The sequence below is a fragment of the Streptomyces sp. NPDC088794 genome (assembly GCF_044750545.1).
Classification (GTDB): domain Bacteria; phylum Actinomycetota; class Actinomycetes; order Streptomycetales; family Streptomycetaceae; genus Streptomyces.
On sequence record NZ_JBIVKB010000003.1, the window covers coordinates 113,373 to 170,903 of the forward strand.

Consider the following 57,531-nt stretch of genomic DNA (forward strand, 5'->3'; position numbering starts at 1 on the left):
CGCCCGGCCACCGCGACGCGCTGCTGACCACCGCCGACCGCTTCTGCCCACCCGGCATCGACCGCTGGCGCACCGACCCCGGTACGCCGTACGCCGACGGAGGTACGGCGCTGGTGCTCTCCCGACGCGACGGGTTCGCGTCGTTGTCCTCGGTGGCGTTGTACGCCGACGCCGAACTCGAACCTCTGCACCGTGGCGACACCCCATTCTCACCGGCGCCGTTCACCCACGGCATGCCCGTGGACTTCGACGCGGCCAAGCGCTCGTTCGTCGAGCGCATGGGCATCTCCTACGCCGTCGCCCGCAGCAGCGCAGGGCAGTACAGCGTCGTCAAGGAGGCGCTGTCGGACGCCGGGATGGACCTCGCGGACGCCGCTTGGGTGATCCTTCCGCACTTCGGCCGCCGCCGGCTGCAGTCCATCTACTACAGGCCGTTCGGTATCGATCCGGACCGCACCACGTGGGACTGGAGCCGGACCGTCGGCCATCTCGGCGCGGGCGACCAGTTCGCGAGCCTGGACCGGCTCGTCTCCTCCGGCCGGGCCGTGCCAGGTGACCGGTGCGTGCTGATGTCGGTGGGCGCAGGCTACAGCTGGGGCTGCGCGGTGGTCGACATTCTCGAACGTCCGTCCTGGGCCGTCGGCTGACATCCGGCCCGGCGCCCGCCCGATCCCGACCATGGAAGACGCCGCCGCGGCGGCCCTGTCGAGAGGAATGTCCTGTGGTACGGAGCAGTGCGGCAACCCATGTCGCGGAGCACAGTGCCCTCATCATGGCGCCCGCCGCGGACGTCTACGAGCTCATCGCCGCCGTGCGGGGGTGGCCCGACGTCTTCGGTCCGACGGTGCACGCCGAGGTGCTGGAGGAGACCGAGCGGCACCAGTTGCTGCGGATCTGGGCGTTCGCGAACGGCCGCGTGCGCGACTGGACCTCGCGCCGGTCCCTCGATCCGGCGACCCGAACGGTGACTTTCCGACAGGTGGTGACCGCCCCGCCGGTGGCCTCGATGGGCGGCGAGTGGCGGATCGTCGAGACGGCCGACGGCTGCCGGGTGACGTTGCTGCACGACTACCGGGCGACCGACGACGACCCCGAGGCCCTGCACCTGATCGAGACCGCCGTGGACACCAACAGCACCGCCGAACTACGGGCGCTCAAGGCCACAGCCGAGCGGTTCGCCGACTTCACGCAGTCGAGGTTCACCTTCAGCACACACCAGGACATCAGCGGCAGTCGCCGGGATGTGTTCGACTTCCTGGCACGAGCCGACGCGTGGCCGAGCCGGCTTCCCCACGTCGCCCGGGTGCAGCTGCGTGAGGACGAGCCCGGCGTCCAGCACTTGACCATGGACACCTACAGTCCTGACGGGTCCGAGCACACGACATCCTCGGTCCGGCTCTGCTTTCCCGACCGCGGGCTGATCGTCTACAAGCAGACGACGCCCCCACCGGTCATGACCGGCCACACGGGGCGGTGGGTCGTCGAGTCCGTCCAGGACGAACGCGGGGTGCCCATGGTGCGAGCCATCTCCTGGCACACGGTCGTGCTCGACATGGACGGCGTGCGCGGGGTGCTGGGACCCAACACAAAGCTGGCCGAGGCCGACGCGATGGTCCGTCGATCCCTCGACGCCAACAGCTCCGCCACCCTGCTCCGAGCCAAGCAGTACGTGGAGCAGAGCCGCTGACTGGAACGGCGGAGGGCCCAGGACGCAGGGTCCCCGCACGCCGCCGCACGACCGCCGTTCGAGATCACCGCTCCGTGGCCGGGCCCGAGGTCGACAGCCCGGGCCCGGTCGCCTTCCAGGGGGAACGTTGAACAACGATCGTTCGTACGGCGAGACGATCCACGAGTGGACGATGGCGAATCCCCACCGGGAGGCTGTGCTGTCCGTGAATGGGAGCGGTCCGGACGCGCCCGTCGAACGTCTGACGTACGGCGAACTGGACCGCGAGGCCGCCGCGTTGGCCGGCTGGCTGTGGGAGCGCGGGCCGGTCGGCCAAAACGTGCTCGTACTTCAGTCCTCACCCCGCTTCTTCGCGGTGAGCGTCCTCGCCTGCATGTACGCAGGAGCGGTCGCCGTGCCCGTCGCGGTGCCGGGCACCAGCCAGCACAACGCGGACCAGGTCCTCGGCATCGCCAGGGACGCGTCGGCCGGAATCGTCCTCACGGACGCGGCGACGGCGCCGGACGTCTCGGTGCTCCTTGCCCGGCACGGCCACGACCGGATCAGCTGCCTGGCGGTGGAGTCGGCACCGGACGGGGACGGACTCCGCATACCAGTAGCCGACGCCGACCAGGCGGCCCTGGTCCAGTACACGTCCGGCTCCGCCCGACGGCCCCGCGGTGTGGTCCTGACCCACCGCAACCTCGTCGTGGGTCAGCGCACGATCGCCCGGGTACTGGAGACGCGGCCGGGCGACCGGATCGGCGGCTGGTCGCCGGTGCACCACGGTATGGGCCTGACCGGCCAACTCCTGCACCCGCTCTGGCTGGGAGGCACCTGCGTGCTGCTGAGTCCGGGCCTGTTCGACCGTCGGCCGGCGGCCTGGCTGGAAGTCGTCTCGGCCCACCGCCTGCGTGTGAGCGGAGGTCCCGGCCCGGCGTACGAGCTGTGTGCGCGCCAGGTCGGTGACCAGGAGTTGGCCGGGCTGGACCTGTCGGGCTGGGAACGGGCCATATGCGAGCCGGGACCGATCCGGCCCGAGACGCTGCGGGCCTTCGCGGACCGGTTCGCTGCGGCGGGCTTTCGGCCCGATGCGCTCAGGACCTGCTACGGACCGGCCGAGGTGCCCCTCCTGGTGTCCGGCGCACCGGGTGCCGAGGCGGCCCACCGCACCGTGGACACGGCCGCGCTGGAGAACCGCGAACTGCGTGCTCCGGTCCCCGGCCGGCCGACACGCACCCTGGCGGACTGCGGGGTGCCCGTCGGCGCCGAGCTGCGCGTCGTCGATCCGGTGAGCCTCGAAGTGCTTCCGGACGGAAGGGCGGGGGAGATCTGGGTCCGAGGGCCGGAGATCGCGGACGGCTACTGGAACCGCCCGCTCGAAACCACCGACACGTTCGACGCCCGCACTGCCGACGGCAGGCGCGGCTTCCTGCGCACCGGGGACCGGGGCGCGCTGTCCGACGGGCGTCTGTATGTGACCGGTCCGCCCGAGGACGCCGTCGGGCCGGCCGGGTCCTCCCTGTCCTCCGGTGATCTGGAGCGTGCCGCCCGCCAGGTGAGCGACCTGTTCGGGGCGGGCGCGGCCTTCGGTGTCGGTGTCGAGCAGGAGCACTTGGTGCTCGTCCTGGAACTGCGGGGCAAGGGCCACTACGACATCGACCTCCCCGGTCTCGTCCGGGCCGTGGAGAAGCACCTGTCCGAGGAGTTCCGGCTCACCCCGGGCGGAGTGTTCCTCGTGCCCCGCGGGACGATCCGCCGGACGGCCGGCGGGACAGTGGAGCGGAGCGAGCTGCGTCGGCTGCTGCTCGGCGGCGAACTCAAGGCCATCCACCAGCAGGTGGGGCGCGAGGTCCGGGAACTCATCGGCTCCCGAGCCCGGTGAGCCGGGCCCGGGCGACCGGTGCGCCGCTCGGCCGGTCCGGTTCTAGGGGATCCACCCCGCCTGTTCGGCGATGCGGATGGCGTCGACCCGGTTGCGGGCATTGAGTTTGGTCACCGTGGCGGTGAGGTAGTTCCGCACGGTGCCCTTGGAGAGGTGCAGGCGCCTGGCGATCTCCCCAGCCTCCGCTCCCTGCGCGGCCAGCCGGAGCACTTCCAGCTCGCGCCTGGTCAGGGGCGTGGCCTGTACGTCCCAGGCCGACAACGCCAGTTCGGGATCGATGACGCGTTGTCCGGCCGCGACGGCACGGATGGCGTTGGCGAGCCGGTGCGGTTCCGAGTCCTTGAGCAGGAACCCGGAGACCCTGGCGTCCAGGGCGCGCCGCAGCGTGCCCGAGCGGCCCAGCCCGGTCAGCATGATGGTCCGGCAGTCCGGCAGTTGCAGATGGAGTTCGGCCGCGGCGCTCAGCCCGTCGATCCCGGGAAGGCCGATGTCGATGACGGCGACGTCCGGCTTGGTCTTGAGGGCTGTCGGCACGATCGCGTCCCCGCGTCCGACGGCCGCCACCACTTCCAGGTCCCATTCCATCTCCAGCAGGGCCACCAGGGCTCCGCGCAGCATGGAGACGTCTTCGGCGATGAGGACTCTGACGGACAACATGGACCTCCGGTCTCAGGAAGCCGGTCGGACTGACTCCAGGGCGACGCCCCGGGGCGCCTCACACACCAGGTGGAACCAGCCGTCGTCCGTCGCTCCCGCGTCGATGTGCCCTCCGATGTCGTCGAACCGACTGGCCAGATTGTGCAGACCGTTGCCGCCCGGACAAGGCTGTCCCGGTACGTCGCCGACCAAACCGTCGTTGGCGACCACGAGCCGGACCCGCTCCTGCTCGCCGACCGCCCGGATCGTGACGTGCCGGACATTTGCGTGCCTGAGGGCGTTGGTCACTCCCTCGCGTACCGCGGTGGCCAGGGCGGTGTCCACGGCGGGCGGCAGGCTCCCGCACCGGATGTCGACGTGCGCGACGACTCCGATGGAGTTCAGCACCGACTCCACGGAGGACACCTCACTCTCCAGCGACATGCCTCGATAGCGCCGCGCCACCAGTCGCACGTCCGACAGGGCCTGGCGGGAGATTTCGAGAACCTCGTCGATCTCCTTGCGCGCCTGCTCCGGCCGGCTGGGCACCAGTTGATAGATCAGCTCGCTCTTCAAAGCGATCGACGACAGGCTGTAACCCAGCAGGTCGTGCAGGTCCATGGCGAACCGGCGCCGCTCACGCGATACGGCCCTGTGGGCCGTCTCCGCCTGCGAGGCCCATGACGCACAGACGAGTTGGGTGAGCCGGGCGAGGCCGAGAACCACGAGCCCGCAGAGGGCGGCGGTCAGGGCGGGCCCGATGGAGGACACCATGGACGATCCCTCAACCGCCGCGCGCACGGGTGCGTCGGCGACGACCAGCGCGAAGGCTGCCCAGGCGCAGAATCCAGTGAGCAATAACAGCGCGGAACCGGCAAGCGGCCCAATGAGCCCATTCCAGTTCGTCCCCGCTATTACCACGGAAAGGTAGGTCGCTGCCGCGACTAGAAGGAAGAGAGAAACTCTGCGCACCGACTCCCACTGCCGATAAGGAAGGAAAGGGAGAATCACCTGGAATACGACAAGTGGTATCGCGCACAGCACACACGCAATGATTTCCGCTGCCCCGGCCGCCCCTTTCACCACGTCGACCAGAGCCAGCGCACCACTGCTCAGCACCACAATGAAGAGCAGCAGTCGAGCAATTTTAAGGGCCCCACGCTCATGGTCCGATCGCTTATCACCGCAGGGCTCACCAAATAAGACATCCACCTGTCCCCCGCATAACTGAGATCAATTGCACTATTGGCCATATTGCAAAAGTCGACAGCGCACCGGACCCATAGTAAACAGGAAGCACTTAAGGAACAACCGTGCCCCATCCACACAATCACAGTCAGTGACCTAAACCTGCGTAAACAAGCCTCCCCCGTTCCGAAAACCGCTCCGACAAGGTGGGATCACGGACCCGGGACGGCGACGGTCACCTGCCCCGCCACGCACGGATGAGCGACGGCGACCCCCTTGCCCTGGCTTGAACTGTGGCTGATTCCAGCGGTGTGTCGCTACAGGACGGATGGCGCACGGTGGCGCAGCGTGCGGCCGCCGCCCACCGATCATGATCGTCCTGTGGCGCATCCGCACCTACGGATTCTCGACGTGATCCTGTGACACCTGGTAGTGCGGCGTTCACAGGATCGGTATGACATATTCACAACGGCGCTCGTGCGTCCCTCACTGTGCCTCGGGTCAGCCGGAGTGCGAGGCTCCACCGATGTCGTACCGGTGTCCGAGGGGAGCACAGGATGGAAATCAAGGTGCTGGGCCCGTTGATAGCCCAGGAGCGCGGAATCTCGGTGGTGCCAAGTGCGGCCAAGCCCAGGCAGATCCTCGCCGTACTCGCCTTCCAGGCGGGACGGATCGTCACGGTATCCACGCTGATGGAGGAGATCTGGGGAGAAGCCGTACCGCGCAGCGCCGCCACCACATTGCAGACCTACATCCTCCAACTGCGCCGCAAGATCGCCGGCGCGCTCCCGGACAACGCCACCCGGGGAGCCAAGGACATCCTGGTCACCCGGCACGGCGGCTATCTGCTCGACCTGCCTCCGGGACAGGTGGATGTCCACGAGTACGAGCAGTGCGCGTCCGCCGGACGGAGCGCGTTCGACGCGCACGACGACCAGGCAGCGTCCCACCTGCTCGGCGCAGCCCTCGACATGTGGCGGGGCCCGGCTCTCGTCGATGTACGCGTCGGACGGGTGCTGGAGCTGGACGTACTCCGGATCGACCAGGACCGGCTCGCTGTGCTCGAACGCCGCGTAGCCGCGGATCTGCGCCTGGCCCGACACTCCGAACTCGTACCGGAGCTCACCGTGCTGACGGCCCGTTACCCCATGCACGAGAACTTCTGCGCGCTGCTCATGCTGGCCGCCTACCGCTCCGGCAACGCCTGGCGGGCTCTTCAGGCATTTCAGCAGTTACGGTCCACTCTCATCGAGGAACTGGGCCTTGAGCCCTCCCCCCGGCTCCAGCGGCTGCACCAGTCGATACTCACCGGCGACCCAACGCTGGATCTGCACGTCGCGGCTCTCTGAACCGAGCCGTTCGCCCCGAGCGGGGACGCGCCTGAGGCGCGTCCCCGCTTCCGCGTCCCGCGCCCGCCCCGGACCGGTCCCCCGGCGCCGCGCTCCATGTCGGCACAAGCATGCGTCGAGGGGGCCGCCGAACGATGAACCGGATCGAGAGCGGTGGCCCGTCACGAGCGCGCCGCCGACCGATTCAGCGGGCGGGACACACCACAGAGACCCTGCGACGCCTCGCCCGCTGACCCACCGGACCACCCTCGGTCCCCACACAAGAGAGGTGACGACCTTGCGCAGAGTCGCCATCACGGGCCTGGGCGCGGTAGCCCCGGGAGGTATCGGCGTAAAGGAGTACTGGGAACTGCTCACCGCCGGCCGATCCGCCACTCGCACCATCAGCTTCTTCGACCCTTCTCCCTTCCGCTCGCGGGTCGCGGCCGAGTGCGACTTCGATCCGGTGTCGGCGGGCCTGACGCCACAGGAGATCCGCCGGCTGGACCGGGCCGCCCAGTTCGCGGTGGTGAGCACCCGCGAGGCCCTCGCCGACAGCGGCCTGGACGCCTCCCGCCCCGCCCCCGACCGGATCGGCACGTCGATCGGCAGCGCGGTGGGCTGCACGACGAGCCTGGAGCGCGAGTACGTGGTCGTCAGCGACGGTGGGCGCAAGTGGAACGTCGACCACGAGTACGCCGTCCCGGAGCTCTACCGGCACTTCGTCCCCAACACGATGGCGGCCGAAGTCGCCTGGGTCGCGGGCGCCGAGGGCCCTGCCGCCGTGGTGTCGACGGGCTGCACCTCGGGGCTCGACGCGGTCGGTCACGCGGTGGAGCTGATCCGCGAAGGAAGCGTGGACGTGATGATCGCCGGCGCCACCGAGGCCCCCATCTCACCCATCACCTCCGCCTGCTTCGACGCCATCCACGCCACCACCCCGCACAACGACGAACCGGAACGCGCCTGTCGGCCCTTCGACCGCACCCGAGGCGGTCTGGTGCTGGGGGAAGGCGCCGCAGTCATGGTCCTCGAAGAATGGGAGAGTGCCCGAAGGCGCGGGGCACACGTCTATGCCGAGATCGCCGGATTCGCCGCCCGCTGCAACGCCTACCACATGACGGGACTCAAGCCAGACGGCCGCGAGATGGCGGAGGCCATCGACGCCGCCCTGCAAGAAGCCCGTATCGCGCCGGAGGCCATCGGCTACATCAACGCGCACGGCTCCGGAACCAAGATGAACGATCGTCACGAGACAGGCGCCTTCAAGCGCAGTCTGGGCGATCACGCCCATCACGTGCCGATCAGCTCGGTGAAGTCGATGATCGGGCACTCGCTCGGTGCGATCGGCTCGCTGGAGATCGTCGCCTGCGCGCTGGCGATCGAGCACGGGGTGCTGCCCCCCACCGCCAACCTGCACGAACCCGATCCCGAACTCGACCTCGACTACATCCCGTTGACGGCGCGCGAGCAGCGGGCGGACGTGGTGCTCAGCGTCGGCAGCGGCTTCGGCGGTTTCCAGAGCGCGATGCTGCTGACCCGGCCACGGGTACGGTCATGACCGCCGCCGTCGTGACCGGCCTCGGCGTCGCCGCGCCGAACGGCCTCGGAACGGAGGCGTTCTGGAAGGCCACCCTGGCGGGAGAGAGCGGTCTGGCCCCGCTGACCCGCTTCGACGCGGCCCAGTACCCGTGCGTGATCGCCGGTGAGGTCAAAGGCTTCGTCGCCGAGGAGCACATACCGAGTCGGCTCATGCCGCAGACGGACCGCATGACCCGGCTCGCACTCGCCGCCGCCGACTGGGCCATCGACGAGACCGGCGCCGACCTGCGGCAACTGCCCGAGTACGGCATGGGCGTGGTGACCGCCGCCTCCGGCGGTGCCGTCGAGTTCGGCCAGCGGGAGCTGCAGAACCTGTGGAGCAAGGGCAAGGAACACGTCAGCGCCTACCAGTCCTTCGCCTGGTTCTACGCGGTCAACACGGGCCAGATCTCCATCCGGAACAAGATGCGCGGCCCCAGCGGGGTCCTGCTCACCGAACAGGCGGGCGGCATCGACGCCATCGGCCATGCCAGGCGACACATCCGCAAGGGCACACCTCTCGTCCTGTCCGGCGGTGTGGACTCGGCGTTGTGTCCCTGGGGTTGGGTGCCTCAGATCACCACCGGCCGCATGAGCACCGTGGTGGACCCGGACCGTGCCTACCTGCCCTTCTCCGCGGACGCGTCCGGATACGTCGTCGGTGAGGGAGGTGCCGTGGTCGTCCTTGAGGACGCGGCCTCGGCCCGTGAACGAGGTGCCCCACACGCCTACGGCGAAGTTGCCGGCTACGGAGCGACCATGGACCCGCCGCCCAGCACGGGCCGGCCACCCGGCCTACGGCGGGCGGCCGAGATCGCCATCGCCGACGCGGGCCTCACCCCGCAGAACATCGACGTGGTCTTCGCCGACGCGGCAGGCGTGCCCGAACTGGACCGGGCCGAGGCCGCAGCCATCACCGGGCTGTTCGGGCCGCGCGGAGTACCGGTGACCGCGCCCAAGACCATGACCGGCCGGCTGCTCGCCGGCGGTGCGGCCCTCGACGTGGCCACCGCACTGCTCTCCCTGCGCGCGGGAGTGATCCCTCCCACCGTCCATGTGCGGGCTCCGGCGCCCCAGTACGGCCTCGATCTGGTCACCGGCCGTCCCCGCGACACCGCTCCGCGATCAGCTCTGGTCCTCGCCCGCGGATACGGCGGCTTTAACGCGGCCCTCGTACTGCTCCGTACCGACGACTGATACTCCGCCCCCACCGAAAGGAACCACGACATGTCCGCAACCACCACGGTAACCCTGGCCGACCTCACCCGGATGCTGCGTGAGAGCGCGGGCGAGGAAGAAGGCGTCAACATGGACGGCGACGTCCTGGACGTCTCCTTCGACGATCTCGGCTACGACTCCTTGGCCATGCTCCAGGTCATCGGCCAGGTCCAGCGCGAATACGGCATCCGGCTGCCGGACGAGGCGGTCGCCGACGCAGACACCCCGCGCGCCCTGCTGGCACTGATCAACACCAGTGAGCACGCGCCGCAGACCGGGTGACCTGCCCAACTCCCGTACCGGGGACGGCACGACACACCTGTGTCCGGCACCCAACCGAGGTGTGCCGCCCCAGCCGTCCACGGGCCATGCGACGTAAGGAGACACAGTTGTTCTGTACAGCTCTGAACGTTGTCACACGAGATCTGACCGTTCCCGAGGAAGCTCCGGAAGGGCGGTCGCCGGCCGGCGCGCAAGCCGTCGGCACCGCCCTCGACGCGTTCGGGCTCACCGACTCACCGACGCGCGCCGGAACTGTCGTCTTCCTGGTGGCCGGTGACTCCCCGCCGTCCGCGCACGGTGGCATCGAGGACGCCACCGTGCGCACAGCGGAGTCGACGGTGTCCGCCTTGGTGCTGGCGCACGCCGAACTCGTCGACGGCACAAAGGACGTGGCGCTGGTGCTGACCGGTCTCGGTGAGCCGGGACCCGTGCGGGCCAGCCGGGTCACTCTGCGCAGGGTGCCCCAGGAGGACGACTCGGCGCCGGCGAGCGACACCACGCGGATGCTGCTCTGGTCCGGCAGCCGCGCGGGCGACGAGACACGGACCCGGGCCCGGCTCCGCCTGGTGGTCGAGGGGATGACGGACGACGTCTTCCGTGCCCTACCCGCCGTGGTGCCGTGCGGACCGAACCCAGGCCTTGTCCGGGCCGCCGCACTGTGCAGCTCCGCGAACCCCACCGCCGCACTGGACACGGCCACGGCGTTCACAGCCAACCGCCCACGCCGGGTGGCGCTGCTCTTCCCTGGGCAGGGCTCCCAGCACACGGGGATGGCCTCCGGGCTCTACCGGCACGAGCCGGTGTTCACCGAGGCCGTCGACACGGTGCTGGACCTGATGGGCGCCGAAGGTGCGGCGATCCGTGCCGACTGGGTCACCCCGCACCGGCCGGTCATCGACATGGACGACGTCCGGCGCGCGCAGCCGCTGCTGTTCGCCGTGGACTACGCACTCGGAAAGCTGATCACGAGCTGGGGAGTGCGTCCGACGGCACTGCTCGGTCACAGCGCCGGCGAACTCGTGGCCGCCACCTTCGCCGGCGTCGTGTCCCTCCCGGACGCCGTGACGATGATGCGAGAACGCGTCCGCCACGCACTGTCCGTCCCGGCCGGCGGAATGCTCGCCGTCGCAGCGTCCGAGGATCAACTGCGGCCCTGTCTGATCGCCGAGGTGGCCGTCGCCGCCGTCAACGCCGAGTTGCAGACCATGCTGGCCGGTCCCGCGGCCCAGCTGTCTCTCGTCGAGAAGCGGCTGCGCGCCGACGGCCACACCGTCGTGACGGTTCCAGCGACCAGCCCCTTCCACTCTCCCGCGATGGCCCCGGCCGCCGACGCCGTCGAGCGGAAGTACACGCGGATCGGTTTCCGGCCCCCTGACCTTGCGCTCTACTCCGGCTACACCGGCGGGCTGATGAGTGAACAGGACGCGCTGAGCCCACGGTTCTGGGCCCGGCAGATCACGGACACCGTGTATTTCCGGCAGGCCCTCGACCAGTTGCTCGCCGCGGAGGACATGCTGCTGATCGAGGCCGGACCGCGTCAGACACTCACCGCGTTCGCACGCCGACACCCCGCGGTGCGCAGCGGCGCGAGCGCGGTGGTGCCGACGCTTCCGGCCCGTCCCAAGGGCCCGGAGGCGGACCGCCGATCCCTGCTGGGCGCCGCGGCCCGGCTGTGGACAGAGGGCCACGATCTCAACGTCGCCTCGTTCTCCGGGCCTTGGGCGGACGGCGAGGACCGAGCCGCCCTCCCTTCGCCTGTCGTGCTGGGAGGCCGATGATGCTCTCGCGTCTCCTGCACGCGATCGCCAGATGGCTGATCGCGGCAGGAAGCATCTGGGTGTACGTCCCACCCATCCGCCATCTCGACGAACCCGGCCGACGGAGATCAAGCCGACCTCCCGTCACCCCTCACGCCAGGACGCGGACGGCGCTCTCGCGTCTCCTGCACGCGATCGCCAGAGGGCTGATCGCCGCAGGAAGCATCTGGGTGTACGTCCCACCCATCCGCCATCTCGACGAACCCGGTCCGAGGCATCCCGAGAGGCTCCTGCGCGGGATTCCGCTCAGCGAGGTCGAGCGCGATCTCGAACGTGCGCTGGGATCCGGCGAAGCCATGCCGTCTATGAACTCGATGCGATTCCGAAAGGACAAACGCGCATGAAGGGCATCATTCTCGCCGGCGGGGCGGGAACCCGTCTGCACCCGATCACCATCGGCACGTCGAAGCAGCTCCTCCCCGTGGGCGACAAGCCCATGATCTACTACCCGCTCTCGGTGCTCATGCTCGCGGGCATCCGGGACATACTCATCATCACCAACCCTTCCGACACACCGAACTTCCAGGCGCTCCTGGGAGACGGTTCCCATTTGGGACTGCGCGTCTCCTACGGGGAGCAGCACTCCCCGCGCGGTATCGCGGACGCGATCCTCATTGGGGCCGACCACATCGGGGACGGTCCGGTGGCGCTGATCCTCGGTGACAACATCTTTCACGGCAACAGCTTCTCCGTGACGCTGGCGGAGAACGCCGGAAAGGTCCGCGGATGCGTGCTGTTCGGCTACCGGGTCAACGACCCCCGGCGATACGGCGTGGGAGAGAGCGACGTCAACGGCCATCTGGTCTCCATCGAGGAGAAGCCCCAGCGCCCGCGCTCCAACCGCGCGATCACCGGCCTCTATCTGTACGACAACGACGTGGTCGACATTACGAAGAACCTCCGGCCATCGGCGCGCGGCGAACTGGAGATCACCGATGTGAACCGCGTCTACATGGAGCGAGGCCGGGCCCGACTGGTGGACCTGGGCCGGGGATTCGCGTGGCTGGACACCGGAACACCGGAATCGCTGTTCCAGGCGGGCCACTACGTCCGGACGCTCGAAGAGCGCCAGGGGGTGCGGATCGCCTGCATTGAGGAGATCGCGTTGCGCATGGGCTTCATCGATGCCGACGCCTGTCACCGGCTGGGCTCCCGCATGGCCTCCTCGGACTACGGCAAGTACGTGATGGCCATCGCTTCCGACCGGGGTTGAACAGACGACCGTTGGGCCCGTATCGGAAATTCGCAGGCGGGCCCAACAGGTGGCCTTCGCCGCGATCGCGGCCGGTCCCGCCCCCGTCAGCCGACGGAGGCGCCAAGCGTGGTGGCACGATGGGCGAGCGGCTCCCACCAGGCCCGATTCTCGCTGTACCAGCGGACGGTGTCGCCCAACCCGTCGGCGAAGGTGATCCGGGGTTCGAAGCCGAGTTCATCCCGGATGCGCGAGGCATCCAGCGAGTATCGCCGGTCATGTCCCGGGCGGTCCTGAACATGCTCCACTCGGTCCCAGCCCAAATCGAGTTCGGCGAGCACCCTGCGGGTCAGTTCGCTGTTGGTCAGCTCGGTACCGCCGCCGACGTTGTATGTCTCCCCTGCCCGGCCCGACGTGAGCACAAGTTGAATCGCGCGACAGTGGTCCTCGACGTGCAACCATTCCCGCACGTGGCGGCCGTCGCCGTAGAGAGGCACCTTCCCGCCGTCGAGCAAACGCGTGACGAAGAGCGGAATGATCTTTTCGGGGAACTGATAAGGGCCGTAATTGTTGCAGCACCTAGTCACGGTGGCCCACAGACCATACGTCCGATGAAAGGCCCGAACGACCAGATCAGACGCGGCCTTTGACGCCCCGTAAGGCGAATTGGGCTCCAACGGGGACGACTCGGTCCACGAGCCCTCCTCGACCGACCCGTAGACCTCGTCGGTCGAGACGTGCGCGAAACGTTCCACGCCTGTGCGCCGACAGCACTCCAGGAGAGTGTGTGTGCCGACGACATTGGTCGTGATGAAGGGCGTAGAACCCACGATCGATCGATCCACATGCGATTCAGCGGCGAAATGCACGACTGCGTCGTGCCCTGGCAGGACCTCCATGAGCAGATCAGAGTCGCAGATGTCACCCCGCACGAACGTCAGGCGCGGATCATCGTTCGGAAGGCTGCTGAGCGTGCCCGAATATGTGAGCTTGTCCAGCACGGTCAGCCGGCTTGCCTCGTGCCCCTGATAAGCGCCACCGAGGAGGTTGCGAATATAGTGAGAGCCGATGAAACCAGCGCCGCCAGTGATGAGAAGATTCACGGCCGCCGCCCTTCCGATTCCCGCCACAATCTATAGAGATTCCTCTTAGCACTCTCATTCTCGCCGATGAGACACACCACCGCAGAGCATCGCTCTCCGTCCCACTCCAAAATCATTCGGCCTTCCTTCCGATCGTTACTCACGCCCTACCGACAGCACTACGCGACGCACGAACTGAACCCGCCGATGTATCACCGACTGGCGACCCGATCGCACTTGATCCCGTCGAGGATGGAACGCGCACCCTGGTCGATCAGCTCCTCGGCCAGCGCCGCACCGAGCTTCTCCGGCTCGCCGACCGTACCGACGAGGCTGCCTGTGACGCGTCGGGCGCCGTCGAGCGACGTGACCTGGGCAAAGAGGGTCAGGGAATCGTCCGGCCCTGTCTGCGCGTACGCGCCCACGGGCACACTGCACCCGCTGTGCAGCTCGGCGAGCAAGGCCCTCTCCGCCCGCACCTGACCGTCGATCGTCACGTCGCCCACAGCGGAAAGGATCTCCTCGAGCTCAACGCTGCCGACTCGCACCTGAATGCCGAGCGCGCCCTGACCTGGCGAAGGCGGGAAAAGGTCGAGGGGCAACAGTTCACCGATCGCGTCGTCGAGACCCAGACGTCTGAGCCCGGCGACAGCCACAACCACGGCGTCGAGCCCCTCGGTCTCGATCTTCTTCAGACGTGGCGGCACATTTCCCCGGATCGGAACCACTTCCAAATCCGGCCGCACGGCCAAGAGCTGAGCGATCCGCCGAGGGGCACCGGTTCCCACCCGAGCGCCTTTCCGTAGTCCGAACAGCGTGGCCCCGCACAGCGCGTCGCGCACGTCCTCACGGCCAGGAGGCGGCAACAGAGTCAAGCCAGGCGGATTTGCGGTCGGCAGGTCTTTCAGCGAGTGGACGACGACGTCCACGTCGCCATTGCTCAGCGCCGCCTCCTGCTCGGAACTGAAGGCGCTTCCACCGTAGACAGCGGAGACTTCGGAAATCCGAGACTTTCGGTCCCTGTCGCCGCCTTCGAGAATTACCCGATGCTTGAACTCAACTGCCGGGAATCCATCGAGAAGTAGGGCAAGATACTCCCGAACCTGGGCTTTAGCCAGCTTACTTGCTCGCGAACCGACTATGTAAGGCGACACGGAAATCAACTCCTGCAGGCGTCATGGACCTCTATGACTACTTTTTTACAGGGACGAACTCGATCTGCGGTCGACTCTCGTTTGCGCGGACGATCCTCGCAGCGGTGCGCGTGGAATTTCGAGCTGCGGACGCCTGCACTCGTGAGCTCCGCGAGCAACTACTGGCGAAAGCCGCACGCGACGCCGACGAGCGGCTGAAGCTTCGGACGACCGCACACCGTCGGCATACTGTGCGTTCCGGAGATCTCGGGTCCTGAGTGGGACGGGGTTCAGCTGTTGAATCCGACGCCGAAGCGGTCCAGCAGGAGTCCGCGCATGCCTATCCGGTCCTCTTGGGCGAGCGCCGCCTTGGTCACGCAGACTACGGGATAGCCGAACGGCTCCGGCGGAAAGGGCTCCGGCAGGCTGGAGACCATCGTCAGCGAGGTGCCTTCTGTGCATCTGGCAGCGAAGAGGTCCAGGCTACGCACCGGAACACCACGACTTCACCGAAGAGACCACCTTCCCGACTCTCCGGCTTCGGCTCGGGTATGACGTACTGGCGTCGGCTGGCGATCCGGAACGAGACCGGCGTCGATGAGTCCGCAGCCCTTGCGGGTCAGGTCCAGCGTCGACCCCTTGCTCAGGCAGGCAGCGATCATGTGGACCTGCTGGCCGTAGCCGCGGCCCTGCCAGGAGGTCACGTCACCGTTCGGGCCGACCTCGCAGGGGTTGTTGTCGGTGCACTGCTCGCCGTTGTCGTTGTAGGTGTTGTGGATCCCCACGACCGTGCTGCCGTCGGCGGCCAACAACGCCGAGCCGGAGTCCCCGTGCCACGGGTTGCAGTCCTGCCCGACGGCGTAGCGGACGGACTCGGTCATCTGGTATCCGCTCTCCCGCAGCCGAGGCACCACGGCCTCGGCCGTGCAGGCGTGGCGGCTGCCGACGGACGCCACCTTCAGCGCGTCACCGGCGCGCATGGGCCTGGAGGTGAGCCGGAAGACCTTCGCGCCTTCGGCTGCCAACTGGGCGTAGGACGTGTCCAGACGGTAGAGCGCGATGTCGGTGCCGGTCATCGTCGCGTAGACCAGGCGCTTCGCGCGGGCGGTGGCCTGGGGGTAGCCCTGGCGATCGGCGACAGGTGCCGTGCGGTCGGCCGGCTGGTCCACGAGCGCGGCTCCGGGCCGGGGCCAGTCTCCTTGCACGCAATGACCGTTGGTCAGCAACAACGCCGGGTCCTGTGGCCGGGAGGCGGACGTGCGGACAACCGAGCCTGCACAGCCACCCAGGTCCACCGTGCCCGCCACGTCGGGAACCGCGTCGTCGGGCGGCACGGCGGTGCCGCTGATGATGCCGTTGATCCAGCCGGCGTGCCTGGTGACGTCGGTGTACAGGGTCTTGCCGCTCTCGTCCGGGCCGCTGACCACGCCGGCCAGCGCCCACTCCCCCGACTCGCGCACCAGCGCGGGCCCACCGGAGTCCATGTTCGACGCGGCGACGGTGCCGTCGGCACTCCCGACGCACAACTCTCCGTCGTACGCCGACGGACATGTCGAGGCCGGCTGCACGACGGTGTCGGCCTCGCGAAGTCGCGTGGGGAAACACGCCGAGTCGCCGAAGTCGTCGCAGGTCATGCCCCAACCCATGATGCGGACCGGCGAGTTGTCCGGTGGCGTGGCCGAGGCGATTGCCACCGGCTTGGCGCGAACCGGGGTCTTCAGGTGCATCAATGCCATGTCGCGGCCCCAGAAGCCACCCTCGTCGCGGTTGGTCGCCAGCCGGTAATAGTGGTCGACCTCGGCGTCCTCGCCTCCGGAGGTGGTGTCCAGTGACCCGACCCGGACCTTCCAGCCGCGCGGGACACCGTTCTTCGCGTTGGTGGGATTCCTTCCGGCGCAGTGACTGGCGGTCAGGACCCACTGCGGTGCCAGGACCTCGACACCGCAACCGTGCCCGTCCGCGCGCGGCGGCGCGGGGTAGGACGGTTGGAACGAGCCCATGAAGGAGTAGGCCGTGGTGGACTCGGTGCCGCCCACGACGGCCCGCGCCGGTGAGGCCGCCAGTGCGCTCGCGATCAGCGCCATCCCCGCCGTCGCGACGGCTGTCATCCTTCCGTATGTGGATCTGTGCATCTGTGCATCCCCTTTTCGTCCGTCGTCGGACATCGCTCCACCTGGCGAATGTTGGGTAGCCCGCTCGGCTTCCCGTCCGGCACCGAGCTTCGCTCCGGTGGCGCTCGGGGACGTATCGCCCGTTTATCAGGCGCGGCGCGGCAGACGCTCAGCTGTGTATCGGCTCACCGGAAGCGGAAGGCCGTCGGCGTGTGGGAGTACTAGGGCGCACCGGCCACAACGGGTACGGCTCGGGCGTCGCCGGACCTCTGCCTCCGTCGTAGTGCCGCCGTCAGGGCCCGCCGCTTCATCCAGCCGGCCGTGACGGCTTGTTGGGCAGAGTGAGGGCCGGGCTGCCGCGACGAGAAGCGCACTTCGCGGCGCAGGCCGCAGCATGGGTGAGCGAGTCGCCAGCGCACGTGCGGTGGCTGGGGCGGCTTCTATCGGCCTCTCATCGGCTCCGCCGCGGCTACTCCAACTGGCCGTGGTTCGCGGGTGATTCGTGAGGATCAGACGTTCTGTGAAGGCGGGAAGGATGGCTGCATGAGAGAGGAGTGGCGCCCTACGTCTGTGACGGCAGCCGGAGTCACCTCAGTGGGGCCACTGGCGGGCGACCTAGCCACTGAGGGTGTGATCCGTCACTGCGCAGGTTGAAAGATGCTCACTGCGTGGGTGCCTGGGCGAGCGAGAGGCTGTTCCCGTCGGGATCCAGCACGACGACGTGGCGTACGCCGTTGCTATAGGTCTCGACCGGTTCGTGGTCGATCCCGTGTGCGGCGAGTCGGGCCAGGATGTCGTCGAGGTCGTGCACGCCGAGCGTGATCATGGCTCCGCCCACCCGCTCGGCGCGCACGTCTCGATCGTCAACGACCACCCACGCGTTCTCACCGACCCGCCACAGGTACTCCTCGCCGATGATCTCGTCCGCCGGGCGCCCGAAGAACACCTCGAACCACTCCATTGCCTTGGTCCGATCACTCACGCACATGACGCTGTACAGGTCCACTCAGATCACTCCTCAGAGCCGTTTCGGAAGTTGGACCACTCCCGTGACCGAAACTCATCGGAGGAGGTAGCCGCCCGGTTCTCCACAGTGAAGTTGAGCCCAGGCGCCGTTGACGATCCCCTGGTAGGCGGGGGACGGTTCGCTCCGACGACTGCGCCGCTCACCCGTCCGTCCGGACCGCTCCGGTTGCCTCGGCCAGCAGCGCGGCGAGACGGACTGCGGTTTTCTCTCCGGCTCGTTGCCTGATCAGTCCCTCTTTGGCCGCCGCGCGCAGCCAGATCTCCGAGCTGTCCTCATCGGCCTTCAGCACTCGCACGGTCACCACCACCGGATTCAGACCGCCGGCACCGCCGCCTACAACGACACGGATCGTCTCATCGTCCTCGTCGGAGCCGGCTGACACCGTCGCGACCGCGCGGCCCGTCCCCCTGAGCACACCGGAGACGCGCCTCACCGCATCGTCGAACGGCAGGGAAACAAGCAGATCGATCTCGTGGACGTTCTTGCCCATCATCTTGGCCACGACCCGGACCAAGCGACCACTGCCCCCAACCGTCGCGCCGAGAGCGGCAAGCTCCTCGGCCAAGATCTGGTCTTCGCTCTGATCCACGAGCCCCGCCCTCACCGCTAGATCGCCCCACCAGGCCGCCACATGACGTGCTGCCGGCAGACCATGTTGACGCATGCCGATCAAAGAGTCGTGCCCGGCTTCCCTTTCCTTCTCCGGCCACGACCTACTGGGCAGAACCTGGAGGTGTTCCGGCTCGCCGTTGGCCACGAACCGTGTCAGGTTTCCTGCTGACCGGCGAGTTCCGCCGCGAACTGCGCGCCGGTCAGCAGGGCGAGGTTGGACAGCCACAGCCAGATCAGGAAGACGACGACACCGGCGAGTGAGCCGTAGAGCCTGCTGTAGGCGCCGATGGTGGCGGCGTACGAGGAGAAACCCGCGGAGACCGACAGCCACAGCGCGGCGGCCAGTGCTCCGCCGGGCAGGCTGTGCCGACCCGGGCGGGCGGACGCCGGTCCGGTATGGAAGACGACCACCACGAGCAGGGCGACCAGGCACAGCAGCACGGGCCAGCGCAGCAGGTTCCATGCCCAGGCCGCCGTGTGGTCCAGGCCGAAGGCGCGGCCCAGGGTCTCGGCGAGCGGGCCGGTCAGCAGGAGGGTCAGCGAGCCGAGCAGGAGCAGTCCGAGCAGCGCGAGTGCGGTCAGGACGATGCGGGGTGCTTTGCGCCAGGGAGAGCGCCGGTCCTCGACGCGGTGCATGCGGTGCAGGGCACGGCGGAAGACGGCGAGGTAACTGGTCGCCGACCACAGGGCGCTGGCCACGCCGACCGCGAGCAGCGGCCAGGTCGTCCCGTCCGTGCGCAGCGCGTGGGTCAGCACCGCGTGCAGAGCGGCCCCGGCCTCGGCCGGCGCGTAGGCGGTGACGTGGGTGACGAACTCCTGGGCGGTGTCCGGGCTGATCATCCCGAACGCCAGGACGGCGGCCAGCATCCCGGGCAGCACCGCGAGGATCGCGTAGTACGTCAGGGCCGCCGCGTAGTCGGACATGTCGTCGTTCCACAGAGCCACCGGAGTACGCCGCAGGGCGGGCCACCAGTTCGCCGGGAGCCAGGGACGCAGGAGCCGACGGGCGACCGCTGCGTAGGGCTCAGCCGACATGGGGTGTGGGGTTGTGTCGCGTGCCGCCGACCCGCACATCCCGGACACCGGCCTCGCCGAAGAACCCCGCGAACGCCGACGCCGTGTCCGCGGTCGTTCCCGCGAACGGTGTACTCGTCACCATCCCTGTCCTCATCCGCCTCTCACCGGATCCTCCGGATCCCCTCCGACGGCTGCCCCGTCTACGTGCGGTTACGCGCTCCGGAGCACCTCTCCCTTCTTCGGACCCGTCCCGGCCGCGCCTGTGACGCGGCGACCGGGAAACGTCGGGGCCAAGGCGGGCGTAGCGCCCTGGACTACAGGTGAGGCACGGGAGCGGTCGTGATCAGATGCCCGACGGCGATCCACACCCCGACCGCCGCGGTCGCGAACCGGAACCTGCGCAGGCGGCCGGTCGAGACCGGATCCGGGCGGGGCCCGACCGGCAGACCGGCCGTTCTGGGAGCCGGCCCTGCCGGGGCAGGCGGGACCGGCGGCAGCGGAAGAACCCCGATGTCCGTCCCGACCGGACGGGTCCGCCTGGTGCGTCGGGCCGGTCTCGCGGTCGGCGGAACGGCCGGGGCCGGCACAGGTGGCAGCGCCTGGGCCAGTCCGCTGAGGAACGCGGCGTAGGAGGCCCGCCGCAGACCGGTGGGCGTGGTGCGCCCCGTCTCCCAGGAGCGGACCGTCACCTCGGTTACCCCGAACGCGGCGGCCACCTGGGCCTCGGTGAGCCCCCACGCCCGGCGCAGTCGTGCGCGGTCGGCCGGAGCGGGCAGCGGGGCTCGCCCGTCCCGGCGCCGCGGGTGGGAGGGCATGGGCTGATGGTGAGTCAGAAAATCGATCGTCATGACCGTATGACAACCGGCTTTCGTCGCGTGTGACGCCCGGTCGCGATCTTCACCCGTTTGCCGGACGGGGAGCGAGATGGATTTCCGTCTCCGCCTGTTGTGCGGGCTTGGTGCGACGCTGCCTTCAAGGAGGTCATCGGGCAGAGTCCCGGAACCGACGCGGTGGTTCTTCCGTCTCGACGAGTCGGAAGAACCACCGTTCTCAGGTGAGACGGTGTCGCTACGGCAACCAGTGGTTTCCGGTGATCGCGATCATCACCTGCAACTGAATGCTGGAGCCGTAGTAGCTCGACGGTTCGAGCGGAACCGAGTTGATCTTGTTCCACAGTGCGTCGAGCCATGCCTGGCTGCCCGAGTCGGTCGCGGCAGCCACCGCGAAGGGCGCGATGAACGCAACCTCGGAACCCGACTCGGCCACCGAGCCGTTGAGCTTGTAGCCGGCCTGGATCTTGTTCGGGTCACCGCCGGTGGTCTGCTTGATCCAGGAGTTCATCTTCCGCACCGCCGCCAGGGACTTCGTGTCGCCGGTCGTGAGGGCGTCCACGCCCAGCCGCCACGGGTCGCGGCAGGCGTTCCAGGAGTACGCGCCGTCCAGCGACGACTCCAGCACCTGCCCCGGCGCGGGCCGAGGCGAAGAGGTGTTCGTGTCGACCACGAAGTCGGGCAACAGGCCCGTGCCGGCGGCGTACTTGGACTGCAGATCGGCGACCAGACTCTGGTGCTTGGCCAGGATCTGGTCCCAGGCCGCGTCCCCGGTCGCCTTGCGGAAGGCCTTGAAGTGACCGGGCAGCCAGTCCGAGGTCCGGCTGATGTTGTTGTACGTACCGGAGGACCAGTCCCCCAGGTTCATCAGCTTGGTGCCGGAGACGACCTCGCTCGCCTTGATGGCGTTGATCCGACGCACGGCGAGCTGCTTGTAGTTGTACGTTCCCGTGCTGCCCCACTGCTTGTCGGCGAGCAGCAGCGCGTAAGCGATCTCAAGATCGCCGTCGGTCGCCGAGTCGCTGCCGTTGACGCTCTTGCACGCCGTGTCCTGTTCGGCGGCGTGCAGGTCCGCGTTGTTGACCGAGGGGTGGGCCAGGACGTACTTGAGGACGCCGTCGAAGGACTTCTTGGCATCGGGGTCCGCCCCCGCCATGGTGGCGAGGATCGTCATCCCGTAGCCCTGCCCCTCGGCGACGTACGGGTGGTCGGCGTCAGTGGAGGCGATGGCCGACCAGCCGTTTCCGCACTTCGAGGTGACGAACGCGGCCTTCCACTTCTTGTAGTAGTCGACCACCTTCGCGTCGTTGGCGGCCTGGTTCCCGGACACCTTGATGGTGCCGGCGGCGTACGGGAAGGAGTGGCTCCCGAACGGCACATTCACGCCGTCGGCCGGAGGAGTGCTGGGGTCGGCTCGGACGGATCAGGGGTCGGGTTGGAGGGCAAGGCCGGGGCGCTCTTCAGGAACAGGGACGGACCGGAGTCGGTCTTGGTCGCGTCGATGCCGTGACCATTGGTGTAGTCGCGCGTCTCGTTCTTGGCCCAGTCGGCGATAGGGGTGCCGCCGATGTCCAGGTGCTGGTACGATGTACCGTTCCAGCCGAACTGGTAGATCCTCTTCGGCTCGCTGTAGAAGCTCTTGTACTCACCGCCGGCCGAACCGGTCTGCTTGCGCAGCTCATTGTTGAAGAAGACGTTCTGCGGTCCGGAGGCACCCGACCACTTGACGGCCTTCTTGCCCGCACCCCACCAGATGGGGTACCACGTGGAGTCGTCGGCGTCGCCGCCGCCCTCCTCGCCGCAGTTGGCGGAGCAGCTCCCGGAACTGTGGTTGTAGGGGACGTTCGATATGTTGCGCTCGAACAGGTTGTGACGCTCCCAGCCACCGTGCAGGTTGAGGTCCGAGTCGAAGTCGTTGCCGATCACGACGTTGCCCGAGGCGGACCACTGGAAGGTGAAGTGCCGAAGATTGCGCGAGACGTTTCCGGCGTACAGCGAGTCCCACACACGTGAGCCGCGGAAGTAGCCGTTGCCGCCCTTGCCCTTGTTCCAGGACCCGTCGAGGTAGTTGTCGACGATCTGAAGGTTCCTGGCCTCTTCCGTCACGATCGGGTGCGACCCGGTCATCTCGGTCCGGATGCCCCGCACCCATGAATCGGCCGCCCACTTGAAGACGATGCCGTGCATCTCCTCGGCCGGGGCCATGTTGCCGTAGTTGTGCACGGCGTCGTTCTTGTCGAGGCCCGGGATGTCCTGCGTGAGGGAGAAGTTCTCGAAGCCGACGCCCACCACCGGGTCGACGAGCGGGGACACCTTCGAGGCGTAGGTGGCTCCGTCGATGGCAGCGGACCCGTCGGACGTCGAGTTGACGGGAACGTCGTACTCCAGCGGCTTGTCGAGGGTCACCGTGCGGTTGCCGGAGTCCACCGAGGCGATGCGGAAGATCTGCTGACGCATGTGCATGTTGAGCAGGGGGTACTGCGTGGGCAGCGCCTTCTGCTGGTCGTAGAACTTCTGCGAGTTGGCGGCCCGGACGTTGACGAGCGCGCCCGGCTTGAGGTTGGTGAGAGAGCCGTTGGAGGCGAGGTAGACGACCTTGTCCCCCGTACGGGCCGCGAAGCCCGTGTCTCCGGGCTTGGCCCTGAGCGTGACGCCGACCTTCCAGTGCACGTTGACCGTGCCCTCGAAGAGGTCCTTGCGGTTCGCCGGCGCGGCCCGGTACTCCGAGGCGTAGGCGGGGTCGACGCCGCGGGACTGGACCCGGAACAGACCCCGGCCCGGCCAGATCCAACCGCCCTTGGCCGAACCGGAGGTCATCCCGTCCTCGTCCCAGTCCGATCCGTCCTCGGTCAGGGCGTCGTACTTGGTGTTGGCATCGGGCTTGAACACGAAGCGGGTGCCGTCGGCTCCGCTGCCCGCGCCCCGGAGGACCAGGTAGTCGGCGTCCACGCCGAGTTGGCGGGAGACGTTCAGGGTGCCGCTCGGCAGGGTGATCAGGCTGAGCTTGGTGTAGGAGGCTCCGGCCGAACAGCTCGTACGGATGGCGTCGATGGCCGCCTGGAGCCCGGCGGAGTCGTCGACGTTGTCGTTCGGCTTCACGTTGTACTGACTGGCCAGCTTGGCGGCCGTGATGTTGCAGGAGGCGCTGGAGTTGATGTCCGAGGCGCCCGGCAGGGGCTGACCACCTCGGTAGCCGGCCTTGGACCAGTCGTACAGGCCCGCCACCGGAGCACGGCGGTTGGCCTGGGAGAGGTCCAGGGCGGGCAGTTCAGCGGCGGCGGCGGTCATGTCGCTGGGCGAAGACATGACAACCCCGGAGGCCGGAATCACGACCGCAGCCAGCGCGGTGGAGAGCGCCAACAGCACGATCTTCCGTGGCAGGTGTGGGGAGTTGGGTTGCATCGAGACCTTCCGTGGAGGAGGAGCCGACGACTCGATGGCTCGGTGAGGCGATAGTTAATAAACTTTCCTATTAGATCGTCAAGGCATGGACAAGCTTCTGTTACACAGATATATATGTGAACGTGATCTAAAGAATTGACGCCCCACATACCCCATTAAGCCGCATTTGACGTACAGGAGTAATCACACTCATGGACAGCCACGTCACGACAGCGTCTCGCCACCACACCGGCCCAGAGATCAACCGAGTGGAGGACGAGTCGAAGTGATGGCGCAGAACGTACGCAATGGTGTCCCGGGGACACCGCGCGTACTACGGAGCATGAACGACAGGGCCGCGCTCGATCTGCTGCTCGAGCACGGCGCACTGTCCCGCTCGCGCATCGGCGCACTCACCGGCCTGTCCAAACCCACGGCCTCCCAGCTCCTCGCCCGTCTGGAGGCAGCCGGACTCGTCCTGACCAGAGGAATGAGCCGCCCCGGCATCGGTCGCCCCGGCCCGAACGCCCAGCTCTACGCCCTCAACCCCCGGGCGGCCCATGCCGCCGGACTCGATGTCACCTCCCAGCGCATTCGCGCCGCGGTGGCCGACGTGACGGGAACCGTCGTCGGAACGTGCGAGGTGCCCACGGGCACGCAGCGGCCCTGGGACGTCACCGGACGGGTGACGGAGGCTCTGGACGGGGCGGTCAAGGAAGCCGGCCTGTTGCGCGCGGATGTGAAACGAGTCGTGATCGGCACGCCCGGCGCCTTCGATCCGTCGTCCGGAAGACTGCGCTACGCCTCGCACTTGCCCGGTTGGCACTCCCCCACCCTGCTCGAAGAGCTGGCTGTCGCGCTGCCCACGCCGGTCGAGTACGACAACGACGTGAACCTCGTCGCGTTGGCGGAACAGCGCGCCGGAGCGGCCCGCCGGCACGAGAACTTCGTACTCCTGTGGAACGGTGAAGGGCTCGGCGCCGCCCTCGTGATGGGCGGCCGACTTCATCGCGGCTTCACCGGCGGGGCCGGGGAGATCGGGTTCCTGCCCGTGCCGGGGGCGCCCCTGGTCCGCAGGGTCACCCAGGTGAACGGCGGTGGCTTCCAGAACCTCGCCGGTGCGCAGGCGCTGCCCGGCCTCGCCCGTGATCTGGGCATCACGGATGTGCCCGAGGGCCTGTACCTGGAGGTGGCGTCAACCCTGTTGAGGCGAGCCGCACAGGCCGGCGCCGGGCCGTACCGGACCCTCCTCGACACCTATGCGACCCGTCTCGCGACAGGTCTGGCCTCGATGGTGGCCGTACTCGATCCGGAACTGGTCGTGCTCGCCGGTGACGCGATCACGCCGGGAGGTGAGCCGTTGCTGGAACGCGTCACCTCGGAACTCCACGAACTGGCAGCTCCCCGTCCGGAGCTGGTCCTCGGCGAGGTGACCGACGATCCGGTGCAGCGGGGCGCGCTGGAATGTGCGCTCGCCGCGACACGGGACGAGGTGTTCGACACCTCGGACTGACCCTGTCCTCCGCACGGGAGGCCGCGGCCGCGCAGCGAGAACGAAGAGACAGGTCCGTCAGCAGGTGCCCCTGCGCCGGCGTTCGAGCATCAGGAAGATCAGGAAGCCGGCGACGAACAGAGTCGTTCCGACGGCAAGGAACGGCACCGGCGCGTACTCGTCGGTGCACGTACTCCCATCAACCGTCGTGTGACACACGTTCCCGGGGCCTTCCCTGTTCAGGTAGGCGAGATAGAAGGCCGGCAGGGCCAGGCCCGCGAGACCTCCGACGATGGCCTCCCTGGGCCCCGTCCGAAGCAGGAACACCGCAGCTACGGCGGCCACGGCGATGAACGCGATGCCCACCGTCAGCAGGGCGGCCAGCCCGAAGGCCAGACACCCCCCGACCACAAGCCATGCCAGGAACCAACCCCACTCAGTCGCACGACTCCGGGCAACCTGGTCCGCGACAACACCCTTACCTTGCACGGCGCCCCCTGTTTCAAGGTGAGACCACGACGAACAGCCAGGCGAAGAGCAGTTCAGCTTAGCTCCGCGGTGGGATCGCGACACAGACCGGGACGGCGGTACGAGAAGCGGGCTCTGCGGCAAGGTGCCGGCGGGCGAGGCCGACCAACTCAGTGGACCGCGGTACGCACCGGTCCCGTACCCGTCCCATGCAGGTGTACGGGCCCGGTGCGCGGGAGCGCCGGCGTCAGCGATGGAGGGCGGCGCCCAGTTGCGCACCCGTCGTGGGGGCCGCCAGCGTGCCCGGTCCGAAGCTCACCGACCCGTCGGCGGTGACCCCCGTCGCCGTACCGGGAAAGACCCACACCGAGCCGGAGCCGGTGTTCTCCCCGGGCGCGCCGACCACCACGTACCCGTCGAGGACGGCCGTGCTGCCGCCGAAGCGGTCGTCCGTCTCGGCCGTTCCCGGCACCCCGGCGGTGTTCTGCGTGAAGCCCTGCGCCCCCGCGCCGGTGAGGCCGGCCGCGTCGCCCTTGAGGACCACGAACATGCCCGCGTCCTGGGTGGCACCGACGTCCTCGCCGGGCACGCCCGTGACGACGTCGGCGTAACCGTCGTCGTTGATGTCGCCGACCGCCACGTCGCTGCCGAAGCGGTCACCGTTCTCGCCGGTACCCGGCACATCGGGAGAGTCCTGGCTGAGGAGCGTGGCCCGGGACGCGAGGCCGTCCGCAGTGCCGCGCACCACCCCCACCAGCCCGCCGGGGCCCGAGGTGCTGCGCCCGAAGACGACGTCCTGGCGTCCGTCGCCGTCGACGTCGCCGAGGCCGACGCTGTCCACGGCAGCGGTGTCCGGCGCGGCGATCGCCGTACCAGGCACAAGACCGTCGTGCGTGCCCCGGAACAGACGCAGCCGGGGTACGGCCGTGGTGGAAACACCGCTGCTGACGACCAGGTCGGTGATGCCGTCGCGGTCGAGGTCGCCGGACGCCATCGCGTACAGCCGGGCGTCGGCGCCCGCGAGGGCACTGGTGCGAGCGGGGCCGCCGGTGCGGTCGAACGGGCCGTACAGCACACGGTCTCCGGTGACCAGGTCAAGGTGTCCGTCGCCGTCGAAGTCCCCGGCACGGGTCGGTGTTGTCCCCTGGGAGGTGGTGGTTGCGGTGGCCAGTCCGCCGACGCTGCCCCACAGGATGGTGTACCGGCCGACGTCCTGTGCGCCGCCGACGTCCTCGCCGGGAGAGGAGACGACCAGGTCGGTGAAACCGTCCGCGTCGAGGTCCGCCGCCGTGAGGTGGGCACCGAAGCGGTCACCGGTCTCCGCCGTGCCCGGAACCCCGTAGCGGTTCTGGCTGACCAGCTGACGCTTGACGCCGTTGGGGCCCTCTGCCATGCCGTAGTCGACGGCGATGTACCCGGCGCCCGCCTTGCCGTCGATCGTGCCTCCGGGGGCGCCGATGGCGACGTCGGCGTACCCGTCGCCGTCGAAGTCGGCACGGGTGGACGCGGATTCGCCTGGAGACAGGGACTTCGGCGAGGTGCCATGGGCATGGGGCGCGGCGTTCGCCGTCCCCGTGACGGCGGCGAGGAACATCGCGGCGATGACGGGCAAGTGGCATCTTCGGGTAGGCAAGGCGAACCCCTCACAAGTGGCGGGTGAACGGCGGGTGGAGACGCACGGCACCCGACAAGACCCTCAGGAGGCACGGTTGGTTGTACCGCCCTCGCGTCACAAGGACCAGCAGCGGACGGAGTGAGGTCCTTCGTGGTCAGGTCGGCCAGCCGCCCGCGTCAGCGGTGGTCCGCACGAATTCGGCGAAGGTTCGCGGCGGGCGGTCAAGGGCACGCTGCACGCCGTCGGAGAGATACGCGTCCCTGCCCTCACGGAGTGGCTCGATGATGTCCGCGAAGGCTTCGGCGTCCGCGGGCGGCACCCCCTGTCGTGTCAGTTCCGCGACGTAGGCGTCGACGGAGAGCGGCACGTAGCGGACTTCGCGGCCGGTGGCCTCGGAGATCGTGGCGACCGCCTCGGCCAAGGTCACCGCCCGGGGGCCGGACAACTCATAGATCCGGCCCGCGTGCCGGTCTTCGGTCAGCGCAGCGACCACCACTGCGGCGATGTCGTCGGCATCGACGAAGCTGGCGGCCCCGTCGCCGGCGGGCAGGCGCAGCTCGCCGGCGAGGACGGCATCGGCGAAGAAGCCCTCACTGAAGTTCTGCGCGAACCAGCCCGGCCTGCTGATCGTCCACTCCAGACCGCTCTCCCGTACGGCGGCCTCGCTGTCGGAGATGCCCTCAAGGACACCGCTGCTGTCCTTCGCGTAGTCCGGATCGTCGATCCCGCGCCCCGAGGCCAGCACGATCCGCCGTACCCCGTGCCGCGCTGCCCGCTCGATGAACGGGCGGACGAGTTTCGTGCCGTCCAACTGCACGATGTAGACGGAGCGCACGCCCTCCAGAGCGGTGTCCCAGGTGCCGGTGTCGATCCAGTCGAAGGTGTGTTCGCCATTTCGGGCCGCGGCGCGAACCGGTATCCCCTTGGCCCGCAGTTGGCTGACGACGCGGCGGCCGGATTTGCCGGTTGCGCCGGTGACGAGAATCGGGTGTTCAGACATGACTGCAGTCAACCGCCCGATGGAGAGACGATCCATGGCCAGGAAGCTCCATCTGATGTCCGGGCGTCTAATCTGAGGACATGGATGCCGTGTCGGAGATGCTGGCGGAGGTGCGGGCTCGGGGTGCCGTCTTCCGTCAGACGATCATGCGCGCGCCCTGGGCCCTGCGGATGGCCAGCGGCGCCCCATTGACGCTGGCCACGATGGTGCGCGGTCGGGCTTGGATCGTTCCCGACCGGCACGAGCCGGTTCCCATCGGCGTCGGCGACATCGCCGTAGTCCGTGGCGACGTGCCCTACGCGGTGGCCGACAGCCCCGCGACCACGCCCTCGCTGGTGGTGACCAGCGCCGACTACTGCCCCGGTGCCGAAGGTGTGGAGCACACCTCCGGGCCGACCCGGACCTGCGGAACACCGGCTGAGGGGGCCGCCGTTCTGGTCAGCGGTGCTTTCGAGCGCCGGGGAGAGCTCAGCGAACCACTGTTGCAGGCCCTGCCCGCCGTGCTGGTGGTGTCGGCCGAGGGCAGCTCCTGGCCGTCGGCGGAGATGGTGGCCGAAGAGGTCACCAGAGATCGGCCCGGACAGCAGATGGTGCTGGACAGGCTGTTGGACCTGATGCTGGTCTCCGCGCTGCGCGGCTGGTTCGACAGACCGGACGCCGATGCCCCCGCCTGGTGCCGCGCACTGGACGACCCGGTCGTGGGCACCGCGTTGCGACTGCTGCACGACGCACCTGCCCGGCCGTGGACGGTGGCGGACCTGGCGGTCGAGGCAGGGGTGTCCCGGGCGGCGTTCGCCCGGCGGTTCACCGCACTGGTCGGCGAACCGCCGATGGCCTACCTCGCGGGCTGGCGGATCACCTTGGCTGCCGAACTGCTGAGGAACACCGACCGCACGGTGGACACGATCGCCCGGGAGGTGGGCTACTCCAATGCCTTCGCCCTGAGCGTGGCGTTCAAGCGGCTGCGCGGTACACGTCCCAGTGATCACCGAAGGTCGCAGCCGGCGCAGTGGAGGGCCGGATGAGCCTGACCGTTGTGTTCCGCGAAATGCGCTGAGAGGAGACAGTCGGACCGGGAGTGGGACCCGGTCGGGTGTAGAGGGTGCCGCCCTGGAATGCGCGCCGTATCAAACTAGAGATCGAGGCGGATCCGCGATCCAAGGCACCGCGAGACACACGGCATGATCATTTCTCCGCTCGCCCGCTCGTCCTCGGTGAGTACGTGATCCCGATGGTCCGGTCGGCCTGCGAGCACGGCTGTTTCGCAGGTGCCGCACACACCTTCCTGACAGGAGCTGAGCAGCGGAACGCCTTCGCGTGCCAGCGCCTCAAGAATGGATTCGTCGGCGGGAACCACGATCTCCGTGCCGTCGGCGAGTTCCACGACGAACTCCTGGTCGTCCGGCTGCGGTTGGGTCGTACCGCCCCCGCTGAACCGTTCGACGACCAGGCGGCAACCCTGTCGCGACGCGGCATACGTTTCCAGTGCGGACAACAGAGCGGGTGGGCCGCATGCGTAGATGTCCGCCTCGCGACCACCCAGGTCGTCCAGGGCCGTGGGGAGGTCGATGATGCCGGCGGTGCTGTCGTAGTGGTGCTTCACGCGATGCTCGTACGCCGCGAGTTCGTCGGCGAATGCCGTCGCTTCGGGACTGCGTGTCAGGTAGAGCAGTGACCAGGCTGCTGTCGCGGAAGCAGCCTCGGCGACCATCGACAGAATGGGGGTGATGCCGATTCCGCCGACGACGAAGATCACGGGTCGCCCGCGGAGTTCGAAGGGGAAGGTGTTGCGAGGACGCGAGACGGTGATCCGGTCGCCCACCCTCAGCATGCGATGGATGTAGCTGCTGCCTCCCCGGCCGTCGGCCTCCTCGAGCACTCCAAGACGCCAGCGTCCGCTGCGGGGTGCCAGGGACAGCGAGTACTGACGAACCAGGCCCTGTGCGAGATGGACATCGATGTGGGAACCGGGCTCCCACGAGGGAAGTACGGATCCGCAGGCCGGCTCGAGTTCGATGGAGACGATGCGATCGGCCGGCCGCTCAAGGGAGGCGACCTGCATGGTCAGCGTCTTGACCGCTGTGGAGGAGACGCTCATGCCCGTTCCTCAGCTGTCACCGCGTCGACGACCGCGCCGTCGTGCACCAGCTCGGTCGCCCGGCGGACCCAGGGATAGAGCACGACGTCCTGCTTGAGGTAGGAGAGCGTTCGGCCGTCCGCCGCGCGGTCCGAGCGGACGAGTGCACGGACGGCCCTGGCAGCCGTCGACAAGCCGTACTCGTCCACCTCACCCTGTTTCACACGCAGGTCGAGGGCCTGGGTGGCCATGAGGAGTTCGACGGCGACCACGACCTCGATGTTGGTCACGACCTGCCGAGCATGTCGGCCGGCGTTGTTGGCCATCGACACGTGGTCCTCCTGGTTGGCACACGTCGGGATGGAGTCGACCGAGTCCGGGTGGGCGAGTGTCTTGCAGTCCGACACGAGGGCGGCGCAGAGGTACTGGGGCAGCATGTAGCCGCAGTCCATCCCGACCTGTTCGCTCGGCACGAGCATGTCGGGGAGGCCGCGGTTCAGGGTGCCGTCGTCCAGGCGGAAGAGGCGCCGTTCCGTGATGCTCCCGATCTCGGTCACGACGATGGACAGGAAGTCGGCCGCGAACGCCAGGTACTCGGCGTGGAAGTTGCCCCCGGACACGGCTTTGAGCGGACGGGGCAGACCGGGGAAGACGAGGGGGTTGTCGGTCGCGGCGTTCATCTCGTTCTCGACGATGCCGTGCACAAAGGCAAGGGTGTCCTTGACCGGCCCCAGAACCTGGGGCACACAGCGGAGGGAGTACGCGTCCTGCGGCGGCTGTCTGGTGGGGTTCCGGTCGCGGTCACCGTCCACCAGGTCGGCATCGGCGAGCAACTCGCGCAACCTGGCCGCCACTTCGATCTGCCCGCGCTGGCCGCGCGCCGCGTGCAGCTCGGCGATGAACGCGTCACCGAATCCGCGCAGGGCTTCGATCGTCATGGCCGCCGTGATCTGGTTCGTCGCCAGCAGGTTCTCCGCGTCGTGGAGAGCAAGGGCCACCTGCGCGCAGGAGAACGACGTCCCATTGAGCAGGGCCAGCCCCTCTTTGGCCCCCAGGGCGATGCGATCGATGCCGGCACTCTTCATCGCTTCGACCCCTGTGACGATCTTGCCGCCGAGCCAGGCCTCGCCCGAATCGAGGGGATCGTCGGGGCCGTCACCCGGTTTGGACATCACGATGGCCACGTGGGCCAGCGGGATCAGGTCTCCGGAGGCGCCGAGCGAGCCGTACTCGGGAACGGCCGGGTGGACACCCGCATTGAGCATCTCGACGAGGGTGTTCACCACCACGGGGCGTACCGCGGAGTGGCCGACGAGCAGACTGACCGCCCTGATGAGCATCGCCGCGCGGACGACCTCCTCGTCGACATGGCGGCCGACGCCCACGGTGTTCGACAGGACGAGTCGGCGCGAGAGTTCCGCCGCGTCACTGGGATCGGCGAAGGCCTGCCGGCCCGCGAGCGAGCCGAAGCCGGTGTTGACGGAGTAGATCGGGTCCTGAAGACCGTCCTGTGTCCCGTCGACGACGGACTCCAGCCATTCCCGGCTCGCGGCCAACCGCTGCGCCGCTTCCGGTGAGAGGGCGACCCGGCTGTGACGCCGAGCCACCGCGACGAGTTCGTCGAGGGTGAGAGGTGTGGTCCCGATGTGCACCGTGGAGTCCGTCATGCAGTCATCGTCTTGAAAGGTTCCCGGCACTACAACACCGATTCTCACGCCATGAGAATGCGCATTGTCGTGCCGACCGGTTCGGTCCTACCGTGCGTGTCATCCCAGCGGCTGTTCGAGAGGCATCACATGTCCGGGGAGATCGAGCACAACCTTCCGGTGATGGAAGACGATCCGTACTCTGCCGAGAATCTGGCCGACCCGTATCCCTTGTTCAAACGGATGCGTGACGCGGGCCACGGTGTCTGGCTGGAGAAATACGGAGTACCCGCCTTTACTCGATTCGACATGGTCCGTGAAATCCTCGTCGACCATGCCACGTTTCTGTCCGGTGCCGGGGTCGGACCGCGGAACTATCACCACCAGCCGCCTTGGCGGAAGCCGGGGATCTTGGACTCCGACCCCCCGATGCATACACCCCTGCGTACCGCCATGGCCGATGTCGTCAGCCCGCGGAACATGCGGACGCTGCGAGAGGGATTCCAGACCTTCGCGACCGAACTAGTGGACCGCATCCTCGATGAGCGCGAATTCGACGCGATCACGGAGTTCGCCGAACAATTCCCGTTGAGAGTGTTCGGAGACGCCGTCGGGATCCCCCGAGCCGGGCGCAAGGAGAACCTGCTCGCACACGGCGCGATGAACTTCTCGCAATTCGGCCCCGAAGACGCCCGCTACGAGCAGTACATGGCGGCCGGTGCGCACACCGTCGACTGGGTGACGAACGCCTGCGCGCGGGAGAACCTCACCTCTGACGGCCTCGGTGCCAAGATCTGGGCACACGCCGACGCGGGAGCGATCGAACCGGAAGAGGCCGCGGTACTCGTACGCGCGCTGCTTTCCGCCGGGCTCGACACCACCGCGCTCTCGATCGGCAACACCGCAGGCTGTCTGGCGTCGCGCCCGCAGCAGTGGGCACGACTGCGGGAGAACCCTCGACTGGTCCGGTTCGCCATCGACGAGGCGCTCAGGTTCGAGTCACCGTTCCAGTCCTTCTTCCGCACCACGTCCCGGGCAGTGGATTTCCACGGCGTGCGGCTGGCGGAGGACAGCAAGCTGGTGGTTTTCCCGGGAGCTTCGAACCGCGACGAACGCCGATGGGGTTCCGACGCCGACCAATACGACGTGGAGCGGCAGGCGGGTGGGCATCTGGCATTCGGCATGGGCATTCACCAGTGCGTCGGTCAGCCCATCGCTCGCCTGGAATCGGAGGTCCTGTTCGGCGAGTTGGTCAAGCGGACCGCGTCCATCGAGCCGTCCGGACCACCGGTGCCGTTCCTCCACAACACACTTCGCGGATGGGTATCGCTTCCCTTGCGGGTCGTCCCGGCGTAAAGCAGGCGTCGCCGTCCATCGCAGCAGGCCAGGCCGGGCACCCGGGCTCCTACTATTGCCGTGTGGAGGAGAGAACGGATCAACACCAGAGCTCGTTCAGCCGCGGGCTGGACGTGCTGATCGCGATCACACGCAGCGGTCAGGCCACGATCGCGGAGATCGCGGAGGAACTGGCGATCCCGCAGAGCACCGTCTACCGCTACGTGCGCACGCTTCGCCGATACGCGCTGATCGAGGAAGCACAGGGAGCGTATCTGTCCGGCTGGCGCCTCATGGATCTCGCCGGACAGCATCTCCCCCACACCCGGCTGGTGGAGGTCGGCACGTCGTATCTGCAGGAGCTGACGCGACTCACCTCAGAGACGTCGGTGATCGCCGTCAGAGCCGGCTCACAGGGCCTCTGCCTGAGACAAGTGGTCAGTCCGCATCCAGAGCGACACACCTTCTGCGTCAACCAGCTCCTTCCCCTGCACGCGGGCGCCGGTCAACGTCTCCTCCTCGCCCATGCGCCGAAGCCGATCGTGGAACTCGTCATGACACGCCTGACCTCCTACTCGGCGAACACACCAGGCAGAGAGGAACTGCCCTCGCTGCTGGCCCAGGCACGCAGGACGGGATTCGCCGTGTCCGAGAGCGAGTTCCAGCCCGGCGCGGTGGCCGTCTCGGTCCCCGTCGTCACGCACGGCGAGGTCGCCTGCTCCCTGACTCTCGCGGGACCCACCTCCCGCTGCGCGTCCGAGCGATGGAAGCTCCGCGCACTCCGTCTGCTGCGCACAGCGGCCACGGACCTGGGCCACGACCTCGACCTCGACCTCGACAAGATCTCGGACGACTGACAGCCCAGTCGGACAGTGCCGCACGACGTTCGGGTCTCAGCAACGTGCAACCTTCTCGGGACGTCGCTCTGTGCCCAGTTTGCCTTCACACCAATGTGAAGGTTGCAGCATCTCTTCCCGGCCCGCAATCGCGGTGCTCTGAGACGTCCCAGGTCGCCGTGCTTTCGCCTCGGCGCATCAGAGAGGGAAGAAGAAGTGAACAAAGTCCAGGACACGATCCTCCGAGCGCCACGAAAGGATCGCCTCCCCAAGGAACGCCTCCCCATCGCAGCACTCATGTCGCTCTTCACCGCAGGCTTCATCACCACACTCACCGAGGCCCTGCCCGCGGGGGTACTCCCCCAGATGAGCCATGCACTGGGCGTTTCCGAATCGGTGGCCGGGCAGACCGTGACCATCTACGCCGCCGCCACGATGCTCACAGCGATTCCCGTGGCCATCGCGACGACGAACTGGCCGCGACGGCACCTTCTCGTGGTCGCGCTCATAGGCTTCCTCGTCGCCAACCTGGTCACGGCGATCTCCGTCGACTACATGGTCACGATGGCGGCGAGATTCATCGCGGGCGCAGCGTCCGGCGTGACGTGGAGCCTTCTCGGCGGCTATGCGCAGCGCATCACCCCGGACGCGCTGAAAGGCAGGGCGATGGCTTTCGCTTTCGCGGGCACACCCGTCGCACTCTCCTTGGGTGTTCCCACCGGAGCGTTTCTCGGCCGGGCGGTGGGCTGGCAGGTGACCTTCGGCCTCATGTCGGCGCTGACCGCGCTCCTCATCATCTGGACCATGTGGAAGCTGCCGAACGCCCCCGGCCAGGCGGCCGGCGAGCGGTTGCCCCTCCGCCACCTCTTCCGCATACGAGGTCTGCGCACCATCCTGGTCGTCACGGGCGTCTACGTGCTCGCTCACACCATCCTCTACACGTACATCGCGCCCGTGCTCGCAGGAGTCGGGCTCGCGGACCAAGTGCAGTGGATTCTCCTCGACTTCGGCATCGCCTCGATCCTGAGCATCTGGCTCACCGGTGTGTTCGTGGACCGGCATCACCGGCGCCTGGTCATCCTCAGTACGGTGTTCTTCGCCGCGGCGGCGGTCGCACTGACTCTCTGGTCGGGGAACGCGATCCTCGACTATGTCGCGGTGGCGGCATGGGGACTCGCGTTCGGCGGTGCCGCCACCCTGTTCCAGGGGGCATTGATGGCGGCGTCACGCGAACACGCCGATGCCGCCCAGCCGTTGATGGTCACGATGTGGAACGGCGGAATCGGCCTCGGCGGCCTGCTCGGTGGCATCCTCCTCGCCGGCCTCGGATCCGCCTCGCTCATGATCGTGGTGGCGGCCCTCGTCATCTCCACGGTGATCGTCGTCTCCTTCGCACGCAACCACGCGTTCCCGCGCTGAGCGCTCCGACGGCGTCCGTAGGACGAGCAACTTGAATGTGATGAGCATTCAGCGCAACCAAGATCAACCGATTGAGGACGGTGAGTACGATGGCCACGAATACCGACGTCAACTTCTATTTCGATCCGGTCTGTCCCTTCGCGTGGATGACCAGCAAGTGGATCCGGATCGTCCAGGCGCAGCGGGACTACCACGTCGACTGGCGGTTCATCTCACTACGACTGATCAACTCGCACATCGACTACGACTCCCATTTCCCGGCGGAGTATCTCGCCCAGCACACCGCGGGCCTGCGACTGCTGCGGGTGGCATCAGCGGCCCGGGAGGAGCACGGCCGAGAAGCGATCGGCCCGCTCTACGAGGCTTTCGGCGCCCGCGTCATGGAGACCTGGCCCGACGAAGGCCGCGCCCCCGGCTGGCAGGGCGCGCCCGACCTCGTCGCCGACGCCCTCGCCGAAGCCGGCCTGCCGACTTCTCTCGTCGACGCACTGGACGACACGGCTCGTGATGTCGAGATCCAGGCCGAGTCCGACGAGGCGCTTGCGCTGACGGGCAAGGACGTCGGCACGCCGATCGTGCACTTCGAACCGCCCGAGGGCGTCGCCTTCTTCGGCCCCGTGATCAGCCGGCTGCCCGACGAGGACCAGGCGGGAACTCTGTGGGATCACGTCATCGGCCTCGCCCGGTTCCCCGGCTTCGCCGAACTCAAGCGCAGCCTGCGGGAACGTCCCCAACTGCCCTCGTTCGGCGTCGCGGCACAGGAGGCGGGCAGGACCGAGGACTGGCACGCCGGCAGCCGCAGACTCAAGAAGTAGGTGCGCCCGCCTGTGGTCAAACGACAGAGCCAGAGGTCTTTGACAGTGTGGGTTACGTCTGGTCGTGACGGTTGGCGTCGGCTGCGCTGTGCCGGAGGGGTGAGGTATCCCGATGGTGGTGGGCTGACGGCGGAGGAGCGGGATCGACGTAAGCAAGTCCGGCTCGCGGCGGCTGACTTGATCGAGGCGGGGGCCAGTGACCGGAAGGTGGCGCGGCGGTTCAGGGTGACCCGGATGTCGGCGAACCGCTGGCATCGGGCCCTGGCCTCGGGCGGCCGACAGGCCCTCGTCTCCAAGGGCCCCGGCGGCGCACGCTGCAAGCTCGGCGCGGGTCAACTGCCTGCTCTGGAAACAGTGTTGGATGCCGGGCCGGCCGCGTGCGGATGGAGTGACCAGCGCTGGACGCCGGCCCGCATCGGCGAGGTCGTGCGCCGCCGGTTCGGCGTCCATTACACCCTGGCCGGGCTGGATCTGCTGCTGCACCGCATCGGCTGGAGCGTGCAGAACCCGGCCCGGAAGGCCAGCGAGCGCAGCGAGGCGCAGATCGCTGCCTGGAAGGACGAGCAGTAGCCCGTCATGAAAAGAGGGAGGCGGACCTGGGCGCCTGGCTCTGCCTCGAGGACGAGGCAGGTCAGGGCCTGAGGCCGCCCAAGGGCCACACCTGGGGCCGCCGGGGCTGCACCCCGGTGGTGCGGGTCCCCGCCGCGGGCACCAAACGGGTCTCCATGGCGGCGCTGATCTGTACAAAGGCCGGCCGCCGGCCACGGCTCATCTACCGCATCCACCTGGACCGCGGCCCCGCCAAAGACCGGCGCAAGGGCTTCACCGAGATCGATTACGCCCGCCTGCTCGATGCCGCACACCAGCAGCTCGGCGGCCCGGTTGTCTTGGTCTGGGACAATGTGAACACGCACGCCAGCCGCATGATGCGACGGCTGATCGCAGCCCGGTTATGGCTGAACGTCTGTCAGCTGCCGCCGTACGCGCCGGAGTTCAACCCGGTCGAGGGCGTGTGGTCGCCCCTGAAGAGATCGCTGGCCAACCTCACCACACACAGCCTCGACCAGCTCACCGCACTGATGAAGACGCGACTGAAACGGACGCAGTACCGGCCCCACCTCATCGAGGGACTCATCGCCAAGACCGGACTCGATCTCCAACCACCGCAGCCTGAGCCGTCAAAGATCTTCTAGAGGTCGCCAGGGGGCAGCAGGTGCGGGGCGCGGATGCCGAGGATTCCGAAGACCTCATCCTTCGCCAGGCTGCGCAGTTCCGCCAGGAAGGCGGGGTCCACATGGCCCTCCCTGGCCCAGATCCCGGCGAGGGACTCGGCGCAGCGCTGGGCCAAGTCGCTGCGGAAGTCCCCCGCCCGGATGGCCCGGATCAGGGCCGCCTCGACGAACGGACCGGAGAGGAACTCCAGATCCGATGCCGCGTCGTCCTGGTCGTCCTCGCGCGCCATGGGGTCTTCGATGAGGCGTACAAGCAGAACCGCGCGCTCTTCGTCCGGGATCGACGGATCGCTCCATACCGGGCCCGGCGACGAGACCGCCGCCGCGTCCTCATTCACGATGCGGGGCCGCTCTCTCCTGAACAGCCTGTCCAGCCAAGTCCTCATCTACGACAGATCCTCGATCCCGTCCACGATGCCGATGCCGACCACGCCACCGACGACACCTCCCAAGATCCCGCCAACCGCGGGTCCGACAGTCCGGAGGTCTGCCCCGAAGCGGGAACCGTAACCCGCGCACGCAAGGCCGCCCGCCGTGCTGACACCGTCGTGGAGGCCGCCTGGATCCGCTCGGTGCGGCCACCACATCGTAGACGTGCAAAGCGACGGTCACAGCGATCAACAGCCTGCCGCCGATCTTGGCGGTCGCCTTTCCCAGAGCGATGGCTCCGCGCGGCATCCACAGCCCCTCCAAGGGGATGTGCTCCTTCGTAATCCCAGCCGTTGAAAATCTCTAGTGCTTGGGGAGCCGGTCCAAGTAGTCGTCCATGGCCTGAAGGTTCTTCGAGAGGCAGGCGACACGCTCCGCCATGCGACCGCGCTCCTGTCGTACTCGGCTCACGAAGTCCGGAGCCGGGTACTGGGAGTTCGCCGCCTCGGCCAGGCAGGGCAGCACAGCTCTGATGATCTCGGTCGTGAGGCCGGCATCCAACAGGCTGCGAATCTGCTCGACCCTCGCCACCTGGAACTCCTCGTAGTCGCGATAGCCGTTCTCCTCACGTCGCGGCTGGAGGAGTCCCTGCTCCTCGTAGTAGCGAAGCAGCCGCGAAGAGACGCCCGTCCGCTCTGACAGTTGTTTGATCCTCACCGCAGCTCCCGGTCCGCGATTCGCCTTCTCACCAGTGTCGAGGTCGGCAGCTGCGCCAGCCCTGCGGCGCAGCTGTCGACCGACGCTCCCAATGTTACCGAAAGTTCGGTAACATTGAGGAATGGCGCGTCCCCCCTCCATCGATGAGGCCCAGCTGCTCGACCTCCTTGTACCCGTGTTCCGGGAGAAGGGCTTCGACGGCACCGTGATCGGTGACCTGTCGGCGGCCTCGGGACTGCAGCGGGCGAGCCTCTACCACCGCTTCCCCGCCGGCAAGGAAGAGATCGCCGACACGGTCCTCACCAAGGTCGGTGAGCGCTTCCTGTGGATCCTGGACCCGATGCAGTCGGATTCCGACGTCGCGCGAGGGATCACGGAGACCGCGCGCCGCCTGAACGACTTCTACGGCGCCGGAGCGCTGTCGTGCGTCCTCGACACGATGACGCTCGCGGGAACCCCCCAGAAGGTCCGCGACCACGCCCGCGCCCTCGCCGTGACGTGGATCGACGCGATGACCGACGCCGCTCGGCGCGCCGGCCGGCAGCCCGAAGACGCCGCCCGAGCCGCCAAGGACGCGTTCCTACGCATCGAGGGATCTCTGGTGCTTGCTCGGGTGCTCGGCGACACGGAGCCCTTCACCGAAGCCGTGGGCCTCCTGCCGAGCCTGCTGATGCCCGCGCACCACCCCTAGAGCGCTTCATCTGGATCATCGGATCGCCGGTCCCGCGTACCGCCATTGCCTGATGCCCAGTAGTCGCTGAGCGAGCCGTCGTTGCTTGAGCGAACGGTGCGGTGAGCACTGTCTTGCAAAATTACCGAACGTACGGTAAATATGAAGGTGTTCATCCTGTACGACCTTGAGGAGCACCTCTCATGAGCAGCAAGACCGCAGTCGTAGTGCTGTCCGACCCGTCGACCGGCACCGACGAGGCGCTGGGCCGAGTGTTCGACGCCCTCGCCACGGCCTGGGAGTTCGCGCAGGGCGGCGAGGCCCTGGTGCTCTTCCAGGGCACGGGCACCCGCTGGCCCGCCGTGCTGGCGGACCCGGCCCACCCTGCGCACGAGCTCTACACGGCGGTGAAGAAGCAGGTCGCCACCGTGGCCTCCTCCGGCTGCACCACCGTCTTCGGCGCGAGCAAGGGCATCGAGGACGAAGGGATCAAGCAGATCGGTCAGAACCAGGCCCCCGGCACCCCCGGAGTCGCGAGCATCCGCGAGCTGGTGCAGTCCGGCTACCAGATCCTCACCTTCTGACGCATACGAGCGGGCGGAGATGATCCGCCCGCTCGTCCGGGACGCCTCCCTCCTGAGGAATCGGCGCACGGCACTTATCCCAAGGACTCGGCCCTGGCCGAAGCACCATCAGGAGATCTTCATGGCAGTTACGGAACTGTTCAAACCGCTCACCCTTTCACATGGTCCGGAGATGCGGAATCGCTTCGTTCTGGCACCGCTCACCAACCAGCAAAGTGCGCGCGACGGATCCGCGTCGACATTTGATCTGGATTGGATCGGTCAACTGGCGCAGGGCGACTACGCATTGATCCAGACCTGTGCCGCCACGGTCGAAGCCGGCGGCATAGCGTTCGACCGCCAGTTGGGCATTCACAGCGATTCCCATCTTGCCGGTCTGACCAAGATGGCGGATGTGATCCGCGAAGGCGGGGGCTTGTCCACGGTCCAGTTGCACCACGCCGGCCACCGCGCCCGACGGGAACTGGGAGGAATTCCAGCCCCTGCCTCCGGCTCCACGGTCCCGGGAGTCAAGGCACTGACAACTGAAGAGGTGGAGCTGGTTCGCGACAGCTTCATCGAGGCCGCACAGCGGGCAGAACGGGCAGGGTTCGATGGCGTTTCCGTGCACGGCGCCTTCGGTTGGATCCTGTCGGAGTTCATGTCCCCCTTGCTGAACGACCGCACCGACAAGTACGGGGGCAGCACGGAGAACCGGGCCCGCCTCACCCTTGAGGTGATCGAGGGTATCCGCCGCGCATGCGGTCCTGATTTCCAGATCGGCTGGCGCTTGTCGGTCGAACGCTACGGGTTGCTCCTGGAGGAACTTCGTGACATCACGGCCGAGATACTGGATCGAGAACTGATCGACTACCTCGACCTGGCCCTGTGGGACTCTGCCCAGACCGTTCAAGAAGGAACATTCGCGGGGCAGACCCTGCTCAGCGTTTTCACCGACCTGCCTCGCAAGGGTGTCCGTGTGGGGGCAGCGGGCAAGATCATGAGCGCCCAACGCGCCGGGCAACTCCTGGAAGAGGGATGCGACTTCGTCGTGATTGGCCGGGCAGGAATTCTTCAGCGGGACTTTCCCAGGCAAGTACAGAAAAACCCCCAGTACGAAAGCCCGAAGCTCCCGGTGACAGCGCAGTACCTACGCGCGGGCGGATTGAGCGAGCGTTTCATCAACTACCTCCAGGGATGGCAGACCTTCGTCTACTGAAGACATCCATACCGTCGGAGCGAGTCCCGGCTCCCGGCAGGCGCTTCGCCGTGAGCACTCTTGCGGGATCCCGCCCGCACGGTTCGGCAACGAGTGCAAGTCGCCGACACCACGACATCGTGAGGAGCAGACATGAAGCCGTATCACCGCGGCGAGTTGGCGGTGCAGGAGAAGGCGGGCCTGACAGAAAGAGCCAGAGCGGTCTCCGCCGCCTTCATGACGGAGATACCCGACGTGGCCGAAGCCTTCCTGGCCAGGCAGCCGATGCTGGTCGTAGGCGCGGCCGACGAGCGTGGGGAGCTCTGGTCCACCCTCCTGACGGGAGATCCGGGTTTCATCACCGTCAGCGGCCCTTCCTCCTTGACCGTCGCGGCTTCGCTCTCGGCCGGCGATCCTTTGTTCCGCACGCTCTCCGAACCGACTCATGTCGGCATGATCGCCCTGGACCCGGGCATGCGGCGGCGGATCCGTATGAACGGCACGGCGCACCCCGTCCAGGGCGGTCTGGAGATCGAACTCGATCAGGTCTACGCAAACTGTCCGAAGCACATCCAGAAGAGGGTGCCGGAGTGGCACTCGGTCACCCCCGACGGTCCGGTCGAAGGCACTGCGCTCACCGATGAGGACATCGCGCTCGTCAACAGAACGGACACCTTCTTCATCGCCACGGCGGACCTGGACGGCAACGCCGATGCCTCCCATCGCGGAGGCAACCCGGGGTTCCTCAGAGCGATGGGTGCCCGTCGTCTGCGCTGGCCCGACTACGTGGGCAATTCGATGTTCAACACGCTCGGGAACCTCGAAGTCAATTCCCGCGCTGGGTTGTTGATCCCCGACTGGGCCACAGGGACCGTTCTGCATCTGACGGGGACGGCAGCTGTGGACTGGAATCCCGGCCACGCGGCCGCTCTGCCGGGAGCACAGCGCGTCGTGGACTTCACCGTCGAGCGACTCGTCCGGATCACCAATGGCTCTCCGCTGCGTTGGGATGCTCCCGAGTTCTCCCGCTTCAACCCGCCGACCGCGTAAGCAACCCAAAGCAGCACCGGGCAAGCCGTCACCGGCTTCGAAGTGAGCCAGGCGGCCACCGCTCAGAACATGGTGTTGCCGTTCTGAATCAGCGCCGCTTCTTCTCCCTTCCCTGGTGCATGCCCCCTGCTCCGTACTGTGGCTGCCCCCACCTGCGGATCGCCTGCCTGCCTGAGTGACCCCGTCACGGCTGATGCCTAGCGTTGTGGCGCATGGCACCCTCCCTCTTAACCTCGGCGCTGGGCAGACGCACCGGCGTGGCAGTCCTGTTGGCGGCCGTCGTCGTGCCCGTCGCTCCGGCTGCCGCACAGCCGCCCGAGGCTCGACAGCACGCCATCTGCGGACCGCACGACGAACTGCGAAAGGCCCTGCGCACACTCACCGAACGCGACCGGATCACCGGTGCCGCGGTCCTGGTCACCGAAGGCAACGCGCGCGCCTCCTGCGGGAGTTGGACCGAGACCGCGGGGACGGCCGACCTGCGCACGGGCCGCCCCATGAACGCCACCGACCGGCTGCGCGCCGGCAGCATCACCAAGACGTTCACCGCGACGGTCGTTCTCCAGCTCGCGGCCGAGAACCTGCTCTCACTCGACGCTCCCGTCGACCGCTACCTGCCCGGTCTGATCCGGCGCAACGGCTACGACGGTCGTCGCATCACCGTGCGGGAACTCCTGCGGCACACCAGCGGGTTGCCCGACTACCTCGACGCGCCCGAGTGGGAGCATCCCGAACGCCTTCGGTACCGCCACTTCGAGCCGCGCGAGCTTGTGGCCCGCGCCCTCGATCTGCCGCGCCCGCAGGGCAAGTGGCACTACGCCACCACCAATTACCTCCTCGCGGGCATGATCATCCGGGAGGTCACCGGTCATTCTCCGGAGACGGAGATCACCCGTCGTGTGATCCAGCCCCTCGGGTTGCACGACACGTACTGGCCCGGGGACGCCCCATCCATCCACGGGCCGCACTCGCGCAGCTACTTCACCGACGAGGACGGCCGTCTCGTCGACGGCACCGCCTGGAACACGACCTTCGGCGGGGTCGGCGGCGCGCTGGTCTCCTCACCCGCCGACCTGACCCGCTTCATCACGGCGCTTCTCCACGGTCATCTGCTGCCCGCGGACCAACTGGCCGACATGCGGCGGACGGTGGCCGCCGACCCCGACCGGCTCTGGCCCGGCGCTCGTTACGGCCTCGGCGTCATCGCCTCTCCGCTGCGCTGCGGCGGCCTGTGGTGGGGACACGCGGGGACCGTGCCGGGAGGCCATCGGGCGCTCACCGCGGTCGGGTCCGGCGGGCGGAGTGTCGCCGTCGCGCTCAATCAGGTGCCGGACACGCTCCAGGCCGAACAGGACTTCCAGGAAGTGGTCCAGGCCGCCCTCTGTGAAGGGCGGCCTTCCGCAGGACGACAGCCGACAGAAGGGGAACATCAGTGATCCGCCCAGCCCGCTCGCCGCAGTGCGCTTCGAGGACGACGAGAAGGACCGCTTGGGGACTGGCCGCCGCCGCGCTCGCCCTCCCCCTGCTGCCCGTCACGGCCCTCCCGGCCCAGGCAGCCGACTCCGACTCCCTCGCCCGCTACCACCACCAGCGCCTCGACTGGAAGAGCTGCCTGCTCGGCCCGCAGGACACGACCGGAAAGGAGCTGGAGCAGGCGGGCGCCCAATGCGCCGATGTGACCGTGCCGTTGGACTACGGCGACCCCGGTGGCCGTACGATCACCGTCGCGATCTCCCGGATCCGTGCCACCGACACGGCCCACCGCGTCGGCCCGCTGCTGCTGAACGGCGGCGGCCCCGGCGGGCAGACGCTCGGTGACCCGCCGTGGGTACGCGGGGCGATGAAGGACGTCGGCGCACGGTACGACGTGGTGGGCGTGGATCCCCGCTTCGTCGGCCGCAGCACCCCGCTGGACTGCCACTGGCCGACCGGCTCCGCGTTGCGGGGCGCCGGCGTCGACCGGGCCGGGTTCGACCGCGTGACGGCTTTCTCGGAGGACCTCGCCCAGCGCTGCCGACAAAACGCGGGCGACGTGCTGCCGTACGTCACCACCCGCAACACCGCGCGCGACATGGACGTCATCCGCGCGGCGCTCGGCGAGCGGCGGATCTCCTACCTGGGGTACTCGTACGGCAGTTACCTGGGCCAGGTGTACTCCACGATGTTCCCCGGCCGCACCGACCGGATCGTGCTGGACGGCGTCATCACGCCGGACCGGTACGGTCCGAGGCTGTTGCGGGGCACCGAGAAGGCCAACCGCCACGCGCTGGAGGGATGGGCCTCCTGGGCCGCCGCCCGTGACGCGTCCTACGGCCTGGGCCGCACCCGCAGGGCTGTGCTGGCGGCCGTGGACCGCGTCCAGGCCGCCGCGGCCCGCACGCCGTTGCGGCTGGGCGCCTACCGGGTGGACGAGCACGTGGTGCCCATCATCGTCATCAACGGCCTCTCGCAGGACAACGACGCCGCATACGGGGACTTCGCACAAGGGATACGGGATCTGAGCCGCGCGGCAGGCGGGCACCAGGTCACCCCGTCCCCGTGGCTCGCCGACGCTCTCGCGTTCGTGCTGACCGGGGCCGACTCCCACTACGGCAGCGTCCAGATGGCGATCCTGTGCGGTGACAAGGCCGCACCGCGGGATTCGGAGGTCTACTGGCGCGACATCCAGCGCGCGCGTCTGCTGGACCCGCTGATCGGCCCTGTCACCAACAACCTGAACCCCTGCGCCTTCTGGGACTCACCCCGTGAGCGCCCGACCGCCATCAGGAAGGACCTCCCCGCCCTGCTCGTCAACGCCACCGGAGACCCGCGCACCACCTACGACGGCGCCACAGAGGTGCGCCGGGGGTGGCCGTCCGCCCGCCTGGTCACCCTCAAAGGCGCCGACCAGCACGCGGTGTACGGCGTCTACGGTGCCGCGTGCGTCGATGACACGGTCAACGCCTACCTCGCCACCGGCCGTCTTCCGGCCACGGACGTCACGTGCGCCGCACGCACCCGCTGAACACCGCGCTGAGCCGCTTCAGTTCGGCAAGGTGAGCCACCACGGCGTCGCGGCGCGACGCCCCTCCGGGCGGCCGGCAGGAAACATCTCAACGCCGGGTCAGTGACCGGTGCGGTCGTGGTGTTCCTCTGCCGGCGCCGGCTGGGGGTCAGGCGTGGGGCTCGTCGGTGGTGTGCGGCGGGTGTTGACGGCGGGGGCAAGGAAGATCGCGACGGCTACGAAGGCGAGGACGACGGTCATCGCTGCGCGCAGGCCGTAGCGGTCGCCGAGGAAACCCAGGCCGGGAGGCCCCACCAGGAAGGCGACGTAGCCCATCATCGCGACGAGGCTGACACGTGCGGCCGAGTCGGGCCCGGAGTCACCGGCGGCGGAGAGCGCGAGGGGGAATCCGAGGGACGCGCCCAGTCCCCAGAGGAGGACGGCCGCTCCGGCGACAAGTCCGTTGTCGACGAAGATGACGCCGGAGAGGCCGAGGGCGGCGGAGATCGCGCTGGCGCGGACGACAGGAGTGCGGCCGTACCGGTTGATGAAGAAGCCTCCGCCGAAGCGGCCGATGGTCATGGCGGCGGCGAATCCCGTGTAGACGGCGGATCCGAGGGCGGGGTCCATGTCGTGTCCGTCGACCATGAGCAGGGGCAGCCAGTCATTGGCGGCGCCTTCGGCCAGCGCCATCGTCAGGATGATGCCGCCGATCAGCAGCAGGCGCCGGTCCTTCCAGACCGCCGGACGCCGCGGCCTTTCCGCGGTGCCGGTCTGCTTGGTGGTGGGGGTCTTGCCGACAGCATGGGGGATGGACCGCAGGGCGTAGGCGAACATCACCGCGGTGACGAGGGCGATGGTGCCCAGGTGCCACTGCACGGGGAATCCGACAGCGGTGCACACGATGCCGAGCGAAGCTCCGACCACGGTTCCGAGGCTGAAGAATCCGTGGAGTGTGGGCAGGACCGTTCGGCCGGTGATCTGCTCCACGTCGGCACCGTCGACGTTGACCGCGACCTCGCCGCCGCCCATGCCGGCGCCGAAGAGGAAGAGCCCCGCCATGACGACGGGCGCGGACGACCACCACGCTCCGCAGCCGATCACCACCATGCTGAGAATGACGAGCGCGGTCCCCACAGCCATGACCGGCCGGGTCCCGAACTTCGCCACCAGCGTGCCGGAGCCGAGAACACCGAGCATGGAGCCGACCGAGAGGGCGAACAGGACGATGCCCATCTGCGCGGTCGAGGCGCCCAGTTGGTCTCTGATGTCGGGTGTTCGTGTCACCCAGGAGGAGATCGACAGACCCGGCACGAGGAAGAAGAGGAACAACGCCGTGCGGCGGCGACGTATGGCCAGGTCCATCACTACAGGTCGATCCAAACGTGCGGCAGCGGAGGACATAGCGAATCGAGGAAAGTACGTACAAACGTACATCTCCGCGTCAGGTGAGGAAAGGGGAGCTTCCACAGACAGGAGCTGCACGTCGAGGCCTTGGTGCGCCTCGCGGATGCGATGCGTCAACCGGCAGCACGCTCGACTCGGTTCCTCTTGCCGGTGCGCTCGCACGGCAGCCTGTCACTGCCCCGGAAGCTCTCCTTTGGGCTGACATGCCACATCTATAAGGAACTTGAACGCGCTCCGCACTTCAGCAGCCGTCACGTCCGTATTGGGAGAGTGGCCACCGGTATCGGCCTGATACAACCGCATATCTTGCAGCCAGGCCCTTTTAGGTCGGAGATGGGCATTTCGTTTCCGGCGGAAGACTCCCTCGCCGTATATGCCACGTCGCCCTGAAAGCGGTATAGTCCCGACGTCAAATGCCGGTGATTGCACGCCAGTTGCTCTTCCTTCCCCGAAGTGGAGGCCAGGTCACCTCGCGTGTCGCGTGATGAGCGCAGCTGCAACTCGGTCCTCCGCCGACCGTCTTGGCCAATCCCACGAGAACCTGCCACAGCCTGGTCTCTTTCCCCCCACGCTTTCCCCGCAAGTGACCCGGATCTCTCCTCGTCTCCGACCCATCTCGTCGAAAGCCTCCCTCTTTCGTGGCCATCACCGTGCGCGAGAATCTGCCTGCAGGTCGGCATGCCGCCGTTCCGCCAGGCAGTCTCTTTCGGCGCATCTATGCTCCACGCGCGGGTGACGCGCTGGCGTTTTCCATGGCGACGTACGCCATGCCCCTATTGGTCCTCACCATTACCGGTTCGCCGTCCTTGACGGGCCTGGCGTTCGCGTTGGAGTGGACTCCGCGGATCGTGGCGTTCGTCCCCGCCGGCCGTGCCGTGGACCGCCGGGGCGCGGCGATCGTCTGCTTCATCGCTTCTCTCGCCCGCGCCATGGTGGTGGCAGGCGCGGCGGTCGCGGTGCTCATGCTGCCGCAGGGCACGGAGGAGACCGCGGTCGTGCTGAGTCTGGCGGCCGTCACCGGCACACTCTCCCAGTTCGGTTTCGTCGCCAATGAAGCCGTCGGTGCGATCGTCACCCGGCGGGACAAAGCGCGGCCTCATGGCATCCAGGCGGTCCTCGTCGGCATCGACCAGACGGCCGCGGTCGTCGGTCCGCTGATCGCCGGTTTCCTGCTCCTGGCGGGGCCGGGATGGATGCTCGGGTGCCTGAGTGCGCTGTCCTTGGTGGCCGCCGTACTCGGTCTGCAGACTCCCCCGACCCCGTTGCGCGCCGCACGTACCGACGCCGCGGGAAGCAACAGTGCGCTGCGCCTGGGCCTCAATACTCTGCTGACGCTTCCCGTCCTGGGCTGGCTGGTGGCCGGGCTGGCCTGTTCCAACCTCGCCCTCGGGCTGCTCCAGTCGGCCAGTCCTGTGATCGTGGTGGAGACCTTCGGGCGTTCTTCCGCCGATGTCGGCGCCATGTGGTCGGCCGCCGCCGTGGCGACCCTGCTGGCGATCACGTGCTGCCGTCTGGCGGTGAGCCGCATCGACCTCTGGGGAGTGGGCATGGTGTCGGCGACGCTCGCCTCCGCCGCGTGTCTCGCCCTTGCCGAGGCTCCGTCCTTCGCCTCCTACACCGTCCTCATAGCGATCTTCATGGCGGGCGACGGCGGCCTCACGGTCGTGCTGCGCACGGTGCGTTCGCTGATCATCCCTGTCACCGCGCTCGGTGCCACTCTCTCCTTGACGATGCTGCTCCTTCTGCTGCCCTTCCCCGTGGCGGGCATCCTCGTGGCGCTCACCCCGCCGCCGCACCTCGGCAACGTCATCCTGGTCTGCGCTCTCGTACAGGCCGTCGCTCTGGCCGTCATCTTCGTAAGGCTCCGCAGAGAACCCACCCTGCGCTTGGTCGCCGGCAGACAGTGAGGAACACGCAATCGCCCGACAACGGGAGTCGGTCGGCGCCGCCCAGCCGTTCTCCGTGTCGGATCACGTGACGTCCGGTACCGCACTCGGTACCGGGTGCGGTACCTTGCGTTCATGCCCGCACTCAACGTGGAATTCACCGAAGACGAGATGGCCCGGCTCCGCGAACGGGCGGCGCTCACGGGTCGGAGTCTGAAGCAGCACGTCCACGACGTGACCGTGCAGGAGGCGGATCGGCTCGCCTTCGTGGAGGGGGCGGTCGAGGAAGCCGCCCGGGTGCTTCCCGGTGTCGTGGCCCGCTTCCCCGAGGGACAGCGGTGAGCCCGATCATCCGTGTCGATGTCGGCTGGGTCCTGCAGATCCAGTCGGCGATCTCCCCGCTCAACGTGCCCATCGCCGACTGGGGCGCACTTGGGTTCATGGCCGACCGGCACACGTTCGAGCGGGAGCGCGGGGTTCTGTACTACGAAGAGGTCGCCTCCCGAGCCGCCACCTTCCTGCACACCGCGTTGCTGCTGCGCCCCTTCACCGACTACAACCTGGTCATCGGCTGGGCCTGCGCCAGCCAGTACATGCACGTCTCCGGTCAGCCCCTCCAGGCCAAGGACGACGATCTGTACGAACTCGCCCAGGCGGTCCGTGGACAGCAAGCCGATCTGCGCGCCGTCGCGCAGCGGTTGGAGTCCTGGCGCGGCGAGTGACACAGGGGGACGGGAACGGTGGCCTTCCCACAGGAGCCCCGACCTGTTCTCTCCTGTCTCCGATCCTCACATGTCACCGCAGACTCACCAGGTCAGACGGCATCCGACCCGGCCCCGGGATCTGCGTTCCCCGCTCTTCCGAAGGCACGCTCCGTGCCCCATAGTGGCCCCAACGGAAGCCGGACTTGGGGGGATATTTCGTGATCAAGCAGGCGTACGTTCAAGCCGACGACCCGACCACACCGACCGTCAAGGACATCAGGGACCGGATCTCGAAGGCGGTGGATGCGACGACGGGCACCGCCCTCGAACGCCTCCAGTGCTGGCTGCAGATGCCGGCCGATTCCACGTTCGCGAAGATGCTGGACAGCGACTGCCAGGTGCGCGCCAAGAGGGTAGGCGGTCTCCTGAGCGCCGGGAAAGACGGGCTGTACGAGCCCAGCGACCTCTCGGTGACGATCGGCGTCCCGGCCAAGTGGACCGCCGTCGACAAGGCCGTCAAGGCCGACCGTGCCGTGTACGTCAACGGTTCGACGGGACACGTGGGCGGGGCGCAGAGCAAGTTCAACAACGAGCGCAACGCCGGATTCCATGTGATCGTCTTCCTGGCCGTCGGGCAGGAGACCGATGGAAGCGGCTACTACCTGGGCTTCGACCCGGACATCAGTGCCACGACGGAGTCTCGGACGGCGTGGGAGGCGTTGGTCGCCGGCGTCACCGAGACCAAGCCGCAGGACTTCACTGCCGCGAAGAGCCTGGAGGTCGTCAAGACGATGATGCTCGGCAGCGCGGAGGGCGGCTTCGGCCGGCTGGTCCGCAAGTACTACGTCGACACGACCAAGGCCTTCCCCAAGATCATTCGCGCCTGAGCACGCGGCTGCGACTCGCCTTCACGTGCGGGTGAGATGACGGGGATCGATGCCGACGGCGGATGGGCCGTCCACGGCGGACGGCCCATCCTGTACCGCGTCGATGGCTGACGCGGATCGAGCCGGGCTGGTTGTCAGGAGCGGCCGCGGTGGGACGGGCGTCCCTTGGCGGTCATCTCATCCGGGTAGATCAGGGGCCGGCTCGTGGACGGGGCGGTTCTGCTGTGTCCCGGCTGCCGTCACTTGTACATCCGCCAGTCGTAGACCAACTGGTAACTGCCGCCGTGGCCGGTGTACTTCACGGTGTGCTCCGGGCTGTCCGGCTTTCCGGTCCAGCGGCTGGTCAGCGACGGGATGACAGCGCTGACGGTGACCGGCAGGAACAGTTCGTCGCCCCACGTGCTCTTGAGGTACTCGAAGATCTCAGTGACCGCCCAGCCCACGGCGATCCCGATGACGATCCCGATGGGGCCGCCGGGGGAACCGATCGCTCCCCCGATGGCAGCCGCTATCGCGGCGACCACCTCGGTCTTGACCTTGGCGAGCAGCTCGTTGAGGAAATCGTCGAAGCCACCCCAGTCCTCCTCCGCCAGTGCCAGGGTGACGAAGTAGGACTTCGGGAACTGCACCGTGCCCTCGGTCAGGCTGAAGAACGTGAACTGCCGAGGCGGTGTGTACTTCTGCACGTCACCGGTGCGGAAGCTGCGCACCCGGAACGCGGGGACCTTCTTGGTGTCGCCGCTCTCGTCGACGCTGACGCCGGCCGCATCGATCTCGTCCGCGCCCAGCTCACTCGTGTCGTCGAGACACGTCACCTGCTGGATCCGCAGTTCCAGCTTCGTCAACTGCTCCGCGGCCGCCTCCTGCACACGCTGCGGGGCACTGATCGCCGGGCTCTTGCGCAGTTCGCCGGCGGGGAACTTCAGCCCGTCCGGGAAGGGCAGCGCGCGGACCTGGGCCTCGACCGGGGTCGGGGACCGCAGATCGACCTTGGTGAGGTCACCGAGCCGCTTCGATCGAGCCGCCGCGTTCCCGAGGTCGGCCACGACTCGTGCCGCGGCCTCCTTCTGGTGGCCTGCGGGGAGTTGGGCGAACCTCCTGGCCAGGAGGTGCTCCGTGGCGGAACCGTCGGTGGGCATCGGGAACTTCACGGGTCCGCCGTGGTGTGCCGCGACCTTGTCCGCGGCAAGTTGGAACTCCCGTACCACGCGCTCGGTCACGGCCTGGACCTTGGCGTCGGGAATGCCGGTGACGACGGCTTCTGTGTTGTCGGTTGTGTTGTCTGGCATTTCTTTGCTCTCCCCCGAGTTCGGACTGCCTCCGCGGGTGTTCCCCGAAGGCTCCACCGACGCTAGGCGGCAGCCGGCGCACGGGCACCGGGGAGTGACCCGGGGTGCTCCCTAGTCCTGTTCGGCCGCGAGTCGGGGGGCGAGGTGGTGGCGCGAGTCGATCCCGAACTTCTGGTAGATGCGGCCGAGGTGGTACTCGACGGTCTTGACGCTGATGACGAGTTCGCGCGCGACCTGGCGGTTGGTGAGCCCGGACGCCGCTCTGCGGGCCACCGCCAGTTCCTGCGCGGTGAGGACACTCTCCTGGCGGGTCGTGGGCTCGCCGGACTCCAGACCGCAGGCCGCCAATTCCCTTGCGCAGCGGTCCAGGTCGGGCCTGGCGTCCAGTCGCAGGAGGATCTCTTCGGCGGCTCGGAGCTGTTCGCCCGCCCTGGTGCGTTTGTTGGTGCGGCGCAGGAACTGGCCGTGGGCAAGGTGCAGTTGCGCGCGTTCGAAGGGCTCCTGGGCATGTTCGGCATGACGGTGTGCGGCCTGGAAGGTGTTCTCGGCGCCGGCGGCGTCGCCTCGGGCGGCCTGCAGGGTCGCGCGGCTGCGGGCGGCGAGCGCCTGAGCGCCGTGATGTGCACGCTCGGCGGCCAACTCCTCGTAGGGGCCCAGAGTTTCCTCGGCGCGTTCGTGTTCGCCCAGCGTGGTCCACGCGTCGGCGAGGACATCCGGCCAGGGCATCATGCCCGGTTCCTCGAACCTGCCCCGCCTGCCGAGGGTGAGCAGGGGTCCGAGGGCGGTGACAACGGCTTCGGGCTCGCCGCGAGCACGGGCCAGATGGGCCGCGGCGACAGCCGCCTGCACCGTGGGATAGGGGTGGCCGGAGGTCGCGTACTCCCTGGTGATCTGTGCGTGATGGGCGGCTTCGGTCCATTGGCCGCGGGCGGACCGGGCCAGCGCGAGGATCGTGTGGCAGGTGAAGGCGACATGCGGCTGATCGGTGTCGACGGCCAGGGACAGCGCGAAGTCGCAGTGGTCCGTCGAGTCGTCCCAGCGGCCCGCCCGGAACTCGTACCAGGCCAGTACGGTCGCGGCGACCACGCGGAACAACGCCGAGCGCGTGTGACAGGCCCCCAGCACTCCGCTCAGGTCCCTTATCGCGCCCGCCAGATCACCGGTGTGCCCGCGCAGCGTGCCCCGCCCCAGCAGCTCTTCCAGTTCCTCGGGCGAGGCGAGGGCGGGATCGGGCAGTGGCCGCAGCACCGCGAGTTCCGCCGCGGCCCGCCCGCTCATGGCCCTGCCGCTGATCGCCAGATAGCGGACCATGTCGATGGCGGTGGATTCGGGGGCGAGCCGCAGCGCCAGCCGTGCCCACTCGGCCTCGTCCGCGCCTCGCAGCATGCTGCCGTACAGCCCGGCGAGCTGGCCGGCGATCCGTGCGCCGAGCTCCCGCTCGGTGCCGGGGTCGCAACGTCGCCAGGCATCGTGGAGCAGCGCCTCGGAGCGGTCCACGTCGGACAGGGTGAGGCGGCCCAGGAGGTAGCTGCGCCACGCGCTGTGGGCGAACTCCTGGACCTGCTGGGCCGCTTGGGCGGTGTCGGGCACCTCGCCGGCGAGCAGCCGGCATTCGACCGCCTCCAGGGTGAGCTGTTCGTACGCTGCCCGGTCGGGGCTCAGCCCGGCAGCGGTGGAGAGTTGCACGGCGGCCGTCGACCAGGCTCTCTCGGCGGCGAGCCGACGGCCGAGCGCGGCGAGGTCGGCTGCCAGCGCAGAGTCGGTGCCGGTCGCCGCGCAGGCGCGGTGTCGCAGGGCCAGGGACTCCTCGCCGGTGAGGTCTGCGGCGCGCAGGTGCAGGGCGGCGCGCCGGACGGGGCCGAGCTGATGGTAGACCGCGGCATGCACGAGCGGGTGCGGGAAGGAGACCGAGGTGTCCCCCGCACGTTCGGTCAACAGGCCCACCGAGACGGCTTCTTCGAGAGCGGGCAACGGGTCGTCCTGGCCCGCGAGCAGCGCGGCCGCGTCGAGCGGGCCGCGGACGCCGAGCACGCTCGCCGCGCACACCAGGTCGCCGGTCGCGGACGTGCAGCCGGTGAGCCTGGCGAGGACCAGTTCGGTGAAGGACTTCGGGGCGGGCAACGTGCGGTCGGCGTGCTCCAGTTCGTCGAGCAGGCCGGGGTCCGCCTGCTCCAACAGCGCCTGTACGTGCAGTGGGTTGCCGGCGGTGTGCGCGTGCAGCCGCGCCGCCGCACGGGCCGACAGCCTTCCTGCTCCCAATCGGTGCTGCAACAGGCGCAGTTCGGCCACGGTCAGGCCTTCGAGTCTGATCCGTACCGTGTCCGCCGCCGTCCACTGTCGACGCAGCCCCACCGGCAGTGACACGTCATGGATGTCCCGTACCACCACGACCGCGACCACGCGGTCGGCACGCAGTCTGCGCACCGCGAAGGTCAGTGCCAGCAACGAGGGATGGTCGGCCCACTGCGCGTCGTCGACCACGACGGCCACCACTCCCCCGCCGGGGTCCTGGGCCTCGTCCATGACGTCGATCAGTCCGGCGCCCGCCGCCGACGGATCCACCGATCCGCCGTGCGACGGCACACCTGATGTGCCCGCCAGCAACTGGTCCAGCACCGCGAACTCAAGACCGGACTCGGCCTCGGCCCCTTCCGCGTACAGCACACGCTGTACGCCCCCGAGGTCCAGGAACCGTCGCACGAGGGCCGTCTTGCCGAAGCCCGCCCCGCCCTCCACCAACACCCGTTGCGGAACGCCCGACCGCGCCCGCTCCAGGGCTCTCTCCAGCAGCGCGAGGGACTCGCCTCTCCCCACAAAGGGAGCATCCACGCCGCACCTCCCCGTCGACTCCCCACGCATCGTCGCGAGGAACCGGCGCACCGTCCATGGCAAGGTGCCCTGTGATACCGGCCGGTTCAGAAGTCGCAGGGCTTCACGGTGGTCCGGTTCAGCACGTCGGCCTTGTGCAGACGTACGCGGTGAACTTCCGCGCGCGGCCGGGGAATCCGTGCGGGCCGTCCGTCCGGCCGCCGGACCGGGACGTTCGCGCCGGGTCAGCCGGTGCGGTTGGGCAGCGCGGCGGGCGGCGCGCTGGTGCGCCGTACGCGAAGCTCCATCGGGATGTAGTGCGGCTCGCTGTCGTCGCCGTCGGTCATCAGGGACTCCAGGCGCCGTGCGGCAAGGGTGCCGAGTTCGTCGCGGGCCATGGAGGCGGTGGTGAACCGACGGGAGCCGGGCAGGTCGTCGAGGGAGATGTCGTCACAGCCGATCACCGACATGTCCTCAGGGATCCGCAGCCCCGCTGCCTCCAGCGCGGCCACGGCACCGGTCGCCACCAGGTCGTTGTAGGCGACGGCGGCGGTCACGTCGGCGGCCCGCAGCGCGTCCGCCGACTCGTAGCCCTGCCGTGCCGTATGGCCGCAGGGAATGACCGTGACCTCCACGCCGAACGCGGCGGCGTCGAAGGCGCGGATCCGTTCCGCGTTGGCCCAGGACGCCTCGGGGCCGCTCAGATAGGCCACGCGCCGGTGGCCGAGTTGTGCGAGATGGCCGCAGACCAGGGTCATCCCTCCGTAGAAGTCGGCGGAGACCGCGGGGACTCCGAGGCCGGGCACGATCCGGTTGACGAGCACCAGCGGACGGCCGCGCAGGGCGAGGTCGACGATCGCGGCGCGGTCCATGCGGGGCGAGCAGAGCAGGACGCCGTCACAGCAGCGCATCAGATCCTCGGCCAGCTCGTGCTCACTCGTCGGGTCGCCGTCCGACTCCATCACCCGCCGACCGTGCGAACGGGCCACCGCCGACACGGACTTGAGCACATCGGGGAAGTACGGGTTGGCCAGGTCGGGGACGAGCACGCCGATGGCGCCCGCCTCGCCGCGGGCCAGTCCCTGGGCGGCCGCGTTGGGGCGGTAGCCGAGCTCGGCGACCGCGCTCTGCACCCGGCGCGCGAGTTCGGGATCGACGTGGGCCGTGCCGTTGAGGACTCGGGAGACGGTCGAGGTGGACACTCCGGCCGCCGCGCCGACGTCGGTGATCGTGACCCGTCGCCTGCGGTCCCCCTTGCGTGTGGCGGGGAGCGGTTTCGCGCCTGGGACACCTGGTCCGTCGTCCGGAGCGGTCGGCTCCGCGGACGCTCCGGCGTCCTCCGTCATGTCCGGCACCTTCGAAGTAGCCAGTCCCAGCTCCCAGTCGCCCATGGTCCCCCTCGCCAGCGAAGTTCGTGTGTCGCTCAGCGCGCCAAGGTCGTCGCCCCCGCTTCCGCCAGCAGACCGCGCAGCTGCCCGACGTCGCGGCGGACCGCGGCGGACGGGTCGTCGTTGGCGTAGTGGACGTGCAGCGACAGCGGGCCGGTGTAGCCGGCCCCGGTGAGCCCGGCCAGGAGCGCGGGCCAGGGCACCACGCCGCCGTCGGCGAGGGGCTGCCACCGGCATGTCCAGTCCTCGGGTGAACCGACCTGCTCCCAGAGGGCGTTCTTCACACCGACACAGCCGACCCGGTCGAGGCCGCCGATCGTGTCGAGCGTGAGCCGCCAGTCCTCGCTGCCCTCCTTGGCCTGGTTTCCGGGGTCGGGGTGGATCAGCACGTCGTCCCGGCCGTCGAGCAGCCGCATCGCGTGCGCGGCCGACGGGCGGAGGGTGCCGTGGTGCAGCGCGAGCACGGGCCGCACGCCGTGGCGGGCCGCCAGATCGGCCAGCCCGGCGAGGTCACGACGGGCCCGGTCCAGGCCGGCCGGGTAGTCGGACTCCGCGTCGTAGCGGTAGAAGCCGACGCGCACCCGGGTCACGCCCTCCTCGGCGCAGTGTCCGAGCAGACGGTCGGCCACAGGGCCCGCGGAGGTCAGGTCCGTACTCAGGAATCCGATTTCACAGCCATTCCCGCGCAGGGCCCGTGCCGTCTCGCCGATCCGCTCCGGAGTGTCCGGCGTGACGGTCTGGCCTTCCCTGACCAGGAGGTCGGCACCGTCCGCCCCGGCGCGAACCAGCTGTTCGGACAGTACTTCCGGTGCCAGAGGGCCGAACGGTTTGGTGAGGACGAGGACACGCACGACGTGCTCCGTTTCCGCGGGCGGCGAGTGACCCGACCTCGGACCTATGGCTTGGCCGACGAGGTGGTCGGCGATCCGGTCGGGGCTGCGGAGTCCGGCACCCCCGCGTAGTCGGGCAGTTCGACGCCGTTGATCGCGCGTCCGACCAGCTCGGTGAACCATTCGCCGGCGAAATCGGGGAGCGGCTCGGTGTCCGGCCCGGGGACGTCGCGACTGCGGGCGTTCAACCGGCCGATCTCCTGGTTGGCCTCGACGAACGAGCGCATCCGCGCCTCGTAGCGGGCGAACCCGACCTCCGGGTCCCATCCGGCCGCGGCCAGCTCTCCGGCCAGCAGGTAGGCACCGACCAGTGCCAGCCCGGTGCCCTGCCCGGACATCGGTGACGAGCTGAACGCCGCGTCCCCGAGCAACCCCACCCGTCCACTCGACCAGCGGTCCATCACCACCTGGGCGACCTGGTCGAGGTAGAAGTCCGGAGTGTCGTCCAGGTGCGCGAGGATGTCCGGGGTCAACCAGCCCAGGTCCGCCATCCGCTCCCGCAGCAGAGCCTTCTGCGCTGCGACATCGCGGTGGTCGACGTCGAAGCCCGCCGAGGCGAAGTAGAACATGGCCATCGCCCGGGTGGCGTCCTGGATGGGCCGCAGGAGGGCGGAGCGCCCGGAGGCCTGATCCTGGTACTCCAGCAGCCAGCGGTCCAGCCCGAAGTCGTTGGGCACACTGAAGAAGGCCAGCACCTGCCCGAGGTGGCGGAGGTACTGCTCATGCGGTCCGAAGACCATCGCTCGCAGCTCCGAGTGCAGCCCGTCCGCCCCGACCACCAGGTCGAAGCGCCGCCGGTCG

General features: G+C 68.5%; 54 protein-coding genes (2 of these 54 running past the window's edge). 28 read left to right on the forward strand and 26 right to left on the reverse strand.

Translation table 11 applies throughout. The features are described 5' to 3' along the window. The 3 genes from ACIP6U_RS09525 to ACIP6U_RS09535 form a co-directional block, all read left to right on the forward strand. Positions 1–647, forward strand: the 3' portion of a protein-coding gene (locus ACIP6U_RS09525) for a ketoacyl-ACP synthase III family protein (RefSeq protein ID WP_401714542.1). Its footprint begins 388 nt before the window's first position; 647 of the gene's 1,035 nt are visible here — the last part of the coding sequence; the start codon falls outside the window, past its left edge; it ends in the stop codon at positions 645–647. 74 nt (positions 648–721) lie between these two features. Continuing rightward, on the forward strand, positions 722–1,687 hold the full coding sequence (locus ACIP6U_RS09530; protein WP_401714544.1) for an aromatase/cyclase: 966 nt from the start codon (positions 722–724) through the stop codon (positions 1,685–1,687). Positions 1,688–1,814: 127 nt separating this feature from the next. After that, positions 1,815–3,551, forward strand: a complete 1,737-nt coding sequence (locus tag ACIP6U_RS09535) for an AMP-binding protein (protein WP_401714546.1) — start codon at positions 1,815–1,817, stop codon at positions 3,549–3,551. Positions 3,552–3,593: 42 nt separating this feature from the next. Here ACIP6U_RS09535 and ACIP6U_RS09540 read toward each other — a convergent pair whose 3' ends face one another. Together ACIP6U_RS09540 and ACIP6U_RS09545 are read right to left on the reverse strand one after the other, a co-directional pair. Next, positions 3,594–4,208 carry a DNA-binding response regulator gene (locus ACIP6U_RS09540; protein WP_401714547.1) on the reverse strand — a complete coding sequence of 205 codons (615 nt, stop codon included), beginning with the start codon at positions 4,206–4,208 and terminating at the stop codon, positions 3,594–3,596. Positions 4,209–4,220: 12 nt separating this feature from the next. Further along, positions 4,221–5,309 carry a sensor histidine kinase gene (locus ACIP6U_RS09545; RefSeq protein ID WP_401714549.1) on the reverse strand — a complete coding sequence of 363 codons (1,089 nt, stop codon included), beginning with the start codon at positions 5,307–5,309 and terminating at the stop codon, positions 4,221–4,223. A 623-nt stretch (positions 5,310–5,932) separates the two neighbouring features. Here ACIP6U_RS09545 and ACIP6U_RS09550 point away from each other — a divergent pair. From ACIP6U_RS09550 to rfbA, 7 genes are all read left to right on the forward strand, one after another. Further along, positions 5,933–6,724, forward strand: coding sequence for a BTAD domain-containing putative transcriptional regulator (locus tag ACIP6U_RS09550; RefSeq protein ID WP_401714551.1), 792 nt, complete (start codon positions 5,933–5,935; stop codon positions 6,722–6,724). A 277-nt stretch (positions 6,725–7,001) separates the two neighbouring features. After that, on the forward strand, positions 7,002–8,264 hold the full coding sequence (locus tag ACIP6U_RS09555; protein ID WP_401714552.1) for a beta-ketoacyl-[acyl-carrier-protein] synthase family protein: 1,263 nt from the start codon (positions 7,002–7,004) through the stop codon (positions 8,262–8,264). After that, a complete protein-coding gene (locus tag ACIP6U_RS09560; RefSeq protein WP_401714553.1) occupies positions 8,261–9,481 on the forward strand; it encodes a ketosynthase chain-length factor in 1,221 nt (406 codons plus the stop codon). The genes ACIP6U_RS09555 and ACIP6U_RS09560 overlap by 4 nt, the downstream gene beginning before the upstream one ends. A 30-nt stretch (positions 9,482–9,511) precedes the next feature. Continuing rightward, positions 9,512–9,784, forward strand: a complete 273-nt coding sequence (locus ACIP6U_RS09565; RefSeq protein WP_401714555.1) for an acyl carrier protein — start codon at positions 9,512–9,514, stop codon at positions 9,782–9,784. Positions 9,785–9,891: 107 nt separating this feature from the next. After that, positions 9,892–11,562, forward strand: a complete 1,671-nt coding sequence (locus ACIP6U_RS09570; RefSeq protein ID WP_401714556.1) for an acyltransferase domain-containing protein — start codon at positions 9,892–9,894, stop codon at positions 11,560–11,562. After that, positions 11,562–11,945, forward strand: coding sequence for a DUF6059 family protein (locus tag ACIP6U_RS09575; RefSeq protein WP_401715509.1), 384 nt, complete (start codon positions 11,562–11,564; stop codon positions 11,943–11,945). The genes ACIP6U_RS09570 and ACIP6U_RS09575 overlap by 1 nt, the downstream gene beginning before the upstream one ends. Beyond that, the gene (rfbA, locus tag ACIP6U_RS09580; RefSeq protein ID WP_401714558.1) at positions 11,942–12,814 is read left to right on the forward strand and encodes a glucose-1-phosphate thymidylyltransferase RfbA; all 873 of its coding nucleotides are present in this window, start codon (positions 11,942–11,944) and stop codon (positions 12,812–12,814) included. Before ACIP6U_RS09575 ends, rfbA begins: the two co-directional genes overlap by 4 nt. Positions 12,815–12,900: 86 nt before the next feature. Here the strand turns inward: rfbA and rfbB are convergent, their stop codons facing one another. The 11 genes from rfbB to ACIP6U_RS09635 form a co-directional block, all read right to left on the reverse strand. Next, entirely contained in the window at positions 12,901–13,896 is a 996-nt protein-coding gene (gene rfbB / locus ACIP6U_RS09585; RefSeq protein WP_401714559.1) for a dTDP-glucose 4,6-dehydratase, read from the reverse strand. A gap of 191 nt (positions 13,897–14,087) precedes the next feature. Beyond that, a complete protein-coding gene (gene hemC / locus ACIP6U_RS09590; protein ID WP_401714561.1) occupies positions 14,088–15,029 on the reverse strand; it encodes a hydroxymethylbilane synthase in 942 nt (313 codons plus the stop codon). Positions 15,030–15,298: 269 nt separating this feature from the next. Then, the gene (locus ACIP6U_RS09595; RefSeq protein ID WP_401714563.1) at positions 15,299–15,499 is read right to left on the reverse strand and encodes a hypothetical protein; all 201 of its coding nucleotides are present in this window, start codon (positions 15,497–15,499) and stop codon (positions 15,299–15,301) included. A 15-nt stretch (positions 15,500–15,514) separates the two neighbouring features. After that, entirely contained in the window at positions 15,515–17,116 is a 1,602-nt protein-coding gene (locus tag ACIP6U_RS09600) for a trypsin-like serine protease (RefSeq protein WP_401714564.1), read from the reverse strand. 664 nt (positions 17,117–17,780) lie between these two features. Further along, positions 17,781–18,101 carry a VOC family protein gene (locus tag ACIP6U_RS09605; protein WP_401714566.1) on the reverse strand — a complete coding sequence of 107 codons (321 nt, stop codon included), beginning with the start codon at positions 18,099–18,101 and terminating at the stop codon, positions 17,781–17,783. A 184-nt stretch (positions 18,102–18,285) separates the two neighbouring features. Next, a complete protein-coding gene (locus tag ACIP6U_RS09610) occupies positions 18,286–18,903 on the reverse strand; it encodes a hypothetical protein (protein WP_401714567.1) in 618 nt (205 codons plus the stop codon). 8 nt (positions 18,904–18,911) lie between these two features. After that, entirely contained in the window at positions 18,912–19,793 is an 882-nt protein-coding gene (locus tag ACIP6U_RS09615) for a YihY/virulence factor BrkB family protein (protein ID WP_401714569.1), read from the reverse strand. After that, positions 19,783–19,917, reverse strand: a complete 135-nt coding sequence (locus ACIP6U_RS09620; protein WP_401714571.1) for a hypothetical protein — start codon at positions 19,915–19,917, stop codon at positions 19,783–19,785. The genes ACIP6U_RS09615 and ACIP6U_RS09620 overlap by 11 nt, the downstream gene beginning before the upstream one ends. Before the next feature lie 172 nt (positions 19,918–20,089). Next, positions 20,090–20,590: a helix-turn-helix domain-containing protein gene (locus ACIP6U_RS09625; RefSeq protein WP_401714573.1), complete on the reverse strand. Its 501-nt coding sequence runs from the start codon at positions 20,588–20,590 to the stop codon at positions 20,090–20,092. A gap of 253 nt (positions 20,591–20,843) precedes the next feature. Continuing rightward, positions 20,844–21,983: a glycosyl hydrolase family 8 gene (locus ACIP6U_RS09630; protein ID WP_401714574.1), complete on the reverse strand. Its 1,140-nt coding sequence runs from the start codon at positions 21,981–21,983 to the stop codon at positions 20,844–20,846. Between the two features lie 2 nt (positions 21,984–21,985). After that, positions 21,986–24,007, reverse strand: coding sequence for a hypothetical protein (locus tag ACIP6U_RS09635; protein ID WP_401714576.1), 2,022 nt, complete (start codon positions 24,005–24,007; stop codon positions 21,986–21,988). Positions 24,008–24,275: 268 nt separating this feature from the next. On the opposite strand from ACIP6U_RS09635, the gene ACIP6U_RS09640 reads away from it, so the two are divergent. Then, positions 24,276–25,499, forward strand: coding sequence for an ROK family protein (locus tag ACIP6U_RS09640; protein ID WP_401714578.1), 1,224 nt, complete (start codon positions 24,276–24,278; stop codon positions 25,497–25,499). Between the two features lie 57 nt (positions 25,500–25,556). Here the strand turns inward: ACIP6U_RS09640 and ACIP6U_RS09645 are convergent, their stop codons facing one another. From ACIP6U_RS09645 to ACIP6U_RS09655, 3 genes are all read right to left on the reverse strand, one after another. Beyond that, positions 25,557–25,889: a hypothetical protein gene (locus tag ACIP6U_RS09645; RefSeq protein ID WP_401714580.1), complete on the reverse strand. Its 333-nt coding sequence runs from the start codon at positions 25,887–25,889 to the stop codon at positions 25,557–25,559. Between the two features lie 304 nt (positions 25,890–26,193). After that, positions 26,194–27,558 carry an FG-GAP and VCBS repeat-containing protein gene (locus tag ACIP6U_RS09650; RefSeq protein WP_401714582.1) on the reverse strand — a complete coding sequence of 455 codons (1,365 nt, stop codon included), beginning with the start codon at positions 27,556–27,558 and terminating at the stop codon, positions 26,194–26,196. A gap of 157 nt (positions 27,559–27,715) precedes the next feature. Beyond that, a complete protein-coding gene (locus ACIP6U_RS09655) occupies positions 27,716–28,561 on the reverse strand; it encodes an NAD(P)H-binding protein (protein WP_401714584.1) in 846 nt (281 codons plus the stop codon). An 80-nt stretch (positions 28,562–28,641) separates the two neighbouring features. Here ACIP6U_RS09655 and ACIP6U_RS09660 point away from each other — a divergent pair, with 80 nt between their 5' ends. Further along, positions 28,642–29,586: an AraC family transcriptional regulator gene (locus ACIP6U_RS09660; RefSeq protein WP_401714586.1), complete on the forward strand. Its 945-nt coding sequence runs from the start codon at positions 28,642–28,644 to the stop codon at positions 29,584–29,586. 107 nt (positions 29,587–29,693) lie between these two features. Here the strand turns inward: ACIP6U_RS09660 and ACIP6U_RS09665 are convergent, their stop codons facing one another. Then, positions 29,694–30,623: a PDR/VanB family oxidoreductase gene (locus ACIP6U_RS09665; RefSeq protein ID WP_401714588.1), complete on the reverse strand. Its 930-nt coding sequence runs from the start codon at positions 30,621–30,623 to the stop codon at positions 29,694–29,696. A 32-nt stretch (positions 30,624–30,655) separates the two neighbouring features. Next, the gene (gene hutH, locus ACIP6U_RS09670; RefSeq protein ID WP_401714590.1) at positions 30,656–32,305 is read right to left on the reverse strand and encodes a histidine ammonia-lyase; all 1,650 of its coding nucleotides are present in this window, start codon (positions 32,303–32,305) and stop codon (positions 30,656–30,658) included. Between the two features lie 129 nt (positions 32,306–32,434). Between hutH and ACIP6U_RS09675 the strand changes: the two genes are divergently transcribed. From ACIP6U_RS09675 to ACIP6U_RS09700, 6 genes are all read left to right on the forward strand, one after another. Then, on the forward strand, positions 32,435–33,640 hold the full coding sequence (locus tag ACIP6U_RS09675; RefSeq protein WP_401714592.1) for a cytochrome P450: 1,206 nt from the start codon (positions 32,435–32,437) through the stop codon (positions 33,638–33,640). A gap of 62 nt (positions 33,641–33,702) precedes the next feature. After that, positions 33,703–34,476, forward strand: coding sequence for an IclR family transcriptional regulator (locus ACIP6U_RS09680; protein WP_401714594.1), 774 nt, complete (start codon positions 33,703–33,705; stop codon positions 34,474–34,476). Positions 34,477–34,578: 102 nt separating this feature from the next. Then, a complete protein-coding gene (locus ACIP6U_RS09685; protein WP_401714595.1) occupies positions 34,579–35,874 on the forward strand; it encodes an MFS transporter in 1,296 nt (431 codons plus the stop codon). Positions 35,875–35,963: 89 nt separating this feature from the next. Continuing rightward, on the forward strand, positions 35,964–36,689 hold the full coding sequence (locus ACIP6U_RS09690) for a hypothetical protein (RefSeq protein WP_401714597.1): 726 nt from the start codon (positions 35,964–35,966) through the stop codon (positions 36,687–36,689). A gap of 99 nt (positions 36,690–36,788) precedes the next feature. Further along, on the forward strand, positions 36,789–37,259 hold the full coding sequence (locus ACIP6U_RS09695) for a winged helix-turn-helix domain-containing protein (protein WP_401714599.1): 471 nt from the start codon (positions 36,789–36,791) through the stop codon (positions 37,257–37,259). A gap of 68 nt (positions 37,260–37,327) precedes the next feature. Continuing rightward, positions 37,328–37,882, forward strand: coding sequence for a transposase (locus ACIP6U_RS09700; protein ID WP_401715511.1), 555 nt, complete (start codon positions 37,328–37,330; stop codon positions 37,880–37,882). On the opposite strand, the gene ACIP6U_RS09705 is transcribed toward ACIP6U_RS09700, so the two are convergent. Next, positions 37,879–38,307, reverse strand: a complete 429-nt coding sequence (locus ACIP6U_RS09705; RefSeq protein WP_401714601.1) for a hypothetical protein — start codon at positions 38,305–38,307, stop codon at positions 37,879–37,881. The two genes, ACIP6U_RS09700 and ACIP6U_RS09705, sit on opposite strands and share 4 nt — an antisense overlap. 346 nt (positions 38,308–38,653) lie before the next feature. Further along, on the reverse strand, positions 38,654–39,007 hold the full coding sequence (locus ACIP6U_RS09710; protein ID WP_401714602.1) for a MerR family transcriptional regulator: 354 nt from the start codon (positions 39,005–39,007) through the stop codon (positions 38,654–38,656). Between the two features lie 121 nt (positions 39,008–39,128). Between ACIP6U_RS09710 and ACIP6U_RS09715 the strand changes: the two genes are divergently transcribed. From ACIP6U_RS09715 to ACIP6U_RS09740, 6 genes are all read left to right on the forward strand, one after another. After that, a complete protein-coding gene (locus tag ACIP6U_RS09715) occupies positions 39,129–39,698 on the forward strand; it encodes a TetR/AcrR family transcriptional regulator (protein ID WP_401714604.1) in 570 nt (189 codons plus the stop codon). A 182-nt stretch (positions 39,699–39,880) separates the two neighbouring features. Further along, positions 39,881–40,261: a hypothetical protein gene (locus ACIP6U_RS09720; protein WP_401714606.1), complete on the forward strand. Its 381-nt coding sequence runs from the start codon at positions 39,881–39,883 to the stop codon at positions 40,259–40,261. 121 nt (positions 40,262–40,382) lie between these two features. Then, positions 40,383–41,459 carry an NADH:flavin oxidoreductase gene (locus ACIP6U_RS09725; RefSeq protein WP_401714608.1) on the forward strand — a complete coding sequence of 359 codons (1,077 nt, stop codon included), beginning with the start codon at positions 40,383–40,385 and terminating at the stop codon, positions 41,457–41,459. Positions 41,460–41,693: 234 nt separating this feature from the next. Next, positions 41,694–42,488, forward strand: coding sequence for a pyridoxamine 5'-phosphate oxidase family protein (locus ACIP6U_RS09730; protein ID WP_401714609.1), 795 nt, complete (start codon positions 41,694–41,696; stop codon positions 42,486–42,488). A gap of 212 nt (positions 42,489–42,700) precedes the next feature. Beyond that, the gene (locus ACIP6U_RS09735) at positions 42,701–43,924 is read left to right on the forward strand and encodes a serine hydrolase domain-containing protein (RefSeq protein ID WP_401714611.1); all 1,224 of its coding nucleotides are present in this window, start codon (positions 42,701–42,703) and stop codon (positions 43,922–43,924) included. Then, positions 43,921–45,492: an alpha/beta hydrolase gene (locus ACIP6U_RS09740; protein WP_401714613.1), complete on the forward strand. Its 1,572-nt coding sequence runs from the start codon at positions 43,921–43,923 to the stop codon at positions 45,490–45,492. Before ACIP6U_RS09735 ends, ACIP6U_RS09740 begins: the two co-directional genes overlap by 4 nt. Before the next feature lie 99 nt (positions 45,493–45,591). Here ACIP6U_RS09740 and ACIP6U_RS09745 read toward each other — a convergent pair whose 3' ends face one another. Further along, positions 45,592–46,836, reverse strand: coding sequence for an MFS transporter (locus ACIP6U_RS09745; RefSeq protein ID WP_401714614.1), 1,245 nt, complete (start codon positions 46,834–46,836; stop codon positions 45,592–45,594). Between the two features lie 680 nt (positions 46,837–47,516). On the opposite strand from ACIP6U_RS09745, the gene ACIP6U_RS09750 reads away from it, so the two are divergent. The 4 genes from ACIP6U_RS09750 to ACIP6U_RS09765 all read left to right on the forward strand — a co-directional run bounded on the left by ACIP6U_RS09750 (position 47,517) and on the right by ACIP6U_RS09765 (position 50,355). Then, a complete protein-coding gene (locus tag ACIP6U_RS09750) occupies positions 47,517–48,785 on the forward strand; it encodes an MFS transporter (RefSeq protein ID WP_401714616.1) in 1,269 nt (422 codons plus the stop codon). A 114-nt stretch (positions 48,786–48,899) separates the two neighbouring features. Beyond that, positions 48,900–49,106, forward strand: coding sequence for a hypothetical protein (locus ACIP6U_RS09755; protein WP_043665140.1), 207 nt, complete (start codon positions 48,900–48,902; stop codon positions 49,104–49,106). Then, positions 49,103–49,486, forward strand: a complete 384-nt coding sequence (locus ACIP6U_RS09760) for a hypothetical protein (RefSeq protein WP_401714618.1) — start codon at positions 49,103–49,105, stop codon at positions 49,484–49,486. Before ACIP6U_RS09755 ends, ACIP6U_RS09760 begins: the two co-directional genes overlap by 4 nt. Before the next feature lie 200 nt (positions 49,487–49,686). Then, positions 49,687–50,355: a hypothetical protein gene (locus tag ACIP6U_RS09765; protein ID WP_401714620.1), complete on the forward strand. Its 669-nt coding sequence runs from the start codon at positions 49,687–49,689 to the stop codon at positions 50,353–50,355. Positions 50,356–50,594: 239 nt separating this feature from the next. On the opposite strand, the gene ACIP6U_RS09770 is transcribed toward ACIP6U_RS09765, so the two are convergent. From ACIP6U_RS09770 to ACIP6U_RS09790, 5 genes are all read right to left on the reverse strand, one after another. Next, positions 50,595–51,644, reverse strand: coding sequence for a hypothetical protein (locus ACIP6U_RS09770; protein ID WP_401714622.1), 1,050 nt, complete (start codon positions 51,642–51,644; stop codon positions 50,595–50,597). A gap of 111 nt (positions 51,645–51,755) precedes the next feature. Then, on the reverse strand, positions 51,756–54,473 hold the full coding sequence (locus ACIP6U_RS09775; protein WP_401714624.1) for a LuxR C-terminal-related transcriptional regulator: 2,718 nt from the start codon (positions 54,471–54,473) through the stop codon (positions 51,756–51,758). Between the two features lie 224 nt (positions 54,474–54,697). Continuing rightward, complete coding sequence (locus ACIP6U_RS09780) at positions 54,698–55,798, reverse strand: LacI family DNA-binding transcriptional regulator (RefSeq protein ID WP_401714626.1); 1,101 nt, start codon at positions 55,796–55,798, stop codon at positions 54,698–54,700. Between the two features lie 77 nt (positions 55,799–55,875). After that, positions 55,876–56,691: a sugar phosphate isomerase/epimerase family protein gene (locus ACIP6U_RS09785; protein ID WP_401714627.1), complete on the reverse strand. Its 816-nt coding sequence runs from the start codon at positions 56,689–56,691 to the stop codon at positions 55,876–55,878. Positions 56,692–56,735: 44 nt separating this feature from the next. Beyond that, positions 56,736–57,531: the 3' portion of an FAD-dependent monooxygenase gene (locus ACIP6U_RS09790; protein ID WP_401714628.1), read on the reverse strand. It continues 494 nt past the right edge of the window; only the last 796 of its 1,290 coding nucleotides appear in the window; its start codon lies beyond the right edge, outside the window — the gene reads right to left on this strand; its stop codon occupies positions 56,736–56,738.

Bases quoted from the DNA above. Each gene is read 5' to 3' on its own strand.
- ACIP6U_RS09560 (WP_401714553.1), top strand. From the start codon at position 8,261: ATGACCGCCGCCGTCGTGACCGGCCTCGGCGTCGCCGCGCCGAACGGC.
- ACIP6U_RS09655 (WP_401714584.1), bottom strand. From the start codon at position 28,561: ATGTCTGAACACCCGATTCTCGTCACCGGCGCAACCGGCAAATCCGGC.
- ACIP6U_RS09715 (WP_401714604.1), top strand. From the start codon at position 39,129: ATGGCGCGTCCCCCCTCCATCGATGAGGCCCAGCTGCTCGACCTCCTT.
- ACIP6U_RS09720 (WP_401714606.1), top strand. From the start codon at position 39,881: ATGAGCAGCAAGACCGCAGTCGTAGTGCTGTCCGACCCGTCGACCGGC.
- ACIP6U_RS09600 (WP_401714564.1), bottom strand. From the start codon at position 17,116: ATGACAGCCGTCGCGACGGCGGGGATGGCGCTGATCGCGAGCGCACTG.
- ACIP6U_RS09540 (WP_401714547.1), bottom strand. From the start codon at position 4,208: ATGTTGTCCGTCAGAGTCCTCATCGCCGAAGACGTCTCCATGCTGCGC.
- ACIP6U_RS09550 (WP_401714551.1), top strand. From the start codon at position 5,933: ATGGAAATCAAGGTGCTGGGCCCGTTGATAGCCCAGGAGCGCGGAATC.
- hutH (WP_401714590.1), bottom strand. From the start codon at position 32,305: ATGACGGACTCCACGGTGCACATCGGGACCACACCTCTCACCCTCGAC.
- ACIP6U_RS09635 (WP_401714576.1), bottom strand. From the start codon at position 24,007: ATGCAACCCAACTCCCCACACCTGCCACGGAAGATCGTGCTGTTGGCG.
- ACIP6U_RS09725 (WP_401714608.1), top strand. From the start codon at position 40,383: ATGGCAGTTACGGAACTGTTCAAACCGCTCACCCTTTCACATGGTCCG.
- ACIP6U_RS09780 (WP_401714626.1), bottom strand. From the start codon at position 55,798: ATGACGGAGGACGCCGGAGCGTCCGCGGAGCCGACCGCTCCGGACGAC.
- ACIP6U_RS09615 (WP_401714569.1), bottom strand. From the start codon at position 19,793: ATGTCGGCTGAGCCCTACGCAGCGGTCGCCCGTCGGCTCCTGCGTCCC.
- ACIP6U_RS09745 (WP_401714614.1), bottom strand. From the start codon at position 46,836: ATGGACCTGGCCATACGTCGCCGCCGCACGGCGTTGTTCCTCTTCTTC.
- ACIP6U_RS09735 (WP_401714611.1), top strand. From the start codon at position 42,701: ATGGCACCCTCCCTCTTAACCTCGGCGCTGGGCAGACGCACCGGCGTG.
- ACIP6U_RS09640 (WP_401714578.1), top strand. From the start codon at position 24,276: ATGGCGCAGAACGTACGCAATGGTGTCCCGGGGACACCGCGCGTACTA.
- ACIP6U_RS09690 (WP_401714597.1), top strand. From the start codon at position 35,964: ATGGCCACGAATACCGACGTCAACTTCTATTTCGATCCGGTCTGTCCC.
- ACIP6U_RS09705 (WP_401714601.1), bottom strand. From the start codon at position 38,307: ATGAGGACTTGGCTGGACAGGCTGTTCAGGAGAGAGCGGCCCCGCATC.
- ACIP6U_RS09565 (WP_401714555.1), top strand. From the start codon at position 9,512: ATGTCCGCAACCACCACGGTAACCCTGGCCGACCTCACCCGGATGCTG.
- ACIP6U_RS09770 (WP_401714622.1), bottom strand. From the start codon at position 51,644: ATGCCAGACAACACAACCGACAACACAGAAGCCGTCGTCACCGGCATT.
- ACIP6U_RS09675 (WP_401714592.1), top strand. From the start codon at position 32,435: ATGTCCGGGGAGATCGAGCACAACCTTCCGGTGATGGAAGACGATCCG.
- rfbA (WP_401714558.1), top strand. From the start codon at position 11,942: ATGAAGGGCATCATTCTCGCCGGCGGGGCGGGAACCCGTCTGCACCCG.
- ACIP6U_RS09660 (WP_401714586.1), top strand. From the start codon at position 28,642: ATGGATGCCGTGTCGGAGATGCTGGCGGAGGTGCGGGCTCGGGGTGCC.
- ACIP6U_RS09575 (WP_401715509.1), top strand. From the start codon at position 11,562: ATGCTCTCGCGTCTCCTGCACGCGATCGCCAGATGGCTGATCGCGGCA.
- ACIP6U_RS09620 (WP_401714571.1), bottom strand. From the start codon at position 19,917: ATGGTGACGAGTACACCGTTCGCGGGAACGACCGCGGACACGGCGTCG.
- ACIP6U_RS09665 (WP_401714588.1), bottom strand. From the start codon at position 30,623: ATGCAGGTCGCCTCCCTTGAGCGGCCGGCCGATCGCATCGTCTCCATC.
- ACIP6U_RS09625 (WP_401714573.1), bottom strand. From the start codon at position 20,590: ATGCCCTCCCACCCGCGGCGCCGGGACGGGCGAGCCCCGCTGCCCGCT.
- ACIP6U_RS09755 (WP_043665140.1), top strand. From the start codon at position 48,900: ATGCCCGCACTCAACGTGGAATTCACCGAAGACGAGATGGCCCGGCTC.